A 57,671-nucleotide genomic window follows, 5' to 3' on the forward strand; every position below is an offset into this window, starting at 1 on the left:
GAATAAAACTGTCAACATTCACGTAAATGAATTTTCGACGAGTTCTTACTTGAAATCTTATGTCTCCACAACATCTCAGTAAGCACCCACACGAAATTGTCTGAACAATTTGTTAAAGAACTTTGCTTCGTGTTTCACTCGAAGCGGGCTGCGCATTCTAAAGAGTTAATCTTCGATGTCAACCTCTTTTTTCTGACTGGTCCGAATTGATCCGTTCCGTTCAGAGCGGGGCGCATTATATAGTGATTAAAACCACTGTCAACCCCTTGTTTTTCCTTTGTTTTTTCCGCTTCTGGAAGAAGCCGTCTCAACTCAGGAGCGGCGCATTATAGAGATCTCATCTGCGCCGTCAACAGTCTTTCTGAATTATTTTTCAAGTTCGAACAAATGATGCTTTTTCTTGCCCATGCGAACCATAAAGAAGCGTCCGTACATAGCATTACCATCACTGAAGATCTCCGCGCCTTTCATCAGGTCATCCATACCGTATGCCTGACCGTTTACGATGACGGCATTGCGGCCGAGTGCATCTTTGACCTGCTTACCCTGGCCCATACCTGCTTCAGACAGGATGGCTGTCAGAGGTTTATCTCCCAGACCAGTAATGTCCAGACCACTTGATGGCAATCCATCCTGCTTGATCTGTTCCAATTCACTTTCGGACAATTGCGTGAGATCGCCGGAGAAGAGCGCTTCGGTAATACGACGGGCTGAATCAAGTGCTTCCTGACCATGCACCATTCGGGTTACTTCTTCTGCGAGAATCGGCTGCGCTGTCTTGCGACCTTCAATCGTCGCATCAAGCGCTTCAATCTCTGCAATCTTTTCAACCGGCAGGAACGTGAAGTAACGAAGGAATTTGTAGACGTCAGCATCTGCCGTATTCATCCAGAACTGGTAGAAGGCATACGGCGAGGTTTTAGAAGGATCCAGCCATACAGCGCCCGATTCTGTCTTACCGAATTTTGTGCCGTCAGACTTGGTTACGAGTGGAACAGTGAGACCAAACGTCTGCGCGCCATTCTGGCGGCGGGAAAGATCAATACCACCAACGATGTTTCCCCATTGATCTGAGCCACCTATCTGTAAGGTACAGTCGTAACGTCGGTTCAGTTCAGCGAAATCCATCCCTTGAAGCAACGCATACGAAAACTCGGTGAACGAGATCCCTGCCCCTTCTCTATTCAGGCGCTGCTGCACCGACTCTTTATTAATCATTGCATTGACCGAGAAGTGCTTACCGACATCACGGAGGAAGTCGAGAACATTCATCTCTCCTGCCCAGTCGAGGTTATTCACAACAACCGCTGGGTTTTCAACACCGTCAAAGGCGATAAACTGACTGACCTGGCCACGTATCTTATCGGCCCATCCAGCTACAATGTCGGCGGTATTGAGCTGACGTTCAGCGGCCTTAAAGCTTGGATCACCGATCAATCCCGTCGCTCCACCTACCAATGCGATTGGCTTATGCCCCGCATCCTGAAAGCGACGAAGAACCAGCAAAGGCACCAGATGTCCCAGATGAAGACTGTCTGCTGTCGGGTCAAAACCGCAATAAAGAACGCGAGATCCGCCGTTAAGGTGTTCATTAAATTCGTCTTCAGCGGTGATCTGGTTCAGCAGACCACGCTCTTTCAGGTCAGCAATAAGTGCGGCTGTCATGGGATCTATCTTCACATTTGGGTTGTCGGAAAGGGAGCTGAACATACCTGATCAAGGTGCAAAATCAAGTTCACCGGGTAAAATGCTCAGTGATTGTTTACACTTTCCTGCGAAATGCATACGAGGATTCGATAATAAGATGGCTCTGCCCGGGCAACTACAGTATTTCCCGTTACGTCACCTGATTGGTGCCGGGCTCGGTATTCTGCTGCTAATCATTTTGGTTCTTCTCCCGGATTCCGGTGAGTCAACCAAACAACAGACGTTTGTTATTGACCTTCCCGAGGTCTCAGAACCCGACACTCCCCCTCCTGTGCCTGAACCCGACTGGGAAGAGACCACAGTGAAAAGCGGTGACAGCCTATCGGTTCTGTTCAGCCGCGAGAATCTTAGCGCCGTGGATGTCATCGATATTGCCGCGGCGGTACCTCGTGACGTCATCAATCTCAAGGTCGGCCAGACGGTGCGCTGGGTGCGCACTGCTGATAATCGTATTTCACAGCTAGAGATTATTCTGTCTCCTCTGGCTCGACACTCTCTCGAGCGCGAAGACGACGGCACTCTTTCTTATGAGTTGGTTGAGCGGACGGCGGATTACATACCGCGATTTGCTTCTGCGACCATCGACAACTCTCTCTACTACGATGGTTCCCAAGCCGGCGTACCAGATCAGATCCTGTATCAACTGGCGGCTATCTTTGGCTGGGATATCGACTTCGCGCTCGATATCCGTAAAGGCGACTCTTTCAGTCTCATCTTCGAAGAGGTTCAGCTTGATGGAGAGCAGATTGGCTACGGCGATATTCTGATCGCACAGTTTAATAACCGGGATCGCGAGCTTACAGCTGTTCGCTATGTCGACAGCGACGGTCAAGCGAACTACTTTACTCCGGAAGGCACGAGCATGCGTAAGGCTTTCCTGCGTAACCCGATTGATTACTTCCGCATCAGTTCCCGATTTAACCCGAACCGTAAACATCCGATTCTGAATACGATCCGAGCTCACCGGGGAACCGACTACGCAGCCCCGACGGGGACGCCGATCAAAGCCGCAGGTGATGGCAAGGTAACCTTCGCCAGTCGCAATGGCGGCTACGGTAATGTCGTCGTCATCCAGCACGGTCAACGCTACCAGACCAAGTACGCACACATGAGTAAGTTCGGGCGTGGCGTTCGGGTTGGCCGCTACGTGAAACAAGGCCAGATCATTGGTTATGTCGGAACCACGGGCGCTTCAACAGGGCCGCACCTGCACTACGAATTCCTGGTCGATGGCGTCCACAGAGACTCATTGCGAGTAAGACTGCCAAAAGCAGAATCTATTAAATCGTCGGAAAAAGCGGCGTTTATGAAGGAGTCCAATAAGCTGACCAGCTGGTTGAAAGACTTCAGTGTGTCTTCAAGCACAGACGGGAGCTTTCAATGACTCTTTGTATTGGCCTGATGTCAGGCACCAGTGCCGATGGCATGGATGCTTGTCTCGTGGAGATCACACCGGACAAAGTGACGATGGTTGATGCCTTGTGCATTGATTACCCAGACGAAGTATCGGATTTCTTTAAGGCGTTAGCCATCAGTGAGACTCTCAGCGCTGAATTGATCATGGATGCCGACCGTTTAATCGCCCAATATGGCGTGCAGGCTGTCGTTACGCTGTTAGAAAAGAATGCTCTCTCAGCTGCTGACATCACTGCTGTCGGTAGTCACGGCCATACCCTTCGACACCGACCTCAACCGGACGGATTCAGTTGGCAAATTGGCGACCCCTCATGGCTCGCCGAGTACACAGGCATTACCTGCGTTGCTGACTTTCGCCGCAGAGATATTGCGGCGGGCGGCGAGGGGGCTCCTCTCGTACCCGCATTTCATCAAGTAGCCATGCAAGCGCATCAACCATGCGGCGTACTCAACATTGGCGGCATCGCCAACCTGACCCTGGTAAACCCGGACCCGAATAAAACTCTTGGGTTTGATACTGGCCCCGGCAACGCATTAATGGATGAATACTGCCGCGCAATGACAGGTTGCAGCTGTGATGCAGGAGGAAGCTCTGCAGCCAGGGGGGTGGTTATTTCTGACTTACTGGAAGAGTGGTTGCAGCACCCCTATTTTTCCGAGGAGCCGCCGAAAAGTACCGGGAGAGAGCTATTCAACCTGAAAGAGCTAACTATTCCGGCAGGATCTAACCCAGATGATGTGCTTGCAACACTGGCCGAACTCACAGCCACCAGCATTACTGATGCTATCAAGCGTTTTGCGCCCGAACTTAAAGACCTTTACGTTTGTGGCGGAGGTGTGAATAACAGTCACCTCATGGCACGCATCCGCGCAAAGCTGAGTGAAGTACAGGTGCAGTCGACGGAAGCGGTAGGAATACATCCTGACTGGATGGAAGCAATGGCTTTCGCCTGGCTAGGCTGGAGAACGTTAAACCACCTGAGCGGCAACCTGCCTGCGGTTACCGGTGCTCAGGGGGAAAGGATTCTTGGAGGAATCTACCCGGCAGGCGCGGGTGAAAACAATCAGAAGTAAGCGTAGCCCGCGCTCTCAAGGCGCTTACTTTCCTGATCTGCTGATGATACACCTTCAATAAAAGGCGGTAGGTCAGTCAGTTCTATACCTCGCTGGCCCGTCCAGTGACGGCAGACTTTTACATCAATGATATTGAAAGCATCCAGACGCGCAGCAAGGTCAACCAGAGCTTTGTTGTCGCGATAGTTGTCGCGTTTGAAAAGTTCGATTTCATCCCCCGACAAAACCAGCATTACAGGCTCTCGAGTGCGGTAAACATCCTGCCCTGAGGCGATTTTTTCTGCACGCTGGAGTAAAGCAAGCATTTCGTCTGCGGAGTGCTCCTGTATCCGGGCCTGAAACAATGCCGGAATGTCCTCTGTAGATGCAGGGATCACCTCGGCAGTAACTTCACCTTCCTGTACAGCCTCAACAGGAGCGACCGCTGAATCATCGATGGCCGGTACAGACGTTATCTCCTGAAGACCTTCGTTAGCGAGACTGGATAAAGAACATGAGACTAGTAAAGCAGTTAATACAATTCGCATGGGAACCTCCCTGATGCGCATCAAGTCAGATTGCGAATGACGAACCACAACCACATGTAGAAGAAGCGCCCGGGTTCGACACCGCAAAACGCGACCCTTCCAGTCCTTCCTGATAATCCAGCACTGACCCAACGAGGTAACCGTAGCTTAGTGAGTCTACAAGCACCCGTACGCCTTCTTTTCCGATGAGGGCATCATCCTCTGCCTGTTCATCATCAAAGGTGAAACCGTACTGGAAACCTGAACAACCACCACCAGTCACAAACACCCTCAGGCACAGCTCATCATCACCCTCATCTTCGAGAAGGTCACGAATTTTTTCTTCCGCCGCTTGCGTCAACTCAATCGGCGTGGCCTGCTGAACTGCTGTCATAATTACCTTGGAAAAGATGTCTTGGATAAGTCTTGTAGGATTATCTGCTTAACCGAGTGATTTAGTCAACTTTTGCCATTTCTGGCTGAGAAACGCCAGAGCCAGATTTAGCTGAGCCGGAACCATGAATCAATTGCCCATTCACCTGCGCCCCTAATACCATTTCCATTGATGCGTAATGGACATCGCCTGTAATGCGGGCTTTTTTCGCCAATTCGATGTAGTCATAGGCGTGGATATCTCCGCATACCTCACCATTGACGATCACATTAGGTGCGGTAATCCGCCCTTCAACACGCCCCTTATCGCTGATACGTACCGACGCCTTAGAACCAGGCTCGGCTACCAGGTTGCCCTTCAGGACACCATCGATCTGAATGGCGCCTTTCACTGTGATATCACCGCGAATCTCAGTGCGAGCCGAAATCACTGTATCAAAATCTATATGGTTGTTGGTCTTAGCACTGAACATCAGGCCTCTCCCTCGGAATTCCAGTTTCGGGTTTCTTCTACCCTTTGTGAGTTCTGCCCGCGTGACTGCATAACTACCTGTAGCTGTTGTGGGATAAAACCATCTGGCAGATTCAGCACACCTTTGAGTTCCTGAAAATAACGGAAGCGGAATGGTATACCCAGTTCACTGATATTTTCATCCAGATCCCGGAGGGCGATAACTTCCTGCTCGCCGGATCGCAAACCAATCACATTGACTGCGACCTCACCCTGAACATAATTCGTGTTATCGACAACCTGAGTCATCATAACGGCATAGCTGTACTGATTTGCACTAATTGCATCGAGGTCAATCCGGCTGATACGTAAGCCTTTATCTGCACTACCCGGCGCCATGATACCCTTGTAGAACGCAACTTCCTGCTCAAGCACGGAAACCTGATCCTTCAGACTTTTTACGGTTTCACGGAAACCATCAGCAGCTTGTCGATCAACTTCGCCGCCCTTCTCAAGTACCGCCACGCGCTGACTAAGGTCTTCAATGGTTTTCTCGCTGGTGCGCAAACCGTCTTTAAGGTAACCGTTCTCTTCTTTGAGTACTTTCATCTGCGTGTAGCTATCGAAGTACCCGTAGAGATAACCGCCACCTGCGGTCATCAGAATAAGAATGGCGAGCCAGAAAGCCCGCCGGAAGCGGTAACCTTTCGCCCGGCGAACAATGACCAACTCGTCCTGAACACTGCCTTCAACTACTGCCATGCTCTATCTCCAGAAACGCTCGTTAAGGCATCAGAGCAACGTGTTGCAGGCCCATGCTTTCTTCAAGGCCAAACATAATATTCATACATTGAACCGCCTGACCGGACGAGCCTTTCACGAGGTTATCAATCGCAGACAGTACAATAACCTGACCAGTATCTTCGTGATAATGCAGTGCCAGACGACATACATTACTGCCCTTCACGCTTCTGGTCGCAGGCTGACTGCCAGCAGGAAGTACATCGACGAATGGCTCGTTGGCATATCGCTCTTCGTAGATTTTCTGTAGATCTTCGATCTTCTGCCCCGGCACCTGGGCGTAAAGAGTCGCAAGAATACCGCGGATCATCGGGGCAAGATGAGGAGTAAAAGTAATGTTGATATCTTTGCCACCCGCAGCCGCTTTCAGCTCCTGACGTATCTCTGGCAAGTGACGGTGACCGGATGTGCCATAAGCCATAAAGCTGTCAGCCGCTTCGGCGAACAACGAGCCGACTTTCGCACCGCGCCCGGCACCACTAACGCCCGTTTTACAGTCAGCGATCAGTAACTGATCCTCGATCAGTCCCTGTTCGATCAATGGAATCAGACCGAGCTCAACTGACGTTGGGTAGCAACCGGGACAAGCAACAAGGCGTGCTTTGCTGATGTCACTCCGATACACCTCAGGCAAACCGTATACAGCTTCGGGGAGAATACCCGGTGCTCCGTGCTCCTGGCCGTACCACTTTTCCCATGTCGGAACATCCTTCAGACGGAAGTCCGCAGACAAATCGATAACGCGGGCACCTGAGTTCAGCACCTCTTCTGCAAGAGCATGAGCCACACCATGAGGCGTTGCGAAAAATACGACGTCGCATTCACCCAGCGCATCGGCATCTGGTACGGTAAAGGCGAGGTCGGTATACCCGCGGAGATTAGGATACATGTCATCGACCCGGACACCCTCTTCACTGCGCGATGTAATCACTTTCAGCTCAGTTTCTGGGTGGTGCACGAGAATACGCAACAGTTCTACACCGGTATACCCAGTGCCGCCAACGATGCCAACCTTAATCACAGACAATCTCCGAAGTAGTCTAGTAGTGCTCTTGTGTGCCTCCGCCACAGAATTCTATTGAACAAAGAAGGCTCTATTGAACAAAGAGTATTTTATGGCGCTGGAAAGCGGCATCCCAGGGTGTTTCCAGCCGTGCCGCAAAGAAGGGTATAATAGCTGGTATTCCGCACTCTTCACACCATAAGGCCAGAAAGGAACCGTCAATAGTGACCCCGTTACGCCAACTCTGGCAAAACATGATCACACTGTCTGACAACCAGATTGGATTAGCTGGCCTGGCTCTATTAACCGGACTTGTCAGCGCTGGCCTGATTACACTCTTCCGGCTGGCAATTGAGCTTCCCCTCGTCACTTTCTTTCCGATTGGCTCCGCCGAAAATTTTGAAGGCATGTCGCAGGAGGTACGTTCGCTGCTTCTTCTGGGTGGCGGCGCCCTGCTGATTCTGTTGTTTTATTGGGTTCCACAAGAACGGCGCAGTATGGGCGTAACCCACGTTCTGCTTCGAATGGAGCGACACCAGGGATACATGCCCGCCCGCAACATTATACTGCAATGGATTTCTGCGGTAATTGCTTTGGTCAGCGGACACAGTGTTGGTCGTGAAGGCCCGGCAATCCACATAGGTGCAGGCACGGGAAGTCAGATCGGCCAACACACCGAATTAGCCCATCATCGCTTACGCATTCTCGCGGCGGCTGGCGTCGCAAGTGCGATTTCCGCTTCTTTTAATACTCCGATGGCCGGAGTCATTTTTGCTATGGAAGTTGTACTTCTGGAGTACAGCATCCGCGGTTTTATTCCGATCATCCTCGCCTCCGTTAGCGGAGCCATCGTCAGCCGCGCGGTCTTTGGCCATGAGACCGCATTTGATGTTCCAGCGCTCAACCTCACCTCTCTATGGGAAGTCCCCTACATTATGTTGCTCGGCGTCGTCGCCGGTCTGGTCGCCACGGGTTACATATATCTGGTCAAAGTTATGCAGCGCCTCGGGCACCTGCCTCTCGTCGTCCGTTGGGGAGGCTTGACGCTGGCAACACTGGCCATCAGTTGGTGGCTACCTGAGATTCTCGGTATCGGTTACGACACCGTAAACGACGCCCTGAACGGCAAAGTAGTGCTCACAACCCTGCTGCTTCTGTTAATGGCCAAGATGTTTTTATCCAGCTGGGCAGCTGCCGTCAGTTTTCCCGCGGGGCTTATCGGCCCGGTACTATTTATAGGAGCTGCTCTTGGCGGAGTAATGGGCCAGATTTCTGTCTGGTTAGTGCCGGACTACCCGGTCTTCATCGGCTTTTACACCATGTTAGGTATGGGTGCCATGATGGGGGCGGTCCTCAGAGCACCGCTGGCAGCGCTCGTTGCTCTGCTTGAGCTGACAGCCAACCCGAATATCATCATGCCTGGTATGCTGTCCGTTGTAATCGCCAGCTTAGTAGTCAGCGAAGTATTCCGGCTGCCCTCGGTATTCCAGGTGCAGCTTGGAGGCAACGCTCAATACCAGACACCGAGCCCAGTGCGACAGATGCTCCGAAACACCTGGGTTGCTCAAGCCATGCAGACTTCGGTCGTTGAGGTGCAACGAAAAGTGGGTCGTGAGGCTGCTGGGTTTATCTTGCAACGCGACCCGAGCTGGCTCCTGATTGCCGGCGAAGACACTCTGATTCGACCAGCCGCGATTGCCGAAGCGCTCGAAACAGACCCGGATGCAGAAACCATTGACCTGTTTACCATCCCGGCTGACCGTCAGGCGGCCGCCCGCATTTCGTTAAAAGCGAATCTGCAGGACGCCTTAGACCAGATGCAGGCACATCAATTACAATGGCTGATAGTGTATCGCGATGAGCGCCGCCATCAGTTTGCAGGCGTGGTATCGCGCGAAGACATCGAGAGTTATTACCAGTATCGTCCGGCACAAGGGGCCTGATTCATGACCTTTCTCTGGCTGAAAGCCTTCCACATCATCGCCGTCGTCACCTGGTTTGCGGCGATTTTCTACTTACCGCGACTGTTTGTGTATCATGCCGACGCCAACGATGAGGTGTCCCGAGAGCGTTTCAAAATTATGGAGCGTAAGCTCTATCGCGGCATCATGACGCCATCCATGGTGGTCGTCATCGCCCTGGGCATCTGGATGTTATCGATGAACACCAGCTTTTATTTCAGCCAGGGCTGGATGCACGCAAAACTCACACTGGTCGCCTTGCTCGTTGTATACCACTTCTATTGCGGCCACCTGTTAAAAGTATTCAAAGAAGACCGGAACACTCGCAGCCATGTGTTCTACCGCTGGTTTAACGAAGTTCCGGTATTTATTCTGCTCGGCGTCGTCATTCTCGTCGTCGTCCGCCCGTTTTAATTCCAAGGTATTGTTATGACTTATTCTATTTCCCAGTCAGAAGCGTTGTTCGAAGCTGCTCAGAAACACATCCCGGGCGGTGTAAATTCTCCAGTACGCGCATTCAAAGGTGTCGGTGGTACCCCCATCTTTTTTGATCACGCCAAAGGTGCGTATGTGTTCGATGCCGACAACAACCGTTATATCGATTACGTGGGTAGCTGGGGGCCGATGATTCTTGGCCATTCTGCGGACGAAATTCTGGATGCCGTACGTGCACGTATGGATAAGGGCCTGAGCTTTGGTGCGCCAACCCATATTGAAATTGAGATGGCTGACGAAGTCTGCAAACTGATCCCGTCGATGGACATGGTGCGCATGGTTAACTCAGGCACCGAAGCTACCATGAGCGCAATTCGTCTGGCTCGAGGATTTACCGGCCGCGATAAACTCGTGAAATTTGAGGGCTGCTATCACGGCCATGCTGATTCACTGTTGGTGAAAGCCGGCTCCGGCATGCTGACTTTAGGCGTTCCGACGTCTCCGGGGGTTCCTGCCAGTGTTGCAGAAAACACCATTACCCTGAACTACAACGACCTCGATAGCGTTAAAGAATGCTTCGCGAAAATGGGTGACGACATTGCGTGCGTCATCATCGAGCCTGTCGCGGGCAACATGAACTGCATTCCTCCATCGAAGTCATTCCTCCAGGGGTTACGCGAGCTTTGCACTGTGCATGGCATTGTGCTTATTTTTGACGAAGTGATGAGTGGCTTCCGCGTATCACTGGGCGGTGCACAACAATATTACGGCATCACTCCCGACATGACCTGTCTGGGTAAAGTCATCGGTGGCGGTCTGCCCGTTGGTGCCTTTGGTGGTAAGCGCGAAATCATGGAATACCTGGCGCCTCTCGGCCCTGTGTATCAGGCAGGGACTCTGTCGGGCAACCCACTGGCAATGGCAGCTGGCCTGGCCATGCTGAAAGCCATTCAGAAGCCTGGCTTCTACGATCAACTGACTGCACGCGTAAAACAGATGCTGGATGGATTTAAAGCGGCGGCGGATAAACACGGTATTCCATTCACCTCGACCAGTGCCGGTTCGATGTTTGGTCTGTTCTTCACCGAGCTGAACGAAATTAATGGCTTCCGTGACGTAGCTGATCACTGCGATGGCGAGCGATTCAATCAGTTCTTCCACGGCATGCTGAAAGAAGGCGTGTACCTCGCACCGTCATCATTCGAAGCCGGATTTATGTCCATTGCGCATACCGAGCAGGATATTGACGACACCATCGCTGCCGCCGATCGTGTCATGGCGTCGATCAAGGCGGGTTGAGGTGATCTCAGTTTTGTTTCTCGTCACAGGCCTCGTGCTCGGATGGTTATCGCGGCCTCGTGCAGGCGAGGTATTGCAGGGAGAGCAGGCGGCCGACCTCTGTGCCGCACTGCTCCTGACCCTGTACGGCAGTTTATTACTGATCTCTCCCTACTGGCAGCATGCGGAAACATTGCTGCTGTTGCAGGGACTGAGTTGGTATGCGGCCTTACCTTTATTAGCGCTCGTGGGACTCGCCCGATTCGCGCAATCAGTCGGTTCACTTCCATCGTGGGATCGCGTCGTATGGGGCCGGATTCTGCTGGCACTATGTGTGGTATTCGAACTCACCCGGAGAGCGAATGAGCTGGACTGGATTCTCCTCACCAGCCTTGCAGTAGGAGGCCTATCAGCCGTTGCCAGCGCCTGGGTAAAAAGGACACCGGGCCTCGTTGCCTCCGCCGTCATCTGGGCGACTCTGAGTTACTGGCCTCTATCCAACTGGCCCGTGATTCAGGTTGAGCTGCTGGCCATGGCAATTGCCACAGCAGTGACGTTTCAGCGTCTTGCAGAACACTGGAGCGACCGACTTCGCACTACCCAACCATGACACCGAATTGACATAGCGCAACCAGACATACCTGTCAGGTTACCGTCGAAAATACCTGATCGGCCTAGTATGGAATAAAAGTATATCCAAACAGGCCTGTTTTATGAGAGTTCTCTGGAGCGCCTCCGCCCTCTTCTCGCTCAGTGTTCATGTTGCCGCTGCCCCACTATTGTCATTCGACAGCATAACGGACTCCCCAGAAAATCAGACAAGCACCGGGCTGGATGTCGCTGGTTTGCTGGACCCGGCCAACATTGGTTTGATTAACTTCACCATCGTTGGCGGCGACGACGCTCACCTGTTTACAACATCCGGAACCAACCTGCTGTTCTCGTCAGCGCCTGATTATGAAATACCTCTTGATGCGGATGGTGACAACCGCTACGAACTGATACTGCAGTCCCCGCTGGTCGGCCTGATCACCAAGAATGTCGCCATTGATGTCACCAACCTGAACGACAACAGCCCGGTGATTTCCTCCGGTACCAGCGTCACCATCGACGAAAATATCATTAATACGGGATACATTCTGACGGCCTCAGACGCTGACGGAGACGTTCTCATCGACCGGATCTCAGGCGGCGTGGATGCCGCTCTGTTTGAACTGGTCGATGGTGAATTGCGTTTCAAAACGGCCCCGGATCATGAAGACCCACAGGACTCGAACGGCGATAACATCTATCTGGTCGATCTCGAAGTCAGCGACGGCCTGAATCTGGTGGACGTCAGCGTCAGCGTCACAATCGAAAATATCAATGATGTGGCACCGACCTGGACCGGGTCGACCGTCATCACCTTAGTAGAAGGGCTGATCGCCACCGGACTCCTGACGAACAGTACCTATGACCTCGAAGGCGACTCTCTGTCCGTCAGCATCAATGGCGGTGTCGATGCCACACTGTTCGACATCGTCAACGGCGAAATCGTATTCCTCTCAGCGCCAGATGCAGAAAACCCGCTCGATGCTGGCCTCGATAATATCTACAACCTGCAGATTGCCATCGACGACGCCGTGCATGTCACCACTCAGAATCTGAGCATTGAGATTCTGCCTGACTATGACGGTGACGGTATCGCCGATGTCATTGACGCCGACGATGACAACGATGGTTACGATGACACCGTCGAACTCAGTGAAGGCACGGACCCGGAAGACGCTTCCAGCACGCCGGCCGACCAGGACGGCGACTACATTCCCGACAGCACAGACCCCGACCGCGACGGTGATGGCATCGACAACGCCACAGAAGCCAGTAACGGCACTAACCCAGACAACCCGGATACCGACGGCGATGGCAGCGATGACGCCAGCGAAGGGACAACCGACTCGGATGGCGACGGCCAGATTGATGCGGTTGAATCGTCCATAACCGACACGGATTTTGATGGCGTCAGTGATCAGAACGACAGCGTCAATAACGACGGTTCGAATGACACCGACGGCGACGGCATCAGCAATGAAAATGAAACCGCGGTAGGTACCGACCCCGAGAACGCGTCCGACACCCCAGCCGACAGCGACGGTGACGGCACACCGGACACCATTGACAGCGACCGAGACGGTGACGGGGTCAGCAATACGGACGAAGCCACCAACGGCACCGATCCGGACGACGCCGACAGCGATGGCGACGGTAAAAACGACGGCACAGAAGGCACAACAGACACCGATGGCGATGGCACCATTGATGCGCTCGAGTCTGCATCAGCGGACGCTGACAGTGATGGCGTGAGCAATGAACGCGACGCGGCAAACAACGACGGCAGCAACGACACCGACGGCGACGGCATCAGTAATGCCAATGAAACCGCTGCTGGCAGCGACCCGGAGGATGCCGCCGATACGCCAGCAGACCAGGATAATGACGGCATTCCAGATGGACTCGACAGCGACCGCGATGGCGACAACGTCAGTAACGCCGACGAAACCACCAACGGTACCAATCCAGATAATCCGGACAGCGACGGCGATGGCCAGAGGGATGACGCCGAGGGGACAACGGACAGCGACGGCGATGGCACCATCGACGCTCTGGAATCAAATCAGACCGACACCGATGGTGATGGCGTCAACGACCAGGCCGATGCCGACAACAACAGCGGTGCCAACGATACCGACGGCGATGGCATCAGCAATGCTAATGAAACCGCTGCTGGCACCGATCCGCAGAACCCTTCTGATACCCCAGCAGATCAGGATGGCGATGGCATTCCTGACAGCGTGGACAGTGATCGTGATGGCGACGGCGTCGCCAACACGGTTGAAGCCAGCAACGGTACAGATCCTGACGTCAGTGATACCGACGGCGATGGCGCAGACGACGGCACCGAAGGCACTGCAGACAGTGACGGTGACGGCGTGATCGACGCACTGGAATCCAGCACTACCGACAGCGATGCGGATGGAGTCCCAGACCAGAATGACAGCGCCAACAACGATGGCAGCAACGATACTGACGGCGACGGCATCAGCAATGCTCAAGAAACCTCATTAGGTTCAGATCCGCAGAATGCATCAGATACCCCGGCGGATCTGGACGGCGATGGCATTCCTGATGGGCTAGACAGCGACCGCGATGGCGATGGTTACAGCAACAGCCAGGAAACCGCCGCTGGCACCGACCCGGACGATGCTGCCAGCGCCCCCACCGATCTAGACGGCGATGGCACGCCTGACAGCAGCGACCCCGACATCGACGGCGACGGCATCGACAACAGCACTGAGACCAGCAACGGCACGAACCCCAATAACCCTGACACCGACAACGACGGCAGTAACGACGCGGTAGAAGGTACGGCAGACACAGACGGAGATGGCGCGATCGATGCGGTTGAGTCGGACAGCAATGACGCCGACAACGACGGTGTGGCTGACCAGTTCGACGCCGAAAACAATAATCCCGCCAACGACACTGATGGCGATGGCATCAGCAACCAGCAGGAAACAGCAGCCGGCACCGACCCGCGTAACGCCTCGGACACGCCTTCTGATCTCGACGGTGATGGCATCCCTGACAGCGTTGATACCGACCGCGACGGCGACGGCGTCAGCAACAGCGATGAGGGCGTAAACGGCACCGACCCCGATGATGCAGATACCGACAATGACGGCACTAACGATGGTGCAGAAGGCACCTCCGACAGCGATGGCGACGGCACCATTGATGCCCTCGAGTCATCACAGGCAGACGCCGATAATGATGGCGTCAGCGATCAGTACGACGCCAACGACGCCGACCCGAACAACGACACGGACGGTGATGGCATCGGCAATACATTCGAATTCAGTGCCGACAGCGATCCACGCAATCCGAACGACACACCGCCCGACTCAGATGGCGATGGCATCCCTGATAGCCTGGACAGCGACCGCGATGGCGATGGTGTCAGTGACTCAGATGAAATTGCCAATGGCACGACCCGTTCCAACCCGGACAGCGACGGCGATGGTAAAAACGATGGTGTCGAGGGTACCGCAGACAGCGACGCTGATGGCGTGATTGATGCCCTCGAATCCGCGGTAACCGACTCCGACAACGACGGCGTCCCGGATGAACTGGACGCCGCCAACAATGATCCGGGCAACGACAGCGACAACGACGGCATCAGCAACAGTTATGAAACCGCCGCCGGTACTGATCCGCTAAATGGAAGTGACACACCGTCTGATCAGGACGGCGACGGCATTCCTGACAGCCTCGATGGCGATCGGGATGGCGACGGATACAGCAACAGTACCGAAACCTCTGCGGGTACAGACCCGGATGACGGTGCCAGCGTGCCTGCGGATCAGGACGGCGACGGCACACCGGACTACATCGACAATGATCGCGACGGCGACGGTCTGAACAACTCGACCGAAGTACTTTACGGTACCAATCCCGATGACCCGGACAGCGATGCCGACGGCACAAACGACGGGGAAGAGTATGGTCAGGACACGGATCACGATGGTGCGGTCGATGCGCTGGAATCGCTGATCAATGATACCGACAGTGATGGCGTATCCGACCAGGAAGACGCTGCCAACCTGAATCCGAACAACGACAGCGATAACGATGGACTGTCCAACATTGACGAGACCACCGCGGGTTACGACCCATTGAATGACGACAGCGATGGTGATGGCCTCATTGATGGCGACGATATCGCACCGCTAGACGCTTTATCTGACTCTGACAGTGACGGACTCAACGATGCAACGGAAACAAGTATTGGCAGTAACCCGCTCGACGATGACACCGACGGCGATAGCCTCAGTGATTTCCTCGAAGCTCGCATTAACCGCGAAGGCCTGCCGCGGGACACCGATAATGATGGCATGCCAGACTATGACGACATCGACGACGATGGCGACGGAGAACTCACAGCAGATGAGAGCGGTGACAGTGATGGCGACGGAATAGATGATGCTTACGACGCTGACGATGCGGCCGATTCCACAACCAATGACAGCGATCTTGATGGCCTGCGCGATGAGGTAGAGTGCACAGTCACCCAGTGTGAAGACAGTGACGCCGATGGCGTGCCTGACTATATGGACGAAGACAGCGACAACAATGCAGTGCTGGACAGCGACGAAGTGCGCCCGCTGCTCGACTCTGACGGCGATGGTATTGCTGATTACCGCGATGACGATGATGACGGCGATGGCGTCGATGATCTGACCGAGATCCCAGACCCACTGAATCCATTAAGTGCGGATTTCGACAACGACGGTATCGCCGATCATCTGGACGCGGACAGTGACCTGACCGATGGCACAAACGATGGCGACCATGACGGCATCAGCGACACTGAGGAGTGGGGAACCGGCAGTGATCCGCGCGATACGGACGGAGATCTGATTCCTGACTATGCCGATCCCGACTCGGATAATGATGGTCTGGCCGATGTGTCAGAAGCCCTGTTGGACTCAGATGGCGACGGTATTCTTAATTACCTCGAAAGCCGACTGTCAGACAGCGATAACGATGGCGTCAACGACGAGGCCGACGAAGCGAACGAGAGCCCGGAAAACGATACCGATGGCGACGGTTTCAGTAATCAAGCCGAACTGGATGGCGGCACCGATCCCCAGAATGCGGAGAGCTTCCCCGGAAGTGATGCATTAGCAGACCAGACGGACGCCACTCAGAGCGACGGTGGTTCCGCATCCGGTAGTATCAATCTGTTCAGTATTCTTCTCGGGCTTGTACTCATCAGTATCCGCTTAATGACCGGAAGCCGGCACGTCGAACGTGACTCCGATCGCAATCGGGGTCACAACGGCACCGGTTGACGACCCTCCGCTTTCTTTTCAGAAATTTTGTCTACACTGGAAGTAATACCAACAGTACTTATGTGGTTATCGCTATGATTCCATCACCTGCAATAATTAAATTCTACCAAAATGCAGACGCATTCTTTTTCCGCCTGACCCTCGCACTACTTGTTGTGTCTCTGCTTTTGGCGAGCTGGCACAACACCTGGTTAGAAGCCGTCCTGGTTGGTGTACCCGCCGTCGCGGTTCCCGCTATGATCAGCAAAGCCATGCCTGGCCATCGCTTAACCCGTATTTCATTTGCGGCATCATTGATGATTTTCTCGGCGCTGCATATTCATCAGGCTCATGGTTTGATTGAAATGCATTTTGGTATCTTTGCTCTGCTTGCTGCGCTCCTTTATTACCGCGACCAGCTTACTATCATTACTGCAGCGGCCGTGATCGCAACTCATCATCTGGTATTTAACTACCTCCAGGAAATGGGTTCCGGCGTGTATATATTTGAGTACCATGCAGGCCTCGATATGACTACTGGCCTGGAGATCGTACTTTTACACGCTGCCTTCGTCGTATTTGAGGCGGGCGTTCTCGTATATCTTTCCCGTAAGAGCTGGGCAGAATTCCTTCAGAGTGTTGAGTTGCTCAGTATTGGTGAGCATCTACAAAAAGAAGGTCAGATTGATCTTTCCTATCAACTGGATAAACCTCAGTCTGCCTTCGGACATACCTTTAACACCTTTTTTGCTCAGATCAATGAACTCGTCAATGAAGCCCGTGAACTGTCTTGTGAAATTTCGGGGATCAGTGATGATTTCGATAAGTCATGTAAAACTGTCGAGTCAGGCTCCAGCAAGCAAAGTGACGAAACAGATCTGATTGCTTCCGCCACTCAGGAAATGACCAGCGCGATGGAGGAGATAAATCGCTTTTCAGATGAAGCCGCCAAGTCTGCGACATCTGCAACCGAAGTCTCAGCTGCCAGCGATAAAGAAATCCGTGCAGCCCGCACCAGCATTGAGCGTTTAGAGCAAAATATTAAAACCGCTAACACTGTTATCGAGAACCTGGACTCAGAAAGTAACAATATCGGCTCTGTGTTATCTGTAATTCAGGGCATTGCGGAACAAACGAATCTTTTAGCACTGAATGCCGCTATTGAAGCTGCCCGTGCAGGTGAGCAGGGTCGCGGCTTCGCGGTTGTTGCAGATGAAGTCCGTACCCTGGCATCACGTACTCATGAGAGTACGGAAGAGATCCAGCGAATGATTGAACAGTTGCAGAAGGGCTCAAGTGAAGCGGTGAGCGCAATGGAAACATCACTGAGCGGTGTTGGCGAAAGTGTCAGCCAGATAGGTCATATCGATGAGCAGCTACGACTGATAAAATCAGCGGTAGAATCTATGAGTACGATGAATCAACAAATTGCTCAAGCTATTCGCGAGCAGAACCTGGCGGTCAACGAGGTCAATGGCAACATTATTTCGATCCGCGAAATCGGGGACTCGAACTTGGGACTGGCTCAGGCCTCGAAGGCTAAAACGGGGCAGCTATCGAACATGGCTGGTAAGCTTGCTGGTTTACTGGCCAACTTTAAGACGCACTAGATCTCTCACACCATAAAAAACGGCCACTATTATGTGGCCGTTTCTTTATAACTGAAATTCCAGCTCGTAGAGGAGATAACTCAGCATTTCATCCTCTTCGTCAGCAAAGACACGGGCTCTTTCCAGTAATTGACGAGCGCGTGCATTGTCGCCCGCCGCTGCGTATGTTTTCGCCTGACGGTAGAGCACATAGGGATTTCTCGGCTCAATGCGTCGTGCCTGATCAAGGTACGTCAGCGCTGCGCTCCAGTTGCCTGCCTTAGCTGCATCATCTGCCTGACCAAACAACATTTTTACGGCGGGATGATCAGTACCACCCTGATACTGTCCGTAGTTTTCCGTGGGGCCATCCTGCGTTGATGTGCTCGCACACGCCGTTAGAAAGCCAACTACTGCGATCAAAACAATCGTTCGAACCATGAGCGAATCCCTTTACCAATACTCTGAACCCCGGATTCGCAGGCAAGTCGTTCTTTTGTCTGCCACGATGCGGGAAAGTTATATACCTTACCAGAACATCCGTCTTCGAGTAATTGACCCTGAGGGTTCACCGGGATCTCAACCAGACTGCGCGAAGGCGTCAGCGGCTCAGTCCCCATCCGCCTGAACGATTCCTGCCAGATGGGCAGTGCGCCACTGCTGCCGGTAAATGGCATAGGTCCGTTGTCATCCATGCCCACCCAGATCACGCCGAGATGGCGATTGTCGAAGCCGGCGTACCATGCATCCCGCTGCTCGTCACTCGTGCCCGTCTTACCTGCAAGCGGTTGCGGCAGGTCATTAAGCCGTCGGGCGGTGCCTTCGCTCACGACGGCCTTGAGGCCTGACGTGAGCCACTCCATCGTCACCGGGTCATATACCTGCTGACCACGAATTGCATAAGAGGAAAGCATATCTCCCTCTGCGGTCGTCACTGCATCAATGGTGCGCAACGGCATCAAGAAACCCTCGGAGGCAATCGTCTGGTACATCTGGGTCATTTCGAAGGGAGACAGGGACATAGCGCCCAGCAACAAGGACGGATAAGGAGGCAGATCATCCCGGATACCTAAGCGGACCAGTTCATCCACGACCTTATCCAGACCAACCGTCATTCCTAAGCGTGCCGTCGCCTGATTCAGAGAGCGCTGCAGGGTCTCCTGCATCGGCAGCATTCCGTGACTTTTCTTATCGTAATTCTGAGGCTGCCAGAGACTCCCATCCTGCCCCTCTACCGTGACCGGACTGTCATCAATCAGGGTGCCCCAGTGATACTCACCGCTACGTAATGCAGCTAAATAAACCGCAGGTTTAGCGAGTGAGCCAACCGCTCTCTTCGCATTCAATGCACGGTTAAAACCAAAGAAAGACGCGTCACGTCCACCGAGTAATGCGCGAATTTCACCACCATCGACGCTGGTGATCACGGCTGCCGTTTCCAGCTTGCCTTTAAGTCGCGGAGAGCGTGCTTCTAGTGACGAGAGATGCGCTTCAGCCGAACTTTCAACCGCGCTCTGAACCCAGGGATCAAGCGTTGTAAATATACGCAAGCCCTCTGATTGCAAATCCTGCAAACGATAATCCTGCTGCAATTGCTGTTTAGCCAATTCAAGAAACGCGGGATATTCGCGTTGCCCAGCACGTTTGGGGGAGGCAGTTAATAATGGGGTGCGTTTGGCGCGCAGGCTTTCCGCTTCAGTAATGACCTGATTCTCTGCCATCAGGCCAAGAATCAAATCCCGGCGATCTTTCGAGCGCTGAGGGTTTCGGCGAGGATTATAATAAGACGCCCCTTTTACCAATCCGACCAGAGTCGCAATCTCTGCGTTGTCGAGCTCTCGCAAAGGTTTGCCGAAATAGAAACGCGAGGCCAGACCAAAACCGTGAATACTGCGACGCCCGGACTGCCCAAGATAAACTTCGTTGATGTAGGCCTCGAGAATTTCCTCTTTGTCGTAATGCAGCTCAAGCAGCAACGACATAAAGGCTTCCTGAATCTTGCGGCTCAGAGATCGTTCATTGGTCAGAAAAAAGTTCTTTACCAACTGCTGAGTTAGAGTTGAGCCACCCTGTACCATACGTCCAGCATTGACGTTCGCAACCATGGCCCGGGCAATGCCTGTGGGAGAAATTCCCCAGTGTTCAAAGAAGCGTCTATCTTCAGTAATGATCAATGCCGCCACGAGCACCGGCGGAACATCTTCCAGGCGGACCAGTTCGCGATCTTCGTTGTGCACCGGAAAAATACCACCAATGTACTGAGGCTCAAGACGCACCAGAGCCTGAGCATTCTTCTCATCAGAGACCTTTTCGACACGCCCGGAGGATAGTGTTACGTCAATAACCCGACTTGGCTCAGGGCCATCCCAGAAGGGAAAGCCGCGCCGATAAATACGCCAGGTATTCCCCGTTCTCTGATAAGTACCCGGCCGGTCGACGGCCGTACTCTGCCTGTAGTCCGACCACTGCAATTCGGCCTGAAGCTGCTGTGGCGACAGCAGTAACCCCGGATAAAGAGCGAGTGGACGCGCGTATACCTTCGCTGGGAGAGCCCACTTCTTACCATCAAATGCCCGGCGCACTTCGGCATCCAGATAAATCATCCAGGCACCGAAAATCACCAGCGATACGGAGAACAACCCTAAGAGGGTCGCTTTCCAGCGCCGCTGCTTTCCAGCGACAGGTTTTTTAGCCGCTTCCTTCTTTGCTGCTGACTTTTTTACTGTTGTTTTTTTGGTAGGTTTCCCTGACATCCGTTCGAAAGCTCCGGTAAAACGTACAATCGCAAAATGTGGCGATGATATCTGATGACAAATGAAAAACTGCGAATAGGCCTGACAAAAGACAGTTAAAGAGGCTATATCGACCCTGCCGACAGTATCGGGTTCCCGAATGCGGCTGTCTATTCCTGTAATCAACCTGGTCCTATAATTACCCTGCTTATGTGATCGCTGTTCACAGACACACATTACCCGCTACAGTTAACTCACAGACAATTACCCAGACAACCGGCAAGGCAACATAGGTTTATGAATATGCTCCCCAATGCACTTCTATCCCACTGGCAGGCAACAGAGCCTCAACTCGTCTCTCTGGCAGAGCGAATGGGACTGCAATGGCAGGAGTTTTTCACCGGTTTAACTCCCGAACATCAGACGGCGCTGCAAACCGTTCTGACTCTGAGCGACTTTGTCGCCGACGCTTTCCCGCGTGACCATGAACATCTATGTAACGCCATTACTGGAGGTTCCATCGACGCTCAGATCAACAGTGAAAAGTTAAACGAATGGCTTGATACTTTGGCCCGGGGTGCTGAGTCTGAAGATGACTGGCACGCCGCACTGCGCAAACTGCGGCGCCGCGCCATGGTACATATCATATGGCGGGATGCATTGAAAAAAGCCAGCACTCTGGAGACGACACGAGCTCTTTCTCAGCTCGCAGATGTCTGCGTCATCCGTAGTATCCAGTTCCTGTCGCCGTTACTTGAATCCCGTCATGGCCAGCCTGTCGGTAAAGAATCCGGCGAACAACAGCATCTTCTTGTCATAGGCATGGGGAAGCTGGGCGGCTGGGAGCTCAACCTCAGCTCAGATATCGATCTTATTTTTGCTTATCCCGAGAGTGGCAACACGACTGGTCCGAAGGTCATTAGCAACCAGGAATTCTTTATTAAGCTCGGCCAGAAGCTGATTCAGGCACTCGACAAGCAAACCGTCGATGGCTTTGTTTTCCGCACTGATATGCGCCTGCGCCCCTACGGTCAGAGTGGCCCTCTGGTGATGAACTTTGCCTCTATCGACGAGTATTACCAAAGCCAGGGGCGCGACTGGGAGCGCTACGCCATGGTGAAAGCCCGGGTAATGACGGGCGAAGACAGTCCGGAGGCACAGGAGCTGCTCGATATTTTACGGCCGTTCACCTACCGGGTTTATGTTGATTTCAGTGCTTTCGAGTCGCTGCGTTCAATGAAGGCCATGATCAATGCTGAAGTACGCAGACGCGGACTTAATAACAATGTGAAGCTGGGCCCGGGCGGCATCCGCGAAGTCGAATTTATCGTACAGGCATTTCAGCTGATTCGTGGCGGCCAGGAAAAACATCTTCAGATACGTGAACTCGTCGATGTGCTGGATATTCTCGCCGCAGAGGGCTATCTGCCGTCCGGTGCTACCGAAGAGCTGAAAAGCGCTTACTTCTTCCTGCGTGATACCGAACACGCCATTCAGAGCTTACGCGATGAGCAGACGCAGGAACTACCCACAGACCCAACCGATCAGGCACGCATAGCAGTCTCAATGCAATGCGACGACTGGGAAGCCTTCATTACCTTACTGAATCAGCACCGAAGCATTGTCAGCCATCACTTTGCTCAGATTGTGGCTCATGACGACGAGCAGGATAACAAAGAAGCCGACCACGTCTGGCTCGACCTCTGGCATGGAGAATTGAACGAAGAGGCCGCCAGAGATTTCCTTGAACAGCATCCGTGCGCCGGCGAATCCGCAGTGCGCCAGCGCATCGATACCTTCCGTGAATCACGCCCGGTAACCAACATGCAGCAGATAGGCCGCGAGCGCCTTGAAGCACTGATGCCTTCGTTACTGGAACAGGTCTGGGCGCAAGACAACACCGAAGAAACACTTGAACGAGTGATTCCACTGCTTGAAGCCGTTCTTCGGCGTACAGCCTATCTTGTTCTGCTCAGTGAAAACCCGCAGGCACTGGAGCAATTGATTAAGCTCTGTTCCGCATCGAGTTGGGTCGCAGAATACATCACCCGAACGCCGCTTCTGCTCGATGAGCTTCTTGTACCGGAGACTCTCTACCGACTGCCCGACCAGAGTGAGCTGCAGGAAGAACTGCATCTCCGTTTATTGCGGATCGAAGCCGATGATCTCGAACAGCAGATGGAGCAGATGCGCCAGTTTGTGCGCGCTCACAAACTCAGGGCGGCGGCCTGCGAAGTGATGAACAGACTGCCTCTGATGAAGATCAGCGATTACCTCACCCGCCTTGCAGAAACCACCATGACCATGGTTCAGAATCTGGCCTTCGAGCAGATGGTCGCCAAATATGGCTATCCGACTGACGCGAATAAAGAGCCGGTATATACGCCCGAGTTTCTTATCGTAGGTTACGGCAAGGTGGGTGGTCTTGAGTTGAGCTACAGCTCAGACCTTGATCTGGTCTTTATCCATCACGGTCACCCGGGAGGCTACACCACAGGCGAACGCAGCCTGGATAACGGCGTATTTTATACCCGTATGGGTCAGCGCATGGTTCACTTCTGCAGCACTCAGACCCGCTCCGGCGATCTCTACGAAGTCGACCTGCGTCTGCGCCCATCTGGCAACTCAGGAATGATCGTCGCGTCGCTGAAAGCGTTTAAGGAATATCAGCAGAATCATGCCTGGACCTGGGAGCATCAGGCACTGGTCCGCGCACGCGTAATCTGTGGGTCCAGTGAGCTGTCCGCAAGCTTTAATGACATCCGTCAGGAAATCCTGACATCACAGCGAGATATTCCTGAACTGCGCGAAGAAGTGCGAGCCATGCGGCAAAAAATGAGGGATAATCTCGGCTCTAAAGATACGAACGGCCAGCAGTTTCACCTGAAACAGGATGAAGGGGGTATTGTTGACATCGAGTTTCTGGTTCAATATGGCGTACTGGCCTGGTCACACCAGCACCCTGAGCTTACTCAGGTCACCGATAACATGCGGTTGCTGGATGCCTTAACGAAGGCCGGTCTGATGGCTCCAAAAGACTGTCAGACCCTGCAGGAAACCTACCTGTCCTACCGAGCCGAAACTCACCGGCGTGCATTGCAGAAACAATCCCTGCTCCTCGAGAGCGACTCAGTGTCGGCACTCGGATTTGATGCACGGCGTAATGATGTGACCCGACTGTGGAAACTCTGGCTTGAACCCGAGCAGTCATAACCACTGCAAGGCAAGCGCAGACTGCTGAACGTTTACTGAATTACCGAATACAACATTACATTTACGAGTGAGGTCCTTATGCTACCTTCCATGTCTGACCGTGATGGTCTGATCTGGCTTGACGGAGAGTTAGTCGACTGGCGCGATGCCAAAGTTCACGTACTGACTCACACCCTACATTACGGTATGGGCGTCTTTGAAGGTGTGCGGGCTTATGAAACTGATCAGGGCGCGGCGATTTTCCGTCTGCAGGAACACACCGACCGCCTGTTCCGCTCCGCACACATTCTGAATATGAAACTGCCTTACACGCGCGAAGAGCTGAACGAAGCTCAGCGTGCTGCAGTACGTGAAAACAACCTCGACAGTGCTTATATCCGCCCAATGGCGTTTTACGGCTCTGAAGGCATGGGCCTGCGTGCTGACAACCTGAAAGTTCATGTTATGGTTGCCGCCTGGGAATGGCCAGCATACATGGGTGAAGAAGCCAAAACTCAGGGCATTAAAATCCGTACCTCCAGCTACACCCGCCACCACGTGAATATCACCATGTGTAAAGCGAAGGCGAACGGCAACTACATCAACTCAATGCTGGCTCTGCGTGAAGCCATCGACAGCGGTTGTGAAGAAGCCCTGCTTCTGGATAACGAAGGCTACGTAGCTGAGGGCTCAGGCGAGAACTTCTTCCTGGTTCGTGGTGGCATTATTTACACGCCGGAACTGACCTCATGCCTGGATGGTATTACCCGTAAGACCATTATCGAAATGGCTCAGTCTCTGGGTTATGAAGTACGCGAAAAACGCATTACCCGTGACGAAGTCTACGTTGCTGACGAAGCCTTCTTCACTGGCACCGCAGCAGAAGTACTGCCAATTCAGTCTCTGGATGGTCGCATTATCGGTAAGGGTTGTCGTGGCCCAGTCACCGAAAAACTGCAGACCATGTACTTTGATACTGTGACGGGCAAGAACCCATTCAATGCTGAATGGATTACTCCTTGTAAATAATTTCCCTGATTTTATTTTCAAATGAGTGAAATAAAAAACCCCGGATTAACCGGGGTTTTTTTATGCTCTGAGACTTTCTGCATTTACAGTTTTACCTGCCCTTCACGAAAATCTATTTCGGTAACACACTGACTAAATTCGCCAGAAGAAAATGTCCGGGTCTGAGTGGCGTTACCCGAGACAACGCCCGTCGTAGAATTAGTATCCAGCGTCAACGAGAAATTTTCTGTCACAGAGCCAAGATCCAGCGTCTGCTCACTACTGAAGGCATTTCCGTCGACACTGGTAAAGTTAAGAGTTTCATCAGGGTCGGAGATATACCCCTCTGCCCAGTTAATTATCCAGTAGGTTTGCTGTACGTAAGCCCCTTCCGGAGAGCTATCACAAAGGGTAGAACCACGCCGTTCATGAGTGACAAAATACTCAGTATCAGTCAGGCCTAAAGAAGCCCGGTTTGGCTCGGTCAGTAGAAGTGTAAACTGCCCTCCTTCTGCAAGCGTTGAGACCGTTAATGTATAGGTACGCCCTGCATCGACATCCATCAACAGCACTTCGTAGGAGTTTGAATTTTCGCTCTGTTCGCTATTCAGAGAATTGTCACTGACCTCGAGATCAAGGTTCGGGGCTTCAGTACTACTGAGTACAATGAGCACCTCACGATCCACCAGCGGCGTGTAAGTCAGTTCAAATTCAGACGCAGTATCCGCAACGCCGGGAAGAGCGGTTCCAGTAACGCGTGAGTTAATCACAATGGCATCGTTATCTGTAACAGAGAGTTCTGAGACAGAGGGTTCTGCTTCAGGACCACGAAGCCCAGGTGCAAATGTGATGTCGATGGTGGCCGTTTCTTCTGAGGTTCCTACATCAATAAAACCACCTGAGCTGCCATCACTCCCGCCTCCGCAAGCAACCAGCGCGAAAGTCGCTGCACCCAGCGTTAAACTGGCGTTAAAACCCCGCAATCTCTGTATCGTGGTCTTAATGTCTGAAACCCTGATACCCGGCATGCACACTCTCCAGTGACTGCACTTGATGATTCAATAACATATCAGGCTCTTTCTGAGCGATCTGTAAATTATGTGTGAACTCCTTGGCATGAGCGCTCATTCTTCCGCGATCACCCCCGGTGCTGGCTGAGGTGATTCTCAATCCCCGGGTAGAATTTGCGAGCATGGGCGACGTCATAGGCTGTGGTTCTTCTGTTATTTGACAAGAATGTAGTCTGATTTCACCTCAAGACTGCTCACGATCAGCCTTCCGACATCACGATGGTGTAATAAAGAAGGAGGATGTTTGCTTCAACTCACTTATCAGGCCTGGAGGGAGTCATGCAATGGCGTAAAGAATATGATGAAAAACGATTATTACCTGGGGATGCCGTTGGTCTGCTGAAAGACAGTACTAACCTTATTCTGGGCATGAGCGTCGCTATGCCCCCTGCCTTACTGAAAGCCCTTGGTGAGGCCTTTGCGAAAGATCAGCTGCCTCCACTCAATATCTATTACATGCACGGCACCGAAGCTCTGGCAGACTCCCTGTTGAAAAATGAGCTCGAAGGTAAATTCACACCCAGATGTCTGTTTTTGAGCAGTCACGACCGTAAAGCCATCGCTGGCCTTCAGAATCCGCATTGGGTTGAGTTTGTTCCATGTGCCTTTCATCAGGTAGGCCGCCTGTTAACCCAGCAGACCGAGCCTGATTGCTTTATGGTGACGGTATCTCCTATGGATAAACACGGGTACTTCAGCCTGGGTACCAATGCGGATTATGGTGCTTCGGTTATCCGTAAAGCCAGGAAAGTCATCGTTGAAGTAAATCCCAATATGCCTCGCACCTTTGGTGAGTGCTCTGTACATATCTCAGAGGTTGATGCTCTTATCGAGTCTGATAGAGCTCTTTCTGAGGTGACCGAACCTGAGCCGTCTGAAACCGATCAACTGATCGCCCGCCAGGTCGCAGAATACATTCAGGATGGCGATACGTTACAGATGGGCGTCGGGGGTGTACCCGCAGCCGTCGCCCGCCTGCTAGGGTCACACAAAAATTTGGGGCTACACAGTGAACTGTTTTCTCCAGCAATCGCTGCTCTTATCCAGAAAGGCGTTATCAATGGTCGGGAAAAGCGGTTGATGCAGCATAAGCATGTCTACACCCTCGCCATCGGTGACCGTGCCATGTACGACTTTATGGACGACAACCCATCCGTAGTTGGTTACCCGGCATCATGGGTCAATAACCCTTCAGTCATTCGCAAAAACCCGAACATGGTCTCGGTCAACTCAGCCATAGAGGTTGATATCACAGGCCAGATCAACGCCGAGTCCATAAAGGGCACACCGTTTTCTGGCACCGGAGGTCAACTTGATTTCGTCCGTGGTGCTTTTGCTTCCCACCGCGGCCGTTCCTTTATTGCACTGCATTCGACCGCACGAAAAGGGACTCTGAGCCGCATTGTTCCAGAGCTGTCAGGCGGCTGCGTGACTGACACAAGAATGGACGCCCACTTTGTCGTCACCGAGTTTGGCTGTGTGGACCTGAAAGGCTTGTCTCTTCCACAACGTACGAGGGCTCTGATCGAACTATCACACCCCGCTTTCAGAGCTGAACTGGAGGAAAACGCGCGTAATCGCCGGTTGATCTGAGATCATAGCAACCGACAGATGAAACTTACTTCTTATGTTTCAGTAAGCAGACCTGATCGCCGTAATAGTTGTCGGCGTAGTTGCAGGTTACTGAGGCTTTTTGATCCAGAGTTTTCACATTGGCGTAAGAATTTTTAATTACATTTATAAAATTTTTCATTACTTATTCCTTGGGTCGTAATCTGTGGAGATGTGATCAAATTACACAACACAAAGATAAGGATTAAATTGATAGTATTTCTCAGCCTGATAGAAAATTACTAATATGCCTATCGGCCAGATTTCGCAACGCCTTTCTTCCTTCGCCGATACGTCGCTTTTCGGGGGCTTTTCTGGCCAGTTTGTGTACCCGATCTCATCACGGGCATAGTCGCTGACCTTGCTGCTTCCACCAGCTCAATTAACCGATCGCTCAGAGGCTGCATAAAGCCTTGGTAGCTTCCTTCGCCTTCGCAGATATCGTTCAGCTGGCGTTCCCAATAGGCAGTCATATCCGGCTGCGAGCAGGCGTCCGGAAGAACTGATATCAATTGCCGTCCTGTCTCTGTTGCCTGAATCTGCTTACCCTGTCGCTGCAGAAATTTACGCTTAAACAGCAGCTCTATGATGCTCGCCCGTGTGGCCTCAGTGCCAAGCCCGTCCGTATCTTTCAGGACCTTACGTAGCTCCGGGTCTTTAACGTAGCGGGCAATCCCGGTCATGGCCGCGAGCAAGGTTGCATCTGTGTAATGCTTCGGTGGTTCAGTATGCTTCTCTTCCAGCTTAGGCTCACCGCTCCATAAGGCCTGACCTGCCACCAGATCAGGTAATGGCGGCGATGTTTTTTCACGCGCAGGCATTAACGCTTTCCAGCCGGCTGCCAAGGTGATCCGTTCACGGGCAATGAACCGACCACCAGCAATTTCAAGCTCAATGAGGGTGTCAGAATACTGAAAGGCACCACAAAACTGCATTAAATACTGGCGGGCTATTAACCGATAAATCTTTTTCTCTGCATCATTTAAGTTACCCGAGTATTTTTTAGATGTCGGAATAATCGCATGGTGTGCGCCGACTTTTTTGTCATTAAATGCGGCTGACTTTCTGGATTCATCAGTATGCTTCAGCATGTCGCCAGCATCTGCAATGACAGTCTGGATAGCCGCAGAGACTTGCGGCATTTCCCTGTGATGTGCAACGGGTATATAACGGCAGTCTGATCTTGGATAGGTTATCAATTGGTATTTTTCATACAGGCTCTGACAAACATCCAGTACCGTTTTCGCTGCCATACCGAAGGCTTTTGCGGCGTCGATCTGTAGAGAGGACAGGTTGTAGGGCAAAGGTGCATTTTGCTTGCCCGGTTTTTTATCAAATGCTTTTACCTGCGCTGGCTGCTGACGAATCCGGTCGATCACGTTCTTAGCAAGATTCGGATTCAGTACCCGCCCCTCGTCATCCTGATGCGGCCGACATGCCTCGCTAGGCTGCCACTTAGCGAAAAAGCTGGGAGGCTGCTCAGCACTCAGGTGCATGGCAGCATAAACCTCGTAAAAGGGCTTACTGACGAAGTCGCGGATCTCTTTATCGCGCCGGACGACTAACCCGAGAACCGGTGTCTGTACCCGTCCAACAGACAGTACGCCGCGATTACCCGCCTGCTGTCCTTTGATCGTCCAGGCGCGTGTGAGATTAATTCCGTATAACCAGTCTGCCCGGCTACGAGCCAATGCAGAAACAGATAAGGGAATAAACTCGCTGTTGCTACGCAGCTCGCCCAGAGCACGCTTGATTGCCGATGGATTCAGGTCACTGACCAGTAAGCGTTGGGCATTACGGCGTTTGGTCTGTGGCGTTTTCAGGTAATCAATCACCTCATCCACTAACAGCTGGCCTTCACGATCCGGGTCTCCGGCATGAACTAACTGATCAGCTTCTTTTACCAGCTTACGTAAAACACTCAGTTGCTTCCGGGTTTTGGGCTTCGGCTGGAGCTGCCACTCTTCAGGCGAAATAGGTAGGTGATCAAGTTGCCACTTTTTGTAGAGTGGATTGTAGGCTTCTGGGTCTGCCTGCTCCAATAGATGCCCGATACACCAACTGACGACGTCACCATTGGCGGCACGGATGCAGCCTTCTTCTTTTTTGTGTGGACGAGGAAGGACCTCGGCGATAGCGCGGGCAAGGCTGGGTTTTTCGGCGATGAAGAGGCGCATGATGGCGAACGCTCAAACTGTATAAACAGCCAGTAGTTAACCATCATGCCAGTGCGTTAGCAAACAGAGTGTTAACGCGAAAGATTTTAACGTCAGGCAGCCACTGGAGGCTTAGCCCAGATAACGCCTCGGTGCTTCGCGTATATCTCTCTGACCCACTTAAGCGCTGGACTATCAGCCCACTGCTGGGCAGGACCGGCCATTTTTTCCCGAAATTCGGCTGTACCGTAGATAGGATGTTCCTCCGGGCACGCCAGCGGAGCCAGCAAAGAAGCCGCGGTGATATCAGCAACCGTCAGTTGATCCCCTACCAGATATTGCCCGTGCTGAATGCGCTCTTCCAACCAGCGGATTTCTGCATCGATTTTCTGTTCTGCACGGGCGACGTCTTTCTTATTAATTTTCAGCTTAACTTTGAAGGCAGGTTTGATCACTGGATAAAAAGCCCGAACGAAGACCTCTTCCCACGGCTTAGCGAATTGCGTCCAGATGTCTTTGATCAGGGCATCGTGAGCAAACCCTGGAAGGTACAGATAGCGGGCCACCGGCTTTCCTATCTCATCAAAGCGCTGCTGAATCGCAACAATTTCTTGCTCATGTTGCGCAGGTAAGGTTTTCAGTGGGCCATATTCGTTATTCAGCCAATTCACAATTCTCGGACTGTCCTGCACACAGGTAGTAGCACGCTGAACCAAAGGAACCGTAGTTTCTGCGCGCTTACCTTTAATCAGCATTGGCAGAGTGTGCACTGCCGGTGTCAGTGCAACCTCGTTGTACTCAATGCCCTCATAATCCAGCAGCCAGCGAATCTTTTCGCTGTAGTGCGACATGTTGATCGTAAAAAGAGTAAGCGGTGTATTGATCGTCATCGAGTCATCCTGATGTACGTGGCATTAATTTCTATACAGGTGTCAATAATACAAGGTTGCTCAGATCCAAACAGGTCGGATGTGGACGAAGTACGACCTCCATGACCCATTACAAAGGGATACAGATCTATATCAAAAAAAATTGATATAGGGTTTAAAATCACTATACTGGCAACCATGAATGATCTGACTCCCGATGATTTAACCTTAGCCAGACTGGCTCAGGCGTCCAAAGCCGCCGGAGATCCTCTGCGTATGGGAGTCATGAAACTGCTCGGACAAGGCGCATTCGGTGTGCTGGAGCTTTGCCAGATATTCGACATCAAGCAATCGAGTATGAGCCATCACCTGAAGGTGCTGTCTCAGGCGGGGTTAGTCAGTAGTCAACGCGAAGGCAACAGTATCTTTTACCGTCGCCCTCTGAACACGGGTGATGACGTCTTCAGCCATTGGCTCCGCAGTCTGTTCCGTGCAATGGATGCCACACATGATGATATTGATCTCAGTCATGCGGTATCGGGTGTGCTGGCCGAACGGGCAGAGGCGTGTGCCAGCTTTTTTGCGCGCCACGCTGATGATTTTCGCGAGCAACAGGATCTGATCGCCTCTTATGAGCAGTACGGTGAAGCGCTGGCGACCATTCTTGACTCATTGGGCTACGTGACAGGCCGGGATGTGAATAGTGGCTACGCTTTGGAGATTGGTCCTGGCGAAGGGGCTTTCCTGCAGCCACTGAGTAAGCGATTCGAAGGCGTTACCGGCCTCGACATATCGCCGGACTTGCTCTCAAGAGCAGAAACTTTCTGTGAGAAAGAACAACTGAACAACGTGACTTTAGTACAGGGCGACACCCGAGCGCTCCTTGAGTCAGTAGAAACGCTTGGCAGCTACGGCTTCGCCGTCGCTAATATGGTGCTGCACCATGTGCCGTCACCTAAGAATATTTTTAACGATGTCGCCCAGCTTCTGCATTCGGGCGGTACGTTTTTGGTTACCGACCTCTGTCGCCATGAACAGGTGTGGGCGCGAGAGTCTTGCGGTGATTTATGGCTTGGTTTTGAGCCTGCCGATCTCAGCCAATGGGCTGCAGACGCCGGGCTGAAGGAAGGACAAAGCCAGTATTCCGGTTTAAGGAACGGATTTCAGATCCAGTTCCGATTGTTTCATGCCTGAGGGCATTTATTTGAGGAGTCGCAGATGAGCGAATATTCAATTTTTACGTCAGAGTCCGTCTCTGAAGGCCACCCAGACAAAGTTGCCGACCAGATTTCTGATGCGGTTCTGGACGCCATCATTGCCCGCGATCCCTACGCGCGTGTTGCAGTAGAGACACTGGTTAAAACCGGTATGGCCGTGGTGGCTGGCGAGCTGACAACTTCATGCTACGTCGACCTCGAAGACATCGTTCGTGATGTGATCACCGGTATCGGCTACAACAGCTCCGATGTGGGCTTCGATGGTGCAACCTGTGCAGTCCTGAACGGCATTGGTAAGCAGTCTGTGGATATCAACATGGGTGTTGACCGTGCTAAGCCTGAAGATCAGGGTGCAGGCGATCAGGGCCTGATGTTTGGTTACGCCACCAACGAAACGCCGAACCTGATGCCAGCGCCTGTGTACTACGCACACCTGCTGGTTCAGCGTCAGTCTGAGCTGCGTCGTAACGGCACGCTGCCCTGGTTGCGCCCGGATGCCAAATCTCAGGTCACTATTAACTGGGAAGGCGACTCGCCAAAAGTTGATGCTGTCGTTCTGTCGACTCAGCACGACCCAAGTATCAGTCTGGAAGAACTGCGCGCTGAAGTACTGGAACACATCATTAAGCCAGTACTGCCAGCAGAGTGGCTGCACGAAGGTACTCTGTACCACATCAACCCAACCGGTAACTTTGTGATCGGTGGCCCTGTGGGTGATGCGGGCCTGACTGGCCGTAAGATTATCATTGATACCTACGGCGGCATGGCGCGTCACGGTGGTGGTGCCTTCTCTGGCAAAGATCCATCAAAAGTTGACCGTTCTGCGGCGTACATGGGCCGTTATGTTGCCAAAAACATCGTTGCTGCGGGTCTGGCCGACCGTTGTGAAATTCAGGTGTCTTACGCGATTGGTGTCGCTGAACCGACGTCTATTTCAGCGAATACCTTCGGCACCGGCAAGATCAGCGACCAGGCCCTCGCCAAGGTGATCCGCGAAGTTTTCGACCTGCGTCCTTACGCTATCCAGAACCAGCTGGAACTGCTGAACCCTATGTATCAGGCGACAGCGGCATACGGTCACTTTGGTCGTGAACCGTTCGAAATGACATATGAGTACAAAGATAACGGCGAGAAAAAGAGCAAAACCTTCACTGCGTTCACCTGGGAACGTACTGACAAGGTTGATGCACTGAAAGCCGCTGCGGGCGTTTAATCTCGCACTAAATCTCAAATTTATTTTCAGGTCGCTGGTATTCCCCGGCGACCGTAACAGCAAAAGGGCAAAAAGATGACCCAGTTTACTGATTACAAAGTTGCAGATATGAGCCTCGCCGACTGGGGCCGTAAAGAAATCAAAATCGCCGAAGACGAAATGCCAGCACTGATGGCACTGCGTCGTAAGTACAGTGACTCTAAGCCACTTGCGGGCGCAAAAATCATGGGCTGTATCCACATGACCATTCAGACCGCGGTTCTGATTGAGACTCTGGTGGATCTGGGCGCTGAAGTCCGTTGGTCATCTTGCAACATTTTCTCGACTCAGGATCACGCTGCTGCAGCCATCGCCGCTGCAGGTATCCCGGTCTTCGCGTGGAAAGGTGAAACTGAAGAAGAATTCCTGTGGTGCATCAAACAGACCATTCTGGCAGAGAAAGATACTGATACCGTCTGGGATGCCAACATGATCCTCGACGACGGCGGCGACTTGACCGAGATGGTTCACAACGATTTTCCAGAGATGCTGAACAGCATTCACGGTATTTCTGAAGAAACCACCACGGGTGTACATCGCCTGCTGGAAATGATGAAAGAAGGCACCCTTAAAGTCCCTGCGATCAACGTAAATGACGCCGTGACTAAGTCGAAGAACGACAACAAGTACGGTTGCCGTCACTCTCTGAACGATGCTATCAAGCGTGGTACCGACCACCTGCTTTCAGGTAAAAAGGCGCTGGTCATCGGTTATGGTGACGTGGGTAAAGGCTCTGCCGCGTCTCTGCGTCAGGAAGGCATGATCGTTAAAGTAACTGAAATCGATCCTATCTGTGCTATGCAGGCTTGCATGGACGGCTTTGAAGTCGTGTCTCCGTATATTAATGGCGAAAACAAAGGCACACTGGAATCTGTCGACGGCGATCTGCTGGGTAAAACCGACCTGATCGTAACGACGACCGGTAACGTGAACGTGTGCGACAAGTTCATGCTGCAGAAGCTGAAGAGCGGCGCGGTCGTCTGTAACATCGGTCACTTCGACAACGAAATCGACACCGCATATATGCGAGAGAACTGGGAATGGGACGAGATCAAGCCACAGGTTCACAAGGTATATCGCGACAAAACGACTGACAATCACCTTCTGCTCCTGTCAGAAGGCCGCCTGGTTAACCTGGGCAATGCCACAGGTCACCCATCACGTATCATGGACGGCTCATTCGCCAACCAGGTACTTGCTCAGATCTACCTGTATGAGCGTAAATTCGCCGACATGATGGAAGCCGAGAAGAAAGAAAGCATCTACGTGAAAGTGCTGCCGAAAAAGCTCGACGAAGAAGTTGCGAAAGACATGGTCGAAGGCTTTGGCGGTGTAATCACTAAGCTGACGCCAGCGCAGGCTAAGTACATCGACGTCGATGTGGATGGCCCGTACAAGCCAGAAGCTTATAAGTATTAATGGTTAGCAGGAGCTAGCTGCATCGCCAGCTAACGCTCCTAAAGCTGTAATACGTGCGAAGCAAATAGCCAAGAACAAGACACTAGGTAGCGGCAAACACCGCCTCTATCGGATCAAGAGAAGTTAAGATGACGACCTTAAGTTTTGAATTTTTCCCGACCAAAACCGAGGAAGGGACAGAAAAACTCCTGAAAGTGCGCGACGAACTCGCTGCCTTTAACCCAGAGTTTTTCTCGGTGACCTACGGTGCCGGTGGTTCTACCCGCGACCGCACCTACGCCATCGTCAAAGCCATTCAGGAGCGCGGTATTGCTGCAGCCCCTCACCTGTCGTGCGTGGGTGACAGCAAAGACGATCTGCGCTCACTGCTGAATGAATACAAGGACCTCGGCATCGATCGCATCGTTACACTCCGCGGCGACCTGCCAAGCGGAGCCGGTCTCGCCAGCAGCGAGCTGCGCTACGCCAACGAACTGGTCGAGTTCATCCGCGAAGAAACCGGCGATCACTTCACTCTTGAGGTCGCGGCTTACCCAGAGATGCACCCTCAGGCGACTAGCTTCGAACAAGACCTCGAACACTTCGTCAACAAAGTGAAGGCCGGTGCAGACAGCGCGATCACTCAGTACTTCTTCAACGCCGACAGCTACTTCAACTTCGTTGATCGTGTGCGTGATATGGGTGTCGACATCCCGATCATCCCGGGCATCATGCCGATCACCAACTACAGCAAACTGGCTCGCTTCTCTGATGCCTGTGGCGCTGAGATCCCGCGCTGGATCCGCAAGCAACTGGAAGCCTATGGTGACAACAACGAATCTATCCAGCAGTTTGGCGAAGAGGTGGTAACGGAAATGTGCCATCGCCTGTTAGAAGGCGGTGCACCGGGTATCCACTTCTATACCCTCAACCAGTCTGAAGCCAGCCTGCGTGTGTGGCGTAATTTGGTTTAATCGGACACACCCATGTCTCAGCAACTCTTTCTGGCATCGACACCCTTACATATTCTGAATTCGGTGGCGATCGCCAGTCAGACGCCCAGCACCCCTGCATGCCTGTGGTTGATTGATCAACCTATCGTAGAAAACAACCCTTACTTCGATCTCATTAAAAGCTGGCATAACTCGCCGTTCAGTGAAGTGCGCATCAGTCAGGGTCATATCAAAGGCACCAAAGCGAAACTGGCAAACCGTAAACACGTATTTGCGGAAATTGAGCAATGGGTCACGCGGAACGAACCAGGACAACTCTTCACTGGGAATGATCGACGTATTGAGTTTCAGTACGCAATGCATTGCGCGACGTCCAAACGCAGTGACGTGCAAGGCATCTACATGGATGAAGGCACGTTCACATATGTAGGACGCGAGGCTTCAGCCAGCTTTTCAGATCGTATTGTTGATAACTGGCTGAAAAAACTGACGTACGGCTTCTGGTGGAAGAATCCACCGACCATCGGTGCATCCCAATGGATTTCAGACGTCTATGCAGCTTTCCCTGATCTGGTTCACCCGTTACTGGCACGAAAGAAGCTCCATCCTCTTCAGCCTGCCCACACTGACAACCCTACAGTACGGGACTTCTGCTCACTTCTGGTCGAGCACTTCGGCGCTGATCCGCAGACATTGAAAGATCTCGGTGCAGTGCTTACGCTCCCTCATGAGTCGATTATCACTAAGTTAGATGGCTATCGGGATGCGATGGATTCTGTGATGGCAGAGATAATCAACGAGGGCAGAAAGGTCGGCGTCAAGTACCATCCTCGCAACACTAATCCAGATATTCTACAGGCTGAAAACCGGGCTGGCGCCTATGTCATTCCCCATCGAATACCGTTTGAAGCGATCCTCCCTCTACTCCCCCCTGAAACCACAATCATCGGCGATCTGTCTTCAACACTGATCAATGGGCGCTGGCTGCGTCCCGACGCGCAGATCATATCGATTAAAAATCCAGAGGCACCTCTCGCCAGCGAGTTTGAGCACTTTTTTTCTCGGATTGGCGTGACCAGCGTTGCTGCCAATGAAGTATCTCAGGGAACACCACCCTAAGCCTGATACATATTGCGACCAAGCCCGTGAATTGGCCTATTAGCTCTCTATTGTGCCGCTGAGGGAATAGTCAATTGGCCTACAAAAACTGGAACCCAATACACAAAACAATGACAATAGAGTGACAACCGTAAAGATTAAGGGTACCTCTATGGATATTATCGATCTGTCCAAGGCAGAATTGATAGGCCAGGGGCGAGACCGAGATTGCTATCGCCACCCGCTCATCAATAATCAGTGCATCAAGGTGTCACGCAAGCCACAAAAGCAAACACGTCGTGAGAGAGCATATTTTGCCTATCTGCTAAAGCAAGGCGTAGATACGTCGAAGTTGGCGCACTACCTGGGTACTATCAAGACGAGCCGCGGAGAAGGCGCGGCCTGCGAGCTGATGTTAAACGATAACGGAGAAGTAGCCTCCACCCTGTCAAACGCCGTGCGAAATAAAGAGTTTCCCGAAAACACGATCAGAGCCCTTATGGATGAGCTCCGTGAATACCTGCTGGAGCAACAGATCTGCGTTCGGGATCTCAGCCCTAACAACATCATGTGCCAGGTCCAGAATGGTCATCCGCGTTTAGTTATCGTTGATGGAGTCAGCAACCCGGGGGTAAACCCCCTAAACATCCGGATTCCAGCGCTATCACGATACTTTATTAACAAGTCCTGGAAGTCACTCGAAAAAAAGTTCGCGGCACTGTCAAACGGGGCTATTGAGAAAGCCGGTAACAATGCATGCATGGCTGTCCCAGATGCAGCGTAGTTGATGACGTGTACATAAATTAATCTCTGAGATATGATTGGGCGCTTTACGCGAACGGTCATTTCTATGCATCTGTCGATGAATCTGCTCATTAAAAATGAAGCAGACATTATTGCTGAAAACATCCGGGTCCACGCCGCCTTAGGTGTGGATAGTTTCGTTGTTATGGATAACGGATCGACAGATGGCACCCTGGAAATCGTTCGTGCACTCGCCAATACCCTGCCAATTACAGTAATTGAGCGCCCTACTCTGGACTACCAACAAAGTAACTGGAAAACCGAGATGGCGAAGATGGCGCGAAAGGATTTTGGTGCTGACTGGACAATCGCCAACGATGCAGATGAGTTCTGGATACCGTCACCAGGGTGTAACCTGAAAGATGAGCTGACACAAACAGGGTCGATCATTCACTGCCAGCGCAAAAATATACTTTTCGAACGTGAAGCATTTGATCGTGGAGCAGATTTTTTCACACAGAACCTATGTGTCTCTTCGCCGATAAACTACCGGAAAGGTGGTGAAGTGGAAGAGGTCGAGCGATCCATTATGCTCGGAAATATCCACGGTAAAGTCATTGTCCGTAGCCCCGGCATGCTGAGAATCAAAGGTGGAAACCATAGAGCCTGGCACGCCTGGGGCTGGTTAAATCAGAAACAGTCAGAAAGAATTACGGTCTATCACTATCCGATCAGGTCCCGGGAGTCTTTTGTAGCAAACATTGAAAATCGCTCGGCATTACTGAAAAAAGGCGTATCGAAAATGGGGAACCATTACAGACGCTGGGTTAAGCTCCATGATTCAGGACAACTGGAACAGGAAATTGACCGTTTAACAGTCCCAAAAGAGAGAAAAAGCACGCTGCTTGACCTCGGTATCATTTGTGAAGATCCACACCCTACTAAGGTAATCACGCAAGCGCTGAACGCCAGCTGATTACATAAATATCACCCCGGTTCTATACCGGTCAGACTTTTAAAATAGCGATCCATGTATAACGTCGTCTGCTTAAAATGGGGCTCTAAGTACCCCGCTGAATTCGTGAATCGTCTGCATAATATGGTTCGCCGTAATACCACAGTGCCGATAAAGTTCTACTGCATCACAGACAACCCAGAGGGTCTCGATGAAGGAATAAACTTCCGCATGTTACCTGATCTTGGTATCAAGGGATGGTGGTATAAGCTGATGTTGTTTAAATCCGAACTCTTCGATATCTCAGGCACCACAATTTTCCTCGATCTGGATGTTGTGATCACCGCAAACATGGATGAGCTTTTCACTTATGAACCAGGCACATTCCGTATCATCAAAGACCTGAAAAAAGGTTTCAACAGCTCTGTATTCCGCCTGGAAATAGGTAGCCAGACAGAAGTCTGGGAACGCTTCTGGGAGAACAAAGAAAGTATTATTGAGCGACTTCACGGCGACCAGGACTGGATTGCAGAGGCCATTCCACAGCACATGAATGAATGGCCCCGCGAATGGGTGATCTCCTTCAAGAAGCAATGTAATGCACGGGCTAAGCGCACATGGGGAGCTATCGGCCGCATACTTCTTAAACTCGACATGTTTCCAACAACCAAAGGATATGCGCAACTACCGCAAGGCGCAAAAATCGTCATATTCCATGGAAAACCCGATCCTGTTGATGTTATGAACGGTCCATGGGGGGTATGGAAGGAAGCGCCCTGGATCAGAGAATACTGGAAATAGTAACGTGCTGACCAGAATACACAGAGACAACAGTAAGACACTTATACAGCACTTTTTACGAACCTCTGGCAATGCAGGACAGGGCCGCGAACTTACTCTGGGTGAAATCCTGCTCGACCATCATGTATCGACAGTAGGCATGCTCTCAGGGACATCAATGGTTCTGAAACTGGTGAAAGCGCGGACCTGGCATGAGCATGTTAAGGTTTTCTGGAAGCGAAGCAGAACCCATACTGAGTACACGGGTGCCCAGCTTCTACGGTCTATTGGGATTGGTGCTCCGGAAGTGTATGAGATGGGCATTTCTTTTCCAATCCCACGCAACGCCTTGTATATCGGCTATTACCTGATGGAAAATCTGACGGAATCAGGTTTACTCTCTCTCTCTGATATACAGAAGGATCTGAACGACCAGCAGGTCTCGCTTCTGACCGATCAGATTAGAATCACACTGCAAACGTTAAAACAGCATTCCGTTCTTTATTCAGACCTCCACCTTGATAATATTTTTTGTCATCCAGAAACCATGGAACTGAAGTTTATTGATACAGGGGCAAAGCGCTACAAGCGCCGTAAGGTGTTTGAAAAGAAACACCGCAAGGCTATCAGGAACCTGCTCAACAGCTTAGAATCTTCAAGCCTGAAAGGGACTGAGCTTGATCTTTATTGTCAAAGCATTAATAAGTAAGCAACCGGGCAACAGCAAAATCAATGAAGACACACGGCGACATCGCTTTATTTGTCATAGAGACGGAACTCCAGTATCTCGCGAGCCTGGAAATTATAAAAATAACGTCACCGGAACAGGTGATCGTTTTCTCTTACTCTGAATCTCTATCTCAGAAGCTCACAGCACGCGGTGTAGACCATACCTACCTCGACCGAGACTGGTCGGGTACGTTGCAAAAGATCATAAAGCTTAAACGGTGCCTGAGTTCCGTAGTCAACAAACTACGCTCAGCAAAACCTTTCTCACGAATACTGCTCCATACCCCCCGGATCGATCAGATTCACCAGAATCTGGTGATACACGCTCTTCAGCGCAATTTCAGTCAAGTGCCACTCAGACTCAGAATGGTTCCGGACGGCATTCTCAATACCATTGTTGAATCAACCGACGAAACCTCAAAAGTATCGCTGAGAACCAGATTACGATATCTGAAATATTTACCGTTCCCGGATCTCAAGTATCATTACTTTTCAGGCTGCCGCATTGGAATTGACGATCCTCTGTTTGATGTCTTGTATTCTTTTTCTGGCATTAAAACGAATTACCCGGAAGATAAGCTCAGGCATATCGATATTGCCATTGAACGCAGAGCTGAGCCTAAGAAGAAAAAGAAAGCCCTGGTTATCGGACAACGCCTTCTTGACCTCAATCTGGCAACAGCCCACGAAGTGACTACAATCAGTAACCGCCTCAAGCTTGAGGTCGAACGACTGAACGTCGACCAGGTTCACTACCTTGGCCACCCGAGATCAAGCAATCAGGAATTCAACAACGGCTACAAAGTTATTGAAGAAGATATTTTCTGTGCAGAAGAGTTATACAGCAAAACTCACTATTCATACGTTCTGGGCTGTACCTCGACCGCATTGATTAACGCAAAAATGCTGCTGTCAGACAGCGTAGTCATTTCAGTAGGCATGGATACGCTCTATCAGAATCGTACAGATAAGGGGAATGCCTTACGTTACACCTTTGAGTCCGCCGGTATCGTTGTGCTGTAACCAGACCAAGCACAGACTGGTCAAAAGTACGAACCGTGCGACCATAAAGTCTTTAAAAAACAGATCTACAGTTATTCCAGCAACCATAAAAGAGCTGACCACGAAAGCTAAGAAAAGCCCGCCCGAACGGATATTGAGTAGTGCTGCACTTATTAGCATCGCAAAAAGTGCCATGAGACTTACTAGTCCCAGGTACCCCATGGTAGCCAAAGATTGAAAATAAGCACTATGAGCCTGACTATAATAGCCTTTCGGAGCCCAGAGCCGAACACCGCAGCTCTCTGGCCAGTGATCCAGCTGCGCATATTTAAATGAACCAGTACCCGCTCCCAGAACAGGGAACTCGCTCACGATACACCCGCTCAACCTCCATAATTCGAGACGTTGCCCAAGAGAGCCCGAAGAATAGCCCCCTGCGAATGCCTTAGATAGCTCACTTTCAAGAGTGCTGAAGCGCCCTGTCTCTGAGATCGTAAAAGCTGCACCGACAAAACACGTGCCGAGCAGTGCAAGAACGAACCAGTTCTTTAATGAAAAAAGTAGATAACCACAAACACAAAAAGCCGCTAAAAGGGCTATGCCTGCACTGCTTCGTGTACCGCTTTTGTATGAGACATAAAAAGCCGCTAATGATCCTACGAGAGACAATCCTATAATTGGCCATTTACACTTTGCTGTATGGAGTTGCGTGCTGAGGATGAGTAATAGACCACCAATAAGCGCTGCATAATTACCGAACTCAACCGCATTCTCCGTAGCATCCCAGCGGCCATGAGTTCCCTCCCAAACCTCACTAAGGGCATATGTTCCTAAGGACAAACCGGCAAGAATTGTAATGAGTGAAATATGCCCACGTCTGAAGTTCAACGTCCTCATTGCAAGTACCAGAGGAATGATAGCAACTAGGGTAAGGTAAGGTTTCACCGAGCGAAAGGGCGCAGCCTCATATTCCCGAAACACCCATGAAAACACAGAAACAAGAGCGACCGAGCCCAGGCTCCCAGCCAGCCAACGATATCGATAGAGGTGTTTAAGAAAGTCCGCATCTCTGAACGCGATAACACAACTGAGCAGAATTGCCAACTGAAAAGCCAGAACCCCCGTTCCACGGTGCCATGGCTGAGCGGCAACACAAACCCCGAGAAGAACGAACAGCCAGAACCGAGTTTGCGTGACACCAGCCAGCAGAGCCTTTGAGGCAGATGGAAAATTAGGAAACAGAACGATATCTCTAAGGTAGCTAATACGTGATCAATCTGAATATCACAGAGTCGCCTGAACCTGAAGCTCGACGCTGTCCAGATCCGGAATCATCGCGGTAACACCTTCAAAGGTCACTGCGACCTTATCAAACTGTCCCATGCCCATGGCTTCAACTTCCTGAAGATCATTTTCGCCAACGTGCATTAAGCGAGGGATACCCTGCACAAGAATGGCATAGAAAGGCATCTGAGGGTTAGCATTTACCCCGTTGACGATAATAAAACGTGCATCCGGATTCGGTGCCGGTGCAGCCTGGCCACTCATCAGTTCGTAACACAGAGCCGGAACCAGGGTCCCACGCCAGTCCAGACGACCGAGAATCCAGTCTGTGCTGGCATTCGTTGTCAACAGGTGCGAAAACGGAATGACCTCCGCCACCGTAACGTTTGGCAGAATAAGATTGCGATCCTTTAACGGCACCAGCAGGCAATCGACCTGTTCAGGCTTATTATCCGCACTGGTGATCTGGTTTTCGCTCATAATTCTCTGTCCATTTCTCTTTCAAGTGTTCAACCAGCTTTAGCGCCAGCTGATACGAATCGCCTACGAAGGTTACTTTTCCAGTGTGTATCGCGCTTTCAGGCATGGAGGCATTACCGCAGCCTTCAGGGGCTTGAACCCAAATGTCTGTACCCTCTGGCAGCGCCGATATACTCTCAGCACCGTCGCTTCCCATGCCGCTGAAGAGGATGCAGCCGAACCGCTGTCGGGCGTGATTAAACACCACGTCGATAACACCATCAATAGACGGACCATAAGGGCCATCCCAAGGGCTAGTCCCAACACTGATACGGTCCAGACCGACAAGGTCGAAGGTCGTCGATACCGGCGCAATCAGTACTTCTCCTGCGGCCAAAACCGCAGCATTCTCAACATTTTTAAGTTGGTACGCAGAGTGTCTACCAACAGCCTGACACAATGCCTGCTCAAACCTTTGGTCAATATGCTGGGCATACACAAACGCAACAGGCAAACCTTCGGGCAGCACGTCGAGAAACTCTTTCACGGCCTCTGGCCCACCCAAAGAGGCGCCCAGAACAAATATATGCAAGGGCAGCTTGCGTGTGTCATCCGCAAATACTGCTGGAAGCAGAATCTCTCTGTGTTGTTTCTGCGCCCATGGCACCTGGCTGACTTCAGCCGCAGGCGCCGGAGTATCCGTGAGATCCCTTAGCTTAGTCAGCAGCTTCTTTTCCCAACGTAAGAAGCTGGTGCAATTGTTATCCGGTGCGTCATCCATACCGACGAGAACAGGCGCTTCTCCGTCCAGTAAAGAATCAAAGCTCTCGCCGCAGACTTCATCGTCGTCGCGAACAGTGACTAACCAAGCATCTGCCTGAGTCTCCCTGATCAACGCCAGGGTCATTCTCGCGGCAGGTACATTCAGTACTACCTCAAACCCAAGCCGCTCCAGTGACTCCGCCAATATGCGTTGCTGCAAAAGGTCGCTGTTAATCACAGCGACTCTTGGGCTGCCCACTCAGTAAACCTCATGCCCCAGGAAGGCATTGATGTTTTCCAGCAGTGCTTCTTCCTGGAAGGGTTTACCCATATATTCATTCACACCAATGCTTCTCGCGCGCTCACGGTGTTTATCACCGGTCCGCGAAGTAATCATGATGATCGGAAGATCTTTCAGGCGCTCATCGTGGCGAACCAGTGACGCTACTTCAAAACCATCCATACGAGGCATCTCGATATCAAGCAACATGACGTCGGGTTTCACATCCTGCAGGACTTCCATGGCATGCATACCGTCTTTCGCGGTCATCACTTCCATGCCGTGGCGTTCGAGCAGACGTGTCGTTACCTTACGTACCGTCACCGAGTCATCAACAACCAGTACCTTAGGCAGGCGACGCTCTTGCTCATGACGCGCTTCAGCCGCTTTATTATCAAGCGCTTTGGCCTGCTGATACTCAAGGCTGGTATAGGTACGGATCATGGCTGGCAGATCGAGAATGATGACAACACTACCATCCCCCAGAATCGTGCCACCTGAAATACCACGCACTCCAGCAAACTGAGGACCAAGGCTCTTCACCACGATCTCTCGCGAGCCCAGCAGTGCATCAGCCTGCAAAGCAAAAGGAACCTGACCGCGAACCAGAAGCAAAGGCAGCGGCATGTGCTGACCCGAGATCTTCGGATGAGAGTGCTCATCGAGCATCGCCCCCAGATAACCCAGCTGGTAATCGCGACCGGCGTAATTAAAGAAGCGCTCGTCTTCAGGCTGGTCGTAGAGGTTCTGTAACTCGGCGACAGAAGCACGAACGATACCCTGAATGTTATTCAGAGGAACGGCATACAAGTCTTCACCTATGCGAACCATCAGTGCCCGGTTGACCGACACAGTGAACGGCAGACGAACTTCAAATTCACTGCCTGTCCCAGCTTCAGAACGGATTTCAACACTGCCGCCCATCTGCTTAATCTCGCTGCTGACGACATCCATACCGACACCACGACCAGAGATCTGCGTAATGACCTCTGCCGTAGAGAAACCAGGTTGCAGAATAAACTGCATAATATCGTGCTCAGTCGGCTCAACACCGTCTGGCACCATGCCGCGTTCACGGGCTTTCTTCAGAACCGCATCAAGGTTAATGCCCTGACCGTCGTCACGCAGAGTAAGAACAACATCACCACCATCACGGCGGATATCCAGCTCAATGCTGCCTTTCTCGGGTTTACCGGCTGCACGGCGCTGCTCCCTACTCTCGATACCATGGTCGACGGCATTGCGGACCATGTGCTCCAGAGGAGAAATCATACGTTCGAGGATGGTACGGTCCATTTCACCATCGGCGTTGTTAACCCGCAGCTCGACCTGCTTATTCAGTTCAAGGCTGACCTGGCGAACAATACGACGCAGGCGCGGCACCATACGCTGGAAAGGAACCATACGGGTCTTCATCAGACCTTCCTGCAGCTCCGTATTCACCCGGCTTTGTTGCAGCAGAAGAGTTTCAGCGTCACGGGTTTTGCCCGAGAGCGTTTCTTTCAGATCGATAAGGTCGGACGCAGACTCCATCAATGCTCGCGAAAGCTGCTGCATCGCCGAATAGCGGTCCATTTCCAGTGGATCAAAGTCTTCGTAATCCGGTCCATGACGCTCCTGTCGGAACAGCACTTGAGCTTCAGTTTCAATATCCAGACGTCTCAGCTGGTCGCGCATCCGGTCCAGCGTCTGATCCATTTCTGAGAGAGTCCCCGCGAAATCGCTGACCTGCTCTTCCAGACGCCCCCGACCAATCGCCGTCTCACCGGCCAGATTAACGAGGCTGTCGAGCAGATCGGCTGAAACTTTCACCAGTTCAGTAGGTGCTTTTCGCTGTTGGGCCATCGCCGGAGCCGGACGTTCCGGCGCCATCTCAACCTCTTTACCGGGCAGAGGTACAACGGCTAATGATCCCTCGTCGCCTTCAGTGTCGACCTGTGATTCGTCGGACACATCATCGCTCAGGGAAACAGGGGCATCCGTCTGTCCGTCGGTATCTGCAACAACGTCTTGAGCAGACACTGGAGCATCGACCACCAGCTCTTTTTCTCCGAGCACGAGCACGCCGTCACTGTCGAGCAGGTTGGCTACATCATCAATCTTTGACTGCAGGTTTTCCTGCCGTTCATTGAGGTGCATGAAGAAGGTGTCGTCAAAGCGCGCTTCGCGCGACAGCGCCTTCTGGATGTCTGATTCGAAGTTATGGGCGGTATCACCGATGACTGATAACCCAGCGAGGCGAGCGCCACCTTTCAAGGTGTGTAACACACGCAGAAGTTCGTCGGCACCCCGTGTCGAGGAAGGCTCCGCACGCCATGCTTCAACGCCTTCATCCAACGCTTCCATCAACTCACCAGCTTCTTCAAGGAAGATACCGACAATTTCACGGTCGCTCTCATCCGCGGTTTCAGACTGCACCGTATAGGCACGCGAATCCGCTTCCGCGGTATCCTGAACAGGGCTCGACTCAGAACCGTTGCGTTGTGAGGCCACTTTGAGAGCCTCAATCATGCGCTCGGGATTTTCCGGGCCCTTGCCTTCCCTCACAGATTGCAGCTGTGTAAACAGTAAGTCGTGAGCACTTTGTGCCAGCGGCAATGTATCTTCGGAAAGATCAATCACACCGTCATTCAAGCGCTCATAGAGTGTTTCCAGCTCGTGGCATAAATCAGCAACTTCTGGCAACTCGGCCATACGTGCACCACCCTTGAGGGTGTGCAGCTCACGCTGAAGTTCAGCAACCGGCAGAAGATCTTCAGGGGTCTTTTCCCACTTCTGTACGATGGACTCAATGGCTTCGGTGATTTCCTCAGCTTCCTCAAGGAAGATATCCAGAATCAGGTCGTCTTCCTGCTCTTCAATATCGGCCTGTTCGAGCTCACTCAGAGAGGACTCATCGACCTCAGGAACCGGGGGGAGTTCTTCATCGTTAAGAGAAAGCATCCCCTCCACAACGGAAGACTCACCAGCATGAGACCCGGCGGATTCATCTGGCTGTTCTTCTGTCTGCTGATCAACGTGCTCTTCTGCTTGCTCATCAGGCAACTGCGATTCAGGGAACTGCCAATCACGAACGCGACGGACGGTGTCCGACACGTCAGGAAGATCCTGGCCTGCCGCCAGGCAGTCCATCATATTGAGCAGCTCTTCATGCGCATCGCTGATAAAAGCGACTAACTCAGGCTCAGGATGCGCCGCCGCGTTGCGCGCGCCCTGATAAAAATGATGCAGTGCCAGCGCCATTTCTTTCACTGCAGGGATACCTGCGTCTTCTGCGGCCTGTGCTGCTGATGACAGATCTGCCGAAATAGTGTCGAGCACCTCAGAGCGATCTTCTTCCTGCCACGTCTGCAGAAGCTCATCGGCCTCAATCAGCGAATCCATGCCAGAAGCCAGAAAGTGACTGATCGCTTCGGTCGATATGCCCGCCGGCGATTCACCCTGATACATCGGCTGAAGCTGCTCAGTTTCAATTGCAGCCGCGCGCTCGATTAAAGCGGGCGCTTCTGGCATATCTTCGAGCAACATAAGCTGATCGACAGTCAGATAAGAGCGCAGAGCCACAGAAGCATCGTTCAGCAACGACGCCAGTTCTGGCGTATTCGGTAAGCGAAACGCACGAAGTTCTTTGGTTAATTTTTCAATAACAGAAGCGACATCGGCGAGCGGTGCCAGCTCTGCCATGTGCGCGCTGCCCTTAAGAGTATGCAGGGCTCGCTGCAGTGCATCGCTGATCTGGTTACCACACGCCGTTTCATTCGACTCGGTAACAAACTCATCGACAACCGCGAGGTGTGCTTCAGCTTCGGCAATAAAGATTTCCAGCAGTGCGGCACGATCTTCTGCCTCTTGCTGAGCATCGGCATCCTGTGCCGCTTCTGAGCTGACCGGCTCTTCCACCACGCCGATAGCATCGTCTGCACTACTCTCAACGTCATTACTCTCAGCGGTACTATCCTCAACGATACGCGAATCAGCTGCGACGTCTGATTCAGCTTCTTCCACAGGACCTGCTGAGTCGCCCTCGGCAGATGAGCCCGGCAGAGTCGCCGGCTGGTTGCCCTCAGCCGTGGCGAAGGCATAGTCCATGTATGGCTGAACATCGATTGAAGCAGCACGCTTCGCACGAAAATCTTCGATCAGGCCGGGGAGTTGTTCAATCACACGATCGACGAATGCAATCATGTCATCATTGACTGAAATCGTCTCATCGAGCACGCGGTTGAACATATTTTCTACGGACCATGCCAGTTCGCTGACATCATCCGCTTTCACCATGCGGCCGCTGCCTTTCAGCGTATGGAAAGAACGTCTTACCGTAGTCAGTGCTTCACTGTCATCCTGATTCTGACGATAAGCAGGCCAGAACTCGCCCAGAGTTTCGGTAACTTCTTCTGCTTCCTCGAGGAAGACTTCAATGATTTCATCGTCGATAAGATCATCATCAGCGTCTTTCAATGCGTTGTTTGCAGGTTCGCTAAGAGTCTCTTCCAGCTGTTCTTCGTCCAGATCCTCTTCGAGCTCAATAATCGGCAATTCATCAGATTCGGACACGTCTGATTCGGACACGTCTGATTCGGACACGTCTGATTCGGCAACATTGGAGATCAGATCCTGATTGCTTTCTATCAGCTCATCGTCGAGACCGAGCGCTTCAGAGAAGCTGGTAACATCGACGGCTTCATCCGCAAATCCTTCCGGTAACTCAACATCAGAGAGATCTTCAGACGCCGCAGATTCAATACCGCAGCGCTGCATCAACTTACTCAGAGTATTTTCCGCGCGCTCAATAATCGCGATATCAGTAGACGTTGACTCGTCAGAGTAACGTTCAAGATAGTATTCAACACCACTGAGAACTTCCGCGACCATATCCATAACGCCCCATTCCGGAGCTGGGCGGTCTGCCAGCAGCGCCTGCTGGACGAAAGTTGAGAGATCAGATAGCAATACCGCGACGCGCGGCATTGGAATCATATTTAAAGAGCCTTCAATAGAGTGCAGAAGTGCCGGTACTTCCTGAAGTTTCTCGGTTGACCACTGATGTGCGATGTAGGAAACAACGCCGTCTTTTACCTGCTCCAGAACATTACGCGCTTCACGAAGCACAGCGCGCTGAGCGTCGGACATCGCGCTGTCGCTGACAGACTTAGTGGTGTCACCATCACGGATCATTCCGTTTAACGTCGCTTCGACGTACAGAAGTGCACCCGCGACATCCAGTAATTTACTGTCCTGCTCGTCACTGGCTTCGGCTTCAAGCAACGACACTATCGCGCTTTCCTGCTCCTGCATTACCCGGCGTGGCATGCCTAACCCCAGCATCCCCATAGTATCGGCAACCTGACGGACAGTACTGCGGATAGATGTCAGAGCAGGTTCGCGTTCGGCAGAACCACGTACAACCTGATCTAGCTCATCTTTGACCGTGGAAATCTCTTCGATCAGAGCAGTCAATGCTCCCGATACAGCATCCGAGCCAGCTCCCATCGCATGATCTTCTGCGTCTTCCGCATTAGGCAGAGCTTCAGCCAACCGGAAACGCTTCTGCACCAGACGAATGGCTTCACCACGCGCATCAGTGCGGGCAACATAGAACAACAGATTTTTCAGCAGCTCTTCAGCGGGCGGACGATTAATCGCCGCAACCCCTTTATCAAGACCGGTTTTCAGAAGTTGATCGAGCTGACGTAACAGAACCTTGGCGCTTTTTGGCAGGCTGTCCTGTTTCAGCAACCACTCACTGAATGCCAGAGCAGGCAACCAGACAATCCCCTGAGGGGTACCACCCATGGACTTATTGAGCTTAGCGAAGAGCTTATTAATGTAGTGTTTCGCCAGGTCCGGGTCGCGATCCTGCAGCAACTGGAGAGTCGCCGCCTGCAGCATCTGACGCGTTTTGCGCAGCCATGGCGAAAAATTGGGTTGGGTAAACAGGTTTTTCTGCGCTCCCGTCAACGGGGCGTTGTGCTCGACGTAAGGCGTGAACAGTGACGTTTCAGACAGGAAGTTTTCACCGCGGGTAGACCGCAGTTCATTCAGGATTGGCAACAGCACCACAGGCAGGTCACGACGCCCGACCTTCACGTGCTCAAGATAATGCGGCAACTGAATAATGGCCTGCATCAGTACCTCAAGGCCATCCCGCTCATTACTCAGGGAACCCTCAGTCAATGCCAGAGCAACCGCTTCCATCTCTTCAGCCAGCAGCGCAGCTCCGTAGAACTCCACCATCTGCAATGTTCCATGCACCTGGTGCAGGTAACTTAAACAGAAGCGCAGACGACTTCTGTCTTCGGGATGTTCAACGTACGCTTCAAGTGCCTGCTGAGCCTGTTGCAGCGTATCCTGAATTTCCCCTTTTACCCATTCCAGGGCGATGTAGTCCTGACTCATCGCCTTGCACTCTCCCCTGTCGATGTGGATTGTTTGCGGACAAACGCGGTCACCTGACCACTGTGCACCGATTCTAATAACGGGTGCTCCCAGTCCACCATTTCACCGAGCCCGATAACCAGTAAGCCCCCCGGCGCGAGACGTTGCGCGAGAGCATCAAGAATTTCCCGACGACGCCAGCGACGGAAATAAATAAGAACGTTCTGACAGAAGATCACATGCTGCGACTGCAGAGGACAGCTCTTAAGGTTAAGAATATTTACCTGACTGAAGCAGCAACGACGACGTAACTGAGCGGCCACTTCTACCTGCTGAGAAGACAGGGGCGCAATGGCCCAGTTGTGGTACTCAACCGGGATACGCTCAAGCGCCCGCAACGGGTAACGACCGCTACGTGCTTTGCGAAGAACAATCGTAGAGATATCCGTACCGGTAATAGAGTACTTCAGGCCGGTTGATGCGAGATTTTCCTCGGCGAGCATAGCCAGCGTGTAGGCTTCTTCACCCGAAGAACAACCGACACTCCAGAACTCCATAGTCTCTTCACGAGCCTGCAGGCGCGGACGCTGGCGACGCATATGCTCGACAACCAGCTGTAACGCATCCGGATCACGGAAAAAGCGCGTCTCCTGGACGGTAAGCCGATCGACCAGAGTCGACCACTCCATCACACCAGAAGGGCCATCCTGAATCTTGTCGTAGTACTCGCCGTAGTCGCGGATGCCGAGTTCCAGCATGCGCAGCCCCAGGCTGGTCTGTAAGAAGGAGCGACGCTGCAGGGGCAGGAACATCCCCGTGCGCTCCTCCAGCAACCCCTGCCAACGATTAAACTGCACATCGTCAAGCTCAGGGACCGTACTCAGACCATTTCGGATTGACTGGCTCATGTATCAGACCGTTGCGTCAGAGCCCTCAGAGAGTGCTCTGCTCTTCTTCGGTTTCTTCATGAAATTCTGCGTCAGTCACGGTCTCTGGCAGCTTAAAGCCGGCCACAGATTCACGCAGCATGTTCGCCATTTCAGCGAGGTTACCAATCGACTTCGCGGTCGCTGTGGTACCAGCGGACGTCTGAGAGGTAATCTCCTGAATCACGTTCATCGTGTTAGAAATATGACCTGCAGACGACGCCTGCTGACGTGCCGCGTTGGAGATGTTCTGAATCAGTTCTGCAAGGTTATTCGATACGCTTTCAATTTCTTCCAGCGCCACACCCGCATCCTGTGCCAGACGAGCACCACGTACCACCTCGGTAGTGGTCTGCTCCATCGAGATAACCGCTTCGTTGGTATCGTTCTGAATCGTTTTAACCAGCGCTTCAATCTGCTTGGTCGCCGCAGCAGAACGTTCTGCCAGACGCTGTACTTCGTCCGCAACCACCGCGAAGCCCCGACCGGCGTCACCCGCCATCGATGCCTGAATCGCCGCGTTCAGAGACAGAATATTGGTCTGGTCAGCAATGTCGGTAATCAGAGAGATGATGTCACCAATTTCCTGCGAGGATTCACCCAGTCGTTTAATACGCTTGGACGTTTCCTGAATCTGCTCACGGATATTATCCATACCACTGATAGTCGACTGTACAACCTCAGAGCCTTTGTTCGCGATCGCAACCGACCGCTCCGCAACCGCAGATGATTCAGAGGCGTTGGCGGATACCTGGTCAATCGACACCGCCATTTCGTTGATCGCTGCCGACGCACCGGCAATTTCCTGAGCCTGGTGTTCAGATGCTTCAGCGAGGTGCATTGCCGTCGCCTGAGTTTCCTGAGCCGCCGACGATACCTGTACCGCAGTATCATTAATCGAGGATACCAGTACGCGCATCTGGTCGATCGCGAAGTTAATCGCGTCGGCAATAGCACCGGTAAAGTCTTCGGTTACCGTCGCTGATGCTGTCAGGTCACCGTCTGCGAGATCAGCAATTTCGTCAAGAAGACGCAGAATCGCAACCTGGTTCTGTTCGTTAGTCTGACGGGTATCCTGCTCCCGCAGCTGGGCTTCTTCCTCACGCTCACGAGCACTCTTAGACTCGGTACGGAAGTATATGTAGGCAAATAAGAGAGCAATAAACGCAAGAACATAACCACCAAGCTGAATCATGTTCCGCTCTTCGGCATTGTTCTGAATTTCATTCGTCAGAACCGATGTCTGCTCAAGCAGGACACGTGAATTCTGGAAGATATTGTCGGAGGCTTCACGAACCTGGAAGAGTTCAGGAGAGGTTTCCAGAATTTCGTCAACAGAGCCTGATACAAATTCGAACAGCTCAGCAACTTCAGCCAGTGCATAAACTGCTTCTTCGTTCGTAACCTGAGAGATGTTCATGGCGATGTTGCCCTGAATCATACCGTTCAGTACCCGACCAAACAGCGAGGCGTCACGACCAAAAGCATCGGCAGCCATAACGGCATCATCACCACCCGCCAGTACTTTGTTTACCGAGCGTACAATACGTTCTGCAAGCCAGGACTGACGCTGAGCAACCGCAACCTGATCGGCAGGTGCGCCGCTTTCAAGCAGGATGTCTACGATTTCATCGTACTCAACCTGCAACTGAGGAATGGTTTCAGATAGAAGCTCGGCTACTTCGTGAACCGAAAGTACGATCTGCTCAGAGCGGATAATCTGGTCAGCATCTTCACGAACACTGTTCCAGGTTTCCTGAACTCCCGACTGCGCGGCATCTTCTGACGGGGGCAGACTCTTCGAATCATCACCGGCGACAAGATATCCCCAACGCTTATCAAAGTTATCGCGCGCCTGGCGCAGCTGGGTAAATGCATCTGGTTTACCACCAGCGGCCTCTACCGCGTTCTTCGCCAATTCCTGAGACAGAACCCGCAACTCACCCGAGTGCTCAAGATACTGCTCATCCTTTGTGGCCAAAATATTGACCCCAATGGTGATACCAATGAAACCGATCAGGAAAACGAACATCAGTACAATGGCACTGAAGTTACTCTTTTTCCCCTGATTTACTGTGTTTCCACTCATGCCGTCCTCTCCAAACTCGCTGCATGCTGATCCGACCCGACGGGCCAGTAAATTGTTATTATTTTCCGTTCCGTGTTTATACGGCGATATTCATAAACTCAGGTGACCTCAACAGCTCACCAAATTCCATGACTGGCCAATTCCTGCCATCGCGTTCAAAAGCTTTCGCCACAAACGGCGCGAGCGCTTCAGGCACCTGCGGCACAGGCACCTCCCGGTCTACCGGAAAACTTTGCATACCAAGCACTGCATCTACGAGCAGGCCGGTAAGGTATTCATCCTGCTCAACCACCAGCACGCGCTGACTACGCCAGTTACCACGTGATGGCTGACCGAGCAGGCCATTAAGATCCATTACAGACACCATGCGCCCACGGACGTTGGCAATACCAAGCACCCAGTTTTTCACACCGGGCACCCGGGTTACTTTTGGCATCTGCAGAATTTCCACTACGTCGGCCATGTTGGCGACGTATTGCTCGTTACCCAGCAGAAATCCGATTCCGCGCCAGGTCGAAACGGTTTCAACCTGCTGTGGCAGTGGCGACGCAAAGCGTCGACTGCGATTTTCCATCTCGGTGAGCAGAGCAAATGGTGTCATGGCTTCAGCCTTCTTCTGAGCCGATCAAAGCGTTGATCTCTGATAGCAGGCGGCTTTCAGAGACGGGCTTAACCAGATAACCTGAAGCCCCCTGACGTTTCCCCCAGACCCGATCAGTTTCCTGGTCTTTGGTAGTCACAATCACAACGGGAATATTCTTGGTTTCAGGGCTTCTGGTTAACTGACGAGTTGCCTGAAAGCCGTTCAGGCCAGGCATGACAATATCCATCAAAACAAGATCCGGAAGCTCCTGACGAGCAACAGCGACACCATCAGCTCCGTTTTCTGCATTCAACACTTCGTGGCCGTTTTTCTCGAGCACCGCCCGGAAAGCCTCGGTTTCCGTTGGTGAGTCATCCACCACAAGAATGCGTGCCATGCTACTTACCCCTTACTTATTTCGCGTGCTGACGGATAGAACCGAGCAGCTCTTCTTTACTGAATGGTTTGGTCAGGTATTCATCAGACCCGACGATGCGACCTTTGGCTTTATCAAACAGGCCGTCTTTGCTCGACAACATGATGACCGGGGTAGACTTAAACTTGGAATTATTTTTAATCAGGGCGCAGGTCTGATAGCCGTCCAGGCGCGGCATCATGATATCGACGAAAATAATATCCGGGTCGGTATCGGCGATTTTAGCCAGGGCATCGAAACCGTCTGTGGCAGTGATCACTTCACAACCAACTTTTTTCAGCAGGGTTTCGGCAGTACGACGAATCGTCTTACTGTCGTCAATCACCATGACCTTTACATCTTGAAAATTATCGTCCATACGACAGGCCTTTCACCATCCAATTATCTGTTGTTGTTTTACTCTGATTGGCCAGAGAGTTCTGTGACTCAACCCTCAGACCGGCAAGAGCCCCCGACTGTCCTATAGAAAGAATACAGAAAATCAGTCGTTTCCCCGGGGCCACCGGGACGCTTCGCTTTTGTATCACACTCCGCCCGGACAGGCTAGAGAGCATACCGGGAACCCTGCCTGATGCAACAGACTGTCGCTAACAAAGGTCAGACAAAACGCTGAAAAAGCCAAATAGGATACGTTACAATCCGACGATTAATTATTCCCGCCAGAATGGCGGCTGACCACGCAGCGGAGACGCAATGACTATCAGACTTGGCGTAATCATGGATCCCATTCAGGAGATCCACTTCAAGAAAGACACTTCACTTGCGTTGTTAAATGCAGCACAGGAGCGCGGCTGCGAACTCTGGTATATGGAGCAGCCTGACCTCTCCATACAGAAAGGCCGCTCCTACGGTCGCATGGCACCGTTGAAGGTAGCAATGAATCCGGAGCACTGGGCCGACCTTGGTGAGTTCGAAGATCGCCCACTGGCCGAGCTCGACATCATTATCATGCGCAAAGACCCGCCCTTTGATAGCGAGTTCATCTATAGCACCTATATTCTGGAGCGCGCCGAGGAAGAAGGCGTACTCGTCGCCAACCGCCCTCAGAGCCTGCGGGACTGCAACGAGAAAGTATTTGCGACAGCCTTCCCTGAGTTGATGTCACCAACTATTGTTGCGCGCCGCGCAGACCTGCTTAAAGCATTCCACAAAGAACATGAAGACGTCATTTTCAAACCGCTGGACGGCATGGGTGGCTCTTCCATTTTCCGCCTGAAAAAAGATGACCCCAACGTCAGCGTGATTATTGAGACGCTGACCGCGCATGGCACCCAACAGATCATGGCGCAGAAATTTATCCCTGAAATCACCTCAGGAGACAAACGCATCCTGATGATTAATGGCGAACCGGTTCCTTACAGTCTTGCGCGTATTCCGGCCCAGGGAGAAACCCGCGGCAATCTGGCTGCCGGTGGCCGTGGTGTAACACAAGAGCTCTCGGAGGATGATCGTCGCATCGCCAGCATCATTGGCCCAGAGCTTAAAAAGCGCGGCTTATATTTTGTTGGCCTCGACGTCATTGGTAACTGCTTAACAGAAATTAACGTCACCAGCCCGACCTGTGTTCGCGAAATTTCGCGCGACAGCGGCATCGACGTCGCCGGACAACTGATCGACACACTACTGGAAATCCGCCGTTCCAGTGTGGACAATTCCTGAAGGTGAGAGCAGACTTGCGCGCACAACGACGGAGACCCTGACAGACCATGAGTGCCCAGACCGTATCAAGCAACGACCGCATGATGTTCGCGATATTTGTCGCGCTCATGGTGCACGCCATGCTTGTACTGGGCATCAGCTTCAGTGCCGAAGAAAGTCCGGCCTTCAGCTCCACACTGGACGTAACACTCGCGGGCTACCGTAGTGAGGAGGCGCCTGAGGATGCCGACTTCCTGGCGCAGGAAAATCAGCAGGGCAGCGGCACTCTGGACGAAGCTGAAATGCAGACCACGGATGTCGAGGCCGATTTCCACGCCAACGATATCCGCGAGAATGTTCGTGAAGAGCAGATGCCAACGGCACCGCGTGTCCAGGACAGTTTGCACACCCAGGTTGTCTCCACGACACGTAGCCCCAAGAAACAACAACAGCAAGTTGAAGAGCAACAGACGCCTGCTCCGGATATTCCAGACGGGCCCCAGCAAAGCTTGTTCGAACGCAGCTTGGAAATCGCCAGCCTACAGGCAAAACTGGATACCGAGCGACAGCTCTATGCACGTATGCCACGGATTCACCGTTTGACCGCAGCTTCGACAATGAAAGCCGCAGACGCTTACTACGTAAACCTGTGGCGTCAGAAAATCGAGCGAATGGGGGCAATCAACTACCCTCAGGAAGCTGAAAACTGCTACGACAATTGCCGCTTGCGGATTTTGGTATCCATCAATCCTGATGGCAGTATTCACGAGCTTGCAGTGCTGGAGTCTTCAGGACGCAGAGTGCTCGATGAAGCCGCCACTCGCATTGTGCGACTTGCGGCTCCGTTCGCCCCGTTCACCAACGAAATGCGACGCGAGATGGATCGACTGGAAATCATCCGTACCTGGCAGTTCACCGGCGATCGCTACCTGTCGGGGTCAAACTGATGCTTGAGCTGAACAGCCTTCGCAATCACCTGTTAATAGCCATGCCGGGGCTTGATGGCTCCTGGTTTGGTGGCACGGTGACCTACCTGTGCGAACACAACGCCGACGGCGCCATGGGCCTTGTGCTCAACAAACCCTCCAGCATTGAGTTCAGTGACATCTGTGAACAGCTGGATATTGATCGCCGCAGCCATATTGCACCCACCATTCTTCAGGGCGGCCCAGTCAGTCCGGAGCAAGGATTTATCCTGCACGAAGAAACCGGTGACTGGGGCGCTACCATGAATATCACAGAACGAACGCATCTGACCTCGTCGCAGGATATTCTGCGCGCGATTGCTCAAGGCACGGGCCCGCAGAATTATAGTCTTGGCCTTGGTTATGCTGGATGGAGTGCCGGTCAGTTAGACGAAGAACTGCGTGAGAATGCCTGGCTCACCCTGGAAGCCACCCCCGACCTCCTGTTCCGTCTCGATCAGCGCGACTTATACGACGTCGCACTCAGCAAGCTGGGCGTCAGCGCCGAATTTCTCAGTGACGAGTCGGGCCATGCCTGATTCTCCTCAGATTCCTGATCGCATCACTTCCGTCATGGGGTTCGATTTCGGTACTCGCCGCATCGGCATTGCCATCGGCCAGCGC

Annotated in this window: 46 protein-coding genes (1 of these 46 running past the window's edge); 25 read left to right on the top strand and 21 right to left on the bottom strand. The window is 52.3% G+C overall.

Features of this window, described 5'->3' with window-relative positions; translation table 11 throughout:
- Positions 1-366 precede the first annotated feature (366 nt).
- Entirely contained in the window at positions 367-1,665 is a 1,299-nt protein-coding gene (gene tyrS / locus BW941_RS12920) for a tyrosine--tRNA ligase (protein ID WP_076516717.1), read from the bottom strand.
- A 139-nt stretch (positions 1,666-1,804) separates the two neighbouring features.
- Here tyrS and BW941_RS12925 point away from each other — a divergent pair, with 139 nt between their 5' ends.
- On the top strand, positions 1,805-3,091 hold the full coding sequence (locus BW941_RS12925) for a M23 family metallopeptidase (RefSeq protein WP_076516719.1): 1,287 nt from the start codon (positions 1,805-1,807) through the stop codon (positions 3,089-3,091).
- Positions 3,088-4,197, top strand: coding sequence for an anhydro-N-acetylmuramic acid kinase (locus BW941_RS12930; RefSeq protein WP_076516721.1), 1,110 nt, complete (start codon positions 3,088-3,090; stop codon positions 4,195-4,197). Before BW941_RS12925 ends, BW941_RS12930 begins: the two co-directional genes overlap by 4 nt.
- Here the strand turns inward: BW941_RS12930 and BW941_RS12935 are convergent.
- From BW941_RS12935 to argC, 5 genes are all read right to left on the bottom strand, one after another.
- A complete protein-coding gene (locus tag BW941_RS12935) occupies positions 4,188-4,724 on the bottom strand; it encodes a hypothetical protein (protein ID WP_076516723.1) in 537 nt (178 codons plus the stop codon). The genes BW941_RS12930 and BW941_RS12935 overlap by 10 nt on opposite strands.
- Positions 4,725-4,749: 25 nt before the next feature.
- The gene (gene erpA, locus BW941_RS12940) at positions 4,750-5,097 is read right to left on the bottom strand and encodes an iron-sulfur cluster insertion protein ErpA (protein ID WP_076516725.1); all 348 of its coding nucleotides are present in this window, start codon (positions 5,095-5,097) and stop codon (positions 4,750-4,752) included.
- Between the two features lie 61 nt (positions 5,098-5,158).
- Positions 5,159-5,569 (bottom strand): bactofilin family protein, encoded by a 411-nt coding sequence (locus BW941_RS12945; protein WP_076516727.1) that lies wholly within the window; start codon positions 5,567-5,569, stop codon positions 5,159-5,161.
- Positions 5,569-6,309 (bottom strand): DUF6776 family protein, encoded by a 741-nt coding sequence (locus BW941_RS12950; RefSeq protein WP_068444725.1) that lies wholly within the window; start codon positions 6,307-6,309, stop codon positions 5,569-5,571. Before BW941_RS12950 ends, BW941_RS12945 begins: the two co-directional genes overlap by 1 nt.
- A gap of 22 nt (positions 6,310-6,331) precedes the next feature.
- Complete coding sequence (gene argC, locus BW941_RS12955; protein WP_076516728.1) at positions 6,332-7,369, bottom strand: N-acetyl-gamma-glutamyl-phosphate reductase; 1,038 nt, start codon at positions 7,367-7,369, stop codon at positions 6,332-6,334.
- A 206-nt stretch (positions 7,370-7,575) separates the two neighbouring features.
- Between argC and BW941_RS12960 the strand changes: the two genes are divergently transcribed.
- The 6 genes from BW941_RS12960 to BW941_RS12985 all read left to right on the top strand — a co-directional run bounded on the left by BW941_RS12960 (position 7,576) and on the right by BW941_RS12985 (position 18,505).
- Positions 7,576-9,294, top strand: a complete 1,719-nt coding sequence (locus BW941_RS12960) for a chloride channel protein (RefSeq protein WP_139325844.1) — start codon at positions 7,576-7,578, stop codon at positions 9,292-9,294.
- Between the two features lie 3 nt (positions 9,295-9,297).
- Entirely contained in the window at positions 9,298-9,726 is a 429-nt protein-coding gene (hemJ, locus tag BW941_RS12965; RefSeq protein WP_076516732.1) for a protoporphyrinogen oxidase HemJ, read from the top strand.
- Positions 9,727-9,741: 15 nt separating this feature from the next.
- Positions 9,742-11,046: a glutamate-1-semialdehyde 2,1-aminomutase gene (gene hemL, locus BW941_RS12970; RefSeq protein WP_217693603.1), complete on the top strand. Its 1,305-nt coding sequence runs from the start codon at positions 9,742-9,744 to the stop codon at positions 11,044-11,046.
- 13 nt (positions 11,047-11,059) lie between these two features.
- Positions 11,060-11,635: a hypothetical protein gene (locus tag BW941_RS12975; RefSeq protein ID WP_139325845.1), complete on the top strand. Its 576-nt coding sequence runs from the start codon at positions 11,060-11,062 to the stop codon at positions 11,633-11,635.
- A gap of 103 nt (positions 11,636-11,738) precedes the next feature.
- A complete protein-coding gene (locus BW941_RS12980; RefSeq protein WP_076516735.1) occupies positions 11,739-16,916 on the top strand; it encodes a hypothetical protein in 5,178 nt (1,725 codons plus the stop codon).
- A gap of 74 nt (positions 16,917-16,990) precedes the next feature.
- Positions 16,991-18,505, top strand: coding sequence for a methyl-accepting chemotaxis protein (locus tag BW941_RS12985; RefSeq protein WP_076516737.1), 1,515 nt, complete (start codon positions 16,991-16,993; stop codon positions 18,503-18,505).
- A gap of 45 nt (positions 18,506-18,550) precedes the next feature.
- On the opposite strand, the gene BW941_RS12990 is transcribed toward BW941_RS12985, so the two are convergent.
- Both BW941_RS12990 and mrcB read right to left on the bottom strand, forming a co-directional pair.
- Positions 18,551-18,925 carry a tetratricopeptide repeat protein gene (locus BW941_RS12990; protein ID WP_076516739.1) on the bottom strand — a complete coding sequence of 125 codons (375 nt, stop codon included), beginning with the start codon at positions 18,923-18,925 and terminating at the stop codon, positions 18,551-18,553.
- Positions 18,904-21,237, bottom strand: a complete 2,334-nt coding sequence (gene mrcB, locus BW941_RS12995; protein ID WP_076516742.1) for a penicillin-binding protein 1B — start codon at positions 21,235-21,237, stop codon at positions 18,904-18,906. Before mrcB ends, BW941_RS12990 begins: the two co-directional genes overlap by 22 nt.
- A gap of 276 nt (positions 21,238-21,513) precedes the next feature.
- Here mrcB and glnE point away from each other — a divergent pair, with 276 nt between their 5' ends.
- Together glnE and BW941_RS13005 are read left to right on the top strand one after the other, a co-directional pair.
- Positions 21,514-24,429 (top strand): bifunctional [glutamate--ammonia ligase]-adenylyl-L-tyrosine phosphorylase/[glutamate--ammonia-ligase] adenylyltransferase, encoded by a 2,916-nt coding sequence (glnE, locus tag BW941_RS13000; RefSeq protein ID WP_245820105.1) that lies wholly within the window; start codon positions 21,514-21,516, stop codon positions 24,427-24,429.
- Positions 24,430-24,519: 90 nt separating this feature from the next.
- Entirely contained in the window at positions 24,520-25,437 is a 918-nt protein-coding gene (locus BW941_RS13005) for a branched-chain amino acid transaminase (protein WP_076516744.1), read from the top strand.
- A gap of 83 nt (positions 25,438-25,520) precedes the next feature.
- On the opposite strand, the gene BW941_RS13010 is transcribed toward BW941_RS13005, so the two are convergent.
- Positions 25,521-26,444, bottom strand: coding sequence for a hypothetical protein (locus tag BW941_RS13010; protein WP_076516747.1), 924 nt, complete (start codon positions 26,442-26,444; stop codon positions 25,521-25,523).
- Positions 26,445-26,765: 321 nt separating this feature from the next.
- Here BW941_RS13010 and BW941_RS13015 point away from each other — a divergent pair, with 321 nt between their 5' ends.
- A complete protein-coding gene (locus tag BW941_RS13015) occupies positions 26,766-28,079 on the top strand; it encodes an acetyl-CoA hydrolase/transferase family protein (RefSeq protein WP_076516749.1) in 1,314 nt (437 codons plus the stop codon).
- A gap of 25 nt (positions 28,080-28,104) precedes the next feature.
- Here BW941_RS13015 and BW941_RS18055 read toward each other — a convergent pair whose 3' ends face one another.
- The 3 genes from BW941_RS18055 to BW941_RS13025 form a co-directional block, all read right to left on the bottom strand.
- Complete coding sequence (locus BW941_RS18055) at positions 28,105-28,239, bottom strand: hypothetical protein (protein WP_273091841.1); 135 nt, start codon at positions 28,237-28,239, stop codon at positions 28,105-28,107.
- Between the two features lie 109 nt (positions 28,240-28,348).
- A complete protein-coding gene (locus BW941_RS13020) occupies positions 28,349-30,274 on the bottom strand; it encodes a DNA topoisomerase III (protein WP_076516751.1) in 1,926 nt (641 codons plus the stop codon).
- Positions 30,275-30,366: 92 nt separating this feature from the next.
- Complete coding sequence (locus BW941_RS13025; protein WP_076516753.1) at positions 30,367-31,143, bottom strand: glutathione S-transferase family protein; 777 nt, start codon at positions 31,141-31,143, stop codon at positions 30,367-30,369.
- Between the two features lie 177 nt (positions 31,144-31,320).
- Here BW941_RS13025 and BW941_RS13030 point away from each other — a divergent pair, with 177 nt between their 5' ends.
- The 10 genes from BW941_RS13030 (at position 31,321) to BW941_RS13075 (ending at position 41,271) form a co-directional block, all read left to right on the top strand.
- Positions 31,321-32,316 (top strand): ArsR/SmtB family transcription factor, encoded by a 996-nt coding sequence (locus tag BW941_RS13030; RefSeq protein ID WP_076516756.1) that lies wholly within the window; start codon positions 31,321-31,323, stop codon positions 32,314-32,316.
- Between the two features lie 24 nt (positions 32,317-32,340).
- Positions 32,341-33,552 (top strand): methionine adenosyltransferase, encoded by a 1,212-nt coding sequence (gene metK, locus BW941_RS13035; protein WP_076516758.1) that lies wholly within the window; start codon positions 32,341-32,343, stop codon positions 33,550-33,552.
- A 75-nt stretch (positions 33,553-33,627) separates the two neighbouring features.
- A complete protein-coding gene (ahcY, locus tag BW941_RS13040; protein WP_076516761.1) occupies positions 33,628-35,010 on the top strand; it encodes an adenosylhomocysteinase in 1,383 nt (460 codons plus the stop codon).
- A gap of 128 nt (positions 35,011-35,138) precedes the next feature.
- Positions 35,139-35,963, top strand: a complete 825-nt coding sequence (metF, locus tag BW941_RS13045) for a methylenetetrahydrofolate reductase [NAD(P)H] (RefSeq protein ID WP_076516763.1) — start codon at positions 35,139-35,141, stop codon at positions 35,961-35,963.
- Positions 35,964-35,975: 12 nt separating this feature from the next.
- Complete coding sequence (locus BW941_RS13050) at positions 35,976-37,061, top strand: polysialyltransferase family glycosyltransferase (protein ID WP_076516765.1); 1,086 nt, start codon at positions 35,976-35,978, stop codon at positions 37,059-37,061.
- Between the two features lie 151 nt (positions 37,062-37,212).
- Entirely contained in the window at positions 37,213-37,824 is a 612-nt protein-coding gene (locus BW941_RS13055) for a YrbL family protein (RefSeq protein WP_076516767.1), read from the top strand.
- A 66-nt stretch (positions 37,825-37,890) separates the two neighbouring features.
- Complete coding sequence (locus BW941_RS13060) at positions 37,891-38,760, top strand: glycosyltransferase family 2 protein (protein ID WP_076516769.1); 870 nt, start codon at positions 37,891-37,893, stop codon at positions 38,758-38,760.
- A 105-nt stretch (positions 38,761-38,865) separates the two neighbouring features.
- Positions 38,866-39,540 (top strand): hypothetical protein, encoded by a 675-nt coding sequence (locus BW941_RS13065; RefSeq protein WP_139325846.1) that lies wholly within the window; start codon positions 38,866-38,868, stop codon positions 39,538-39,540.
- A gap of 157 nt (positions 39,541-39,697) precedes the next feature.
- Positions 39,698-40,228, top strand: coding sequence for a protein kinase family protein (locus tag BW941_RS13070; protein WP_139325847.1), 531 nt, complete (start codon positions 39,698-39,700; stop codon positions 40,226-40,228).
- 23 nt (positions 40,229-40,251) lie between these two features.
- The gene (locus BW941_RS13075) at positions 40,252-41,271 is read left to right on the top strand and encodes a polysialyltransferase family glycosyltransferase (protein WP_076516775.1); all 1,020 of its coding nucleotides are present in this window, start codon (positions 40,252-40,254) and stop codon (positions 41,269-41,271) included.
- On the opposite strand, the gene BW941_RS13080 is transcribed toward BW941_RS13075, so the two are convergent.
- The 9 genes from BW941_RS13080 to pilG form a co-directional block, all read right to left on the bottom strand.
- Positions 41,230-42,354, bottom strand: coding sequence for an O-antigen ligase family protein (locus BW941_RS13080; RefSeq protein ID WP_076516777.1), 1,125 nt, complete (start codon positions 42,352-42,354; stop codon positions 41,230-41,232). The genes BW941_RS13075 and BW941_RS13080 overlap by 42 nt on opposite strands.
- Before the next feature lie 180 nt (positions 42,355-42,534).
- A complete protein-coding gene (locus tag BW941_RS13085) occupies positions 42,535-43,014 on the bottom strand; it encodes a chemotaxis protein CheW (protein ID WP_076516779.1) in 480 nt (159 codons plus the stop codon).
- On the bottom strand, positions 42,983-43,993 hold the full coding sequence (locus tag BW941_RS13090; RefSeq protein ID WP_139325848.1) for a chemotaxis protein CheB: 1,011 nt from the start codon (positions 43,991-43,993) through the stop codon (positions 42,983-42,985). The genes BW941_RS13085 and BW941_RS13090 overlap by 32 nt, the downstream gene beginning before the upstream one ends.
- Positions 43,994-44,014: 21 nt before the next feature.
- A complete protein-coding gene (locus tag BW941_RS13095; protein WP_076516783.1) occupies positions 44,015-50,431 on the bottom strand; it encodes an Hpt domain-containing protein in 6,417 nt (2,138 codons plus the stop codon).
- A complete protein-coding gene (locus tag BW941_RS13100; RefSeq protein WP_076516785.1) occupies positions 50,428-51,318 on the bottom strand; it encodes a CheR family methyltransferase in 891 nt (296 codons plus the stop codon). The genes BW941_RS13095 and BW941_RS13100 overlap by 4 nt, the downstream gene beginning before the upstream one ends.
- A gap of 25 nt (positions 51,319-51,343) precedes the next feature.
- Complete coding sequence (locus BW941_RS13105; RefSeq protein ID WP_076516787.1) at positions 51,344-53,425, bottom strand: methyl-accepting chemotaxis protein; 2,082 nt, start codon at positions 53,423-53,425, stop codon at positions 51,344-51,346.
- Between the two features lie 76 nt (positions 53,426-53,501).
- The gene (locus BW941_RS13110) at positions 53,502-54,026 is read right to left on the bottom strand and encodes a chemotaxis protein CheW (protein ID WP_068436642.1); all 525 of its coding nucleotides are present in this window, start codon (positions 54,024-54,026) and stop codon (positions 53,502-53,504) included.
- Positions 54,027-54,030: 4 nt separating this feature from the next.
- Positions 54,031-54,405: a twitching motility response regulator PilH gene (gene pilH / locus BW941_RS13115; RefSeq protein ID WP_068442955.1), complete on the bottom strand. Its 375-nt coding sequence runs from the start codon at positions 54,403-54,405 to the stop codon at positions 54,031-54,033.
- Positions 54,406-54,421: 16 nt separating this feature from the next.
- Positions 54,422-54,802 (bottom strand): twitching motility response regulator PilG, encoded by a 381-nt coding sequence (gene pilG, locus BW941_RS13120; protein WP_068442958.1) that lies wholly within the window; start codon positions 54,800-54,802, stop codon positions 54,422-54,424.
- Between the two features lie 335 nt (positions 54,803-55,137).
- Between pilG and gshB the strand changes: the two genes are divergently transcribed.
- The 4 genes in view from gshB to ruvX are tightly spaced (at most 47 nt apart) and all read left to right on the top strand, a layout consistent with a single transcriptional unit that may run on beyond the window.
- Entirely contained in the window at positions 55,138-56,103 is a 966-nt protein-coding gene (gshB, locus tag BW941_RS13125; protein WP_076516789.1) for a glutathione synthase, read from the top strand.
- Between the two features lie 47 nt (positions 56,104-56,150).
- Positions 56,151-57,029 (top strand): energy transducer TonB, encoded by an 879-nt coding sequence (locus BW941_RS13130; RefSeq protein ID WP_076516791.1) that lies wholly within the window; start codon positions 56,151-56,153, stop codon positions 57,027-57,029.
- Positions 57,029-57,586, top strand: a complete 558-nt coding sequence (locus tag BW941_RS13135; RefSeq protein ID WP_068442966.1) for a YqgE/AlgH family protein — start codon at positions 57,029-57,031, stop codon at positions 57,584-57,586. The genes BW941_RS13130 and BW941_RS13135 overlap by 1 nt, the downstream gene beginning before the upstream one ends.
- On the top strand, positions 57,579-57,671 hold the 5' end (the start) of the coding sequence (gene ruvX, locus BW941_RS13140) for a Holliday junction resolvase RuvX (RefSeq protein WP_076516793.1). It continues 366 nt past the right edge of the window; the window shows 93 of its 459 coding nt (coding positions 1-93); the start codon lies at positions 57,579-57,581; the stop codon falls past the right edge of the window. The genes BW941_RS13135 and ruvX overlap by 8 nt, the downstream gene beginning before the upstream one ends.

Origin of the sequence: Thalassolituus maritimus, from assembly GCF_900156675.1 — a bacterium.
GTDB classification, from domain to species: domain Bacteria; phylum Pseudomonadota; class Gammaproteobacteria; order Pseudomonadales; family Oceanobacteraceae; genus Thalassolituus; species Thalassolituus maritimus.

Coding starts and splice junctions, on each gene's coding strand:
- tyrS (WP_076516717.1), bottom strand. CDS start 1,665: ATGACAGCCGCACTTATTGCTGACCTGAAAGAGCGTGGTCTGCTGAAC.
- BW941_RS12925 (WP_076516719.1), top strand. CDS start 1,805: ATGGCTCTGCCCGGGCAACTACAGTATTTCCCGTTACGTCACCTGATT.
- BW941_RS12930 (WP_076516721.1), top strand. CDS start 3,088: ATGACTCTTTGTATTGGCCTGATGTCAGGCACCAGTGCCGATGGCATG.
- BW941_RS12935 (WP_076516723.1), bottom strand. CDS start 4,724: ATGCGAATTGTATTAACTGCTTTACTAGTCTCATGTTCTTTATCCAGT.
- erpA (WP_076516725.1), bottom strand. CDS start 5,097: ATGACAGCAGTTCAGCAGGCCACGCCGATTGAGTTGACGCAAGCGGCG.
- BW941_RS12945 (WP_076516727.1), bottom strand. CDS start 5,569: ATGTTCAGTGCTAAGACCAACAACCATATAGATTTTGATACAGTGATT.
- BW941_RS12950 (WP_068444725.1), bottom strand. CDS start 6,309: ATGGCAGTAGTTGAAGGCAGTGTTCAGGACGAGTTGGTCATTGTTCGC.
- hemJ (WP_076516732.1), top strand. CDS start 9,298: ATGACCTTTCTCTGGCTGAAAGCCTTCCACATCATCGCCGTCGTCACC.
- hemL (WP_217693603.1), top strand. CDS start 9,742: ATGACTTATTCTATTTCCCAGTCAGAAGCGTTGTTCGAAGCTGCTCAG.
- BW941_RS12980 (WP_076516735.1), top strand. CDS start 11,739: ATGAGAGTTCTCTGGAGCGCCTCCGCCCTCTTCTCGCTCAGTGTTCAT.
- BW941_RS12985 (WP_076516737.1), top strand. CDS start 16,991: ATGATTCCATCACCTGCAATAATTAAATTCTACCAAAATGCAGACGCA.
- BW941_RS12990 (WP_076516739.1), bottom strand. CDS start 18,925: ATGGTTCGAACGATTGTTTTGATCGCAGTAGTTGGCTTTCTAACGGCG.
- mrcB (WP_076516742.1), bottom strand. CDS start 21,237: ATGTCAGGGAAACCTACCAAAAAAACAACAGTAAAAAAGTCAGCAGCA.
- glnE (WP_245820105.1), top strand. CDS start 21,514: ATGAATATGCTCCCCAATGCACTTCTATCCCACTGGCAGGCAACAGAG.
- BW941_RS13005 (WP_076516744.1), top strand. CDS start 24,520: ATGTCTGACCGTGATGGTCTGATCTGGCTTGACGGAGAGTTAGTCGAC.
- BW941_RS13010 (WP_076516747.1), bottom strand. CDS start 26,444: ATGCCGGGTATCAGGGTTTCAGACATTAAGACCACGATACAGAGATTG.
- BW941_RS13015 (WP_076516749.1), top strand. CDS start 26,766: ATGCAATGGCGTAAAGAATATGATGAAAAACGATTATTACCTGGGGAT.
- BW941_RS18055 (WP_273091841.1), bottom strand. CDS start 28,239: ATGAAAAATTTTATAAATGTAATTAAAAATTCTTACGCCAATGTGAAA.
- BW941_RS13020 (WP_076516751.1), bottom strand. CDS start 30,274: ATGCGCCTCTTCATCGCCGAAAAACCCAGCCTTGCCCGCGCTATCGCC.
- BW941_RS13025 (WP_076516753.1), bottom strand. CDS start 31,143: ATGACGATCAATACACCGCTTACTCTTTTTACGATCAACATGTCGCAC.
- BW941_RS13030 (WP_076516756.1), top strand. CDS start 31,321: ATGAATGATCTGACTCCCGATGATTTAACCTTAGCCAGACTGGCTCAG.
- metK (WP_076516758.1), top strand. CDS start 32,341: ATGAGCGAATATTCAATTTTTACGTCAGAGTCCGTCTCTGAAGGCCAC.
- ahcY (WP_076516761.1), top strand. CDS start 33,628: ATGACCCAGTTTACTGATTACAAAGTTGCAGATATGAGCCTCGCCGAC.
- metF (WP_076516763.1), top strand. CDS start 35,139: ATGACGACCTTAAGTTTTGAATTTTTCCCGACCAAAACCGAGGAAGGG.
- BW941_RS13050 (WP_076516765.1), top strand. CDS start 35,976: ATGTCTCAGCAACTCTTTCTGGCATCGACACCCTTACATATTCTGAAT.
- BW941_RS13055 (WP_076516767.1), top strand. CDS start 37,213: ATGGATATTATCGATCTGTCCAAGGCAGAATTGATAGGCCAGGGGCGA.
- BW941_RS13060 (WP_076516769.1), top strand. CDS start 37,891: ATGCATCTGTCGATGAATCTGCTCATTAAAAATGAAGCAGACATTATT.
- BW941_RS13070 (WP_139325847.1), top strand. CDS start 39,698: ATGGTTCTGAAACTGGTGAAAGCGCGGACCTGGCATGAGCATGTTAAG.
- BW941_RS13075 (WP_076516775.1), top strand. CDS start 40,252: ATGAAGACACACGGCGACATCGCTTTATTTGTCATAGAGACGGAACTC.
- BW941_RS13085 (WP_076516779.1), bottom strand. CDS start 43,014: ATGAGCGAAAACCAGATCACCAGTGCGGATAATAAGCCTGAACAGGTC.
- BW941_RS13095 (WP_076516783.1), bottom strand. CDS start 50,431: ATGAGTCAGGACTACATCGCCCTGGAATGGGTAAAAGGGGAAATTCAG.
- BW941_RS13100 (WP_076516785.1), bottom strand. CDS start 51,318: ATGAGCCAGTCAATCCGAAATGGTCTGAGTACGGTCCCTGAGCTTGAC.
- BW941_RS13105 (WP_076516787.1), bottom strand. CDS start 53,425: ATGAGTGGAAACACAGTAAATCAGGGGAAAAAGAGTAACTTCAGTGCC.
- BW941_RS13110 (WP_068436642.1), bottom strand. CDS start 54,026: ATGACACCATTTGCTCTGCTCACCGAGATGGAAAATCGCAGTCGACGC.
- pilH (WP_068442955.1), bottom strand. CDS start 54,405: ATGGCACGCATTCTTGTGGTGGATGACTCACCAACGGAAACCGAGGCT.
- pilG (WP_068442958.1), bottom strand. CDS start 54,802: ATGGACGATAATTTTCAAGATGTAAAGGTCATGGTGATTGACGACAGT.
- gshB (WP_076516789.1), top strand. CDS start 55,138: ATGACTATCAGACTTGGCGTAATCATGGATCCCATTCAGGAGATCCAC.
- BW941_RS13130 (WP_076516791.1), top strand. CDS start 56,151: ATGAGTGCCCAGACCGTATCAAGCAACGACCGCATGATGTTCGCGATA.
- BW941_RS13135 (WP_068442966.1), top strand. CDS start 57,029: ATGCTTGAGCTGAACAGCCTTCGCAATCACCTGTTAATAGCCATGCCG.